This window comes from Brevibacterium casei CIP 102111 (assembly GCF_900169275.1).
Classification (GTDB): domain Bacteria; phylum Actinomycetota; class Actinomycetes; order Actinomycetales; family Brevibacteriaceae; genus Brevibacterium; species Brevibacterium casei.
This window is the reverse complement of sequence record NZ_FXZC01000006.1, coordinates 170,015-226,072: the sequence shown is the minus strand read 5'-3', so window position 1 is coordinate 226,072 and position 56,058 is coordinate 170,015. Positions and strand designations below refer to the sequence as shown.

Genomic DNA, 56,058 nt, shown 5'->3' with positions numbered 1-56,058 from the left:
CATGATCGTCGGCGGCGGCCTCGCCGCGCTCATCGCCGCTCAGCGCGGGTTCTCCCCTATCGTCGTCATCGTCCTCGTCATCAGCGGCGGCGTCGCCGGACACATCGTCAACGACTGGCGCCTGAGCCAGGCGATCGCGCGCCACGAATCGCGCATCCTCGCCGAGTTTCCCACGGTCGCCGAACTCCTCACCCTCTCCATCACCGCCGGAGAGGGAATCGTCGAAGCACTCGAACGGGTGTGCCGGACGTGTTCGGGCGACCTCGTCGACGAACTGCGCACCGCGCTCGCCGCGACCCGGACCGGCACCCCGCTCGTCGAGGCGCTCGACCAGATGGCCACACGCATCGCGATCCCCGAGATCGTCCAGTTCGTCGACGGCCTCGCCGTCTCGATGACCCGGGGCACACCGCTCGCCGAGGTGCTCCGTGCACAGGCCGCCGACGTCCGGGAGCAGTCCCGGCGCCGCCTCCTCGAACTCTCCGGACGCAAGGAGATCGGCATGCTCATCCCCGTCGTCGTCTTCGTCCTGCCCGTCACCGTGATCTTCGCGGTCTTCCCCTCCCTCGCCGTGCTCGACCTCAGTCCCTGAACCCCCCCCCCCCCCCCCCCCCCCCCCCCCCCCCCCACACCACGCCCTCACAACCCCAGCATCCACCTCCCCTCGACCCACCTGCACCCCCTCTCCCTCCCCCCCCCCCCCCCCCGCAGAGAGAACCCACCCCATGAAGGAGACCCGATGTTCCATCACCTCATGACCCGCCTGACCCTGCTCACGCTCGGCTGGGCAGATGACGACCAGGCATCTCCGGGAGGCCGTGCCCTCCCCCGACGCACCGCTGGTCACCGCCGGCGGACCGTCACCGGCCCCGGTTCGGGCTTTTCCCCTGCGCGAACCGACCGTGACCGCCCTGATCGCGGAGACGTCCCCGGCTGGGTGCTCATCACCCTGATGACCGCCGGGCTCGTCGTCGCCCTGTGGGCACTCGCCGGTGAGGCCTTCACGACGATGTTCGAGGACGCGATGAACAAGGTCAGAGGTGCCGGGTGAGCCCACCGTCGCGCCGAGACCGCTGCGAGGGCGGCGACACCGGGTCAGCGATCGCGGAGTTCGCTCTCGTCGCCTCCCTTCTCTCCCTCGTCCTCGCCGGTGCGCTGCAGATCGGCTTGGTCATCCACGTCCGCAACACCGTCATCGATTCGGCCATCGCCGGAGCCAGGCAGGCCGGGCTCGCCGACCAGACCGCGAGCGACGGGAGACGACTGACCGCCGAGCTCATCACCACGTCCCTCGGCAGCCGATACGCCGAGAAGATCACTGTGGCCTCGGAGAGCCGGGACGGAGTCGAGATCGTCGAGGTCAGTGTCCGCACACCGCTGCCGGTCGTCGGACTCTGGGGGCCCGCCGAGGTGTGGGAGCTGAGCGGACGGTCCCTCGTCGAGGACGTCGACCGTGACTGAGGTCGTCGACAGGGCCGCCGATCGGGCGGACTCGGGAACCGCCGTCGTTGAGTTCATCTTCGCCGCGGTCGTCCTGCTCATTCCCGTCGTCTACCTCATGCTCGCGCTCTCCCAGCTGCAGGCCGCCAGCTACGCCACCACCTCGGCGGCGGTATCGGCCTCCCGGATCGCAGCGAGGGATGCGAACCCCTCGGAACAGCGCGCCGAGGATGTCGCCGCCATGCACTTCGCCGACTTCGGGCTCCGCGACGTCCCCATCTCGATCGCCTACTCATGCTCGGGACCCTGTGGACAAGCAGGCTCGCTCGTCACCGCCACCGTCGAGACGAAGGTCCCGCTGCCGGGGATTCCCCTGCTCTTCGGATCCGCGAACTCCCCGCACATCACCATGCGGGCCTCGCACACCGACGTCGTCGCAACCTCGGGAGAGGGGTGAGCCGTGGAGTCTGCGCGCACCGCAGACGCGGTATCGGTCGACCGGCACGGGTCGGACCGCGGGTCGATCACGCCGCTGGCCATCGGATTCGTCGTCATCGCTCTCCTGCTGGCGTTCCTCATCGCTGCCCTCACCGATCTCCATATGGCCCGGCGGGAACTCCAGGCGGTGGCGGACTCCGCGGCACTGGCCGCCTCCGATTCCTTCGAGCCCGCCCCGGGTGACGACCCCGGACTCGTGTTCTCTCCGGACGCCGCCGAACGCGCAGCCGTCCGCTACGTCGCCTCCGTCGACACCCCCGACGACCTGCGCAACATCGGCGTCGACGCCGACGTCGACGGCGAACACTCGGTGGTCATCCGCCTCCGCGCCGACTACATCCCAGCGGTTCTCTCCCCCTTCGTTCCCCGCTTCATCGACCTCAGCGCCACCGCCTACGCGCGAGGGTCGCTGCGGATCTCCTGACTCGGCGATCGCAATCCCCGCGCTCCTCTGCCACCCGACGGCGACTGGTGCTCGATTCCCTGTGGATCGCGATCCCACTCGTGAGCCCGAACTCTGTGGACGCTCAGCGGGAATCCACAGGGGTGCGCAACGGGGTTGGCACCACGGTGCTGGTCGGCAACGCTGTGACGATGAGGACGACCGGAGTGCTCCAGACCATCGATCGCAGCGCCCACGTTCGCACCGACATCCTCGATGCCGACGGCGATCTGCCGCTGCTCGACGTCCTCTCGACCGTCCTCGGCAGACCTGTTTCCGTCGACGAGGTGGCCGCCGCCGATCGTCCTGGCGACCTCCCGTCGGCGGACCCTGACATGGCCGAGGGCGAGCGCCACAGCATCCGCACACCGACGTGGGCCGAGTGGCGGGCGGACCACCCGGTCACCGTGATCGGCGCCCACCGGTTCCATCGCGGGAGCGGACCGACGAGCGTCGCGGTCGTCGCCGGTCCGGATTCGGGGTTCGATCTGCACATCGATCCCAGGACGACCCTGCTCAGCCGCGTCCCGACCGACGGAGCGCTCCTCCTCGCCGATCCCTGTCTCTCCCGCTCGCCCACCCTCCTCGATCTCGGCGCCTCAGGGACCCACACCGTGATCGGATCCTCGATCGTCGTTCCCGGATCCGTCCTCGACCGGGTCGGGCGCGGTGCACCGCCCCCTCCGCCGTCAGGAATCGGTGGACGCGACACCGTCCACGTCGCCCCGGCCGCGGTCGAGGAGCCGCGCCCGGCCCGGCCCCCGCAGTGGTGGGCATTCCTCATCCCGATCGGAATCGGCATCGCCCTCGCCCTGCTCACGGGCATGTGGTGGTTCCTCCTCTTCAGCCTGTCTGCGCCCCTGTCCGGCTACCTTGCCCACATCGTCGAGAAGCGTCGATTCACGCGCGAGAGCGCCCAACACCTCGTCGACACCGCTCTCGCGCTCGACGCGGCCGTCACCCGTGCCGAGGGCCTCGTCGGCGCACGCCGTCGTGACGCCATGGAGATCCCCGGACTGTGCCTCGGGTTCGGGCCGAGCATCAGTCGCATCAGCATCGCACCGGAGTTGGCCGACCGCATCGATCACTTCGACGAGCACGCCGTCATCGCAGACACTCCGATCTCGGTCGACCCGCGAGTGACCTCGATCGTCGTCACCGGTGAGCACGACCTCCTGCTGTCGATGCTCCTGGCCTGGCTTGCCGATCGGCGGTGGGAATGGAGACTTTCGGCGAACCTCGAACGCCGCCCCGAACTCGTCGGGTTCGCTGCCGCCTCCGGGACCGCAACGGCCACCGACCCTCGCACGTCAGCGGGAATCGCCCTCGACATCGACAGCACCGGAACATGCGCCATCCTCCGTCTGGAGGCACCCGCACCGACCGCCACGGTCGCCTTCGTACTCAGCAGGCTCGGCCGGGCCCGGACGACGACGTCGACTGCCCCCGACGGCCCGGTCCCGGGGAGGCAGTTCACCGCCAGCCTCATGCCGCCGGGCCGATTTCACAGCCTCGTGTCCGGCAGCTCACCGCCGGCGACGGCAGTCGACCTCCACCACGGTCTCGCCGACCACTACGACGACTCTCCGTCGTCGATCATCGGTCGGTGGGACGCACGATCCCACCGTCCCGTGATCGTCGGAAGAGGCTCCGCGGGAGCGGTGAGCATCGACCTCTTCCGGGACGGACCCCATGCCCTCGTCGCCGGCACGACAGGCAGCGGGAAGTCGCTGCTCCTCCAGACCTGGCTCCTGGGCCTGGCGCTCGAGCACTCTCCCGACCAGGTCGCGTTCATCCTCATCGACTTCAAGGGAGGAGCCACCTTCGCGCCGCTTGAAGCGCTGCCTCACACCGACAGCGTCCTCGACGACTTCGACTCCGCCGCCGCCTTAAGGGCGCTCGTCTCCGTTCGGGCGGAGATCACGCGCCGCGAGCGACTGCTCGCCGCCCATGGCCGCGCCTCGATCGACGACCTCGCCGACCCTCCACCCCGCCTCGTCGTCGTCATCGACGAATTCCATGCCCTCATGTCGACCCACCCCCGTGCCGCCGACCTCCTCGAACATCTCACCGCCCTCGGGCGGTCGCTGGGTGTCCACCTCATCCTCGCCACCCAGCGGCCGCTCGGCATCGTCACCGGTCAGATGAAGGCGAACATCAACATCCGGATCTGCCTGCGGGTCCGCGACGACGCTGACTCCCTCGACGTCATCGGAGTTCCCGACGCCGCCCACCTGCCGCCTGCGTGCCCTGGGACAGCGCTGCTCGATGCCGGATCCTCTCTCACCCGCTTCCGCGTGGCTGTCCCCTTCGCCGAGGCGGTCGCCGACCCCGGCCCGCACCGCCCGCGACTGCGACCGTGGAGTCCCGGGTGCGACGCCGGGTCGACCACCGGCGATGTCCGGGGGATATCGGTCGATCGCCTCGTCGACGCCCACCGTCGTGCCTCACCGACGACGGCGGTGAGTCAGGGTCGAGTGGTGCGCCCGCCTCTGCCCGACACCGATGGAGTCGCCGCCCGAGCGGCAAGCCTCGACGGGTCGGCAGCGGGCCGGGACCAGTTGGCACCGCGACCGCCGTTCACGGGAATCGTCGACATTCCCGCCGAACAGAGTCAGTACGTATGGACCTTTGATCCACACGTCGACGGCTCGGTCGCCGTCATCGGCGATCCCGGCTCCGACGTCGCCGCAGCTCTCGCACAGATGGCGGCCAGTGCCTCGGTTACCCATCGCATCGTCGCCCTCGGTCGCATCGCCGAGATCATCGACTGGGCGTCGATCCGATGCGGTACGGCCTCAGGATGGCGGCTCCATGTCGTCATCGATCATCTTTCCCGGACGACCGAGAGTGCGGGCAGGCCGGAGCCGACGCTCGTCGTCTGCGACCACTGGAGCGAACTCGTCGACTCCCTCGACCACCGAACGGCGGGAGCCCTCGAGCGTCTCCTCGCCCACGCGCCGGGCTTCGGGCTCACCTTCCTCCTCGCCGGATGCCGTTCGGCGCTGCTGAGCACGTCGACCTTCCCGACGAGAGTGACCTTCCCACCGAGCAACGGCGGCGACGGACTGAGCGTCGGGCTCTCCCGGCAGCGCTTCGTCGGGACATGGCCGCGCCTGCGTGCGGTCCTCACCGGCCCCCGCGTTGCAGCGACCGGCAGTGAGGGCGCCGACCTGCAACTCAGACTCTTCGCCCCGCACGCCCCCGACATCGGCGACATCCCTGGCACTCAGACCCCGGTCAATCGGACTCCGGCCAGTCGGACCCCGGCCACCCAGGCTCATGCCGTGGCCGGCGGGTCATGCGCGAACACCTTATCCCGGCTCAAAGCTCAACCCCGGTGGCACGGTCTCGACGATGACCGCTGCCTCGACGACGCGACTGCCGAGGCGATCCGCCGATGGGGAAAGGGAACGGTTCCACTTGGTGTCGACCCTTTCGGCGCCGTCGTCGACTGGGACCCCGCCCGAGACGGCTCCGTGCTCACCGTGCGCGGCTCCCCGAAGAGCGGGCGGACCGAACTGGCACAGAGGATGCTGGCAGCCGGTCGGGACATCCATATCACCGACGATGCGCACCTGCTCGGTGACGCGGCCGCTCTCGACCTCCGTGACGGCGGGCTTCATGTCGTGACGATGCCGGTGCGCTTCATTCCCGGGTACGGTTCGCCCCTGAGCAGAGCGCACACCCTCGGCCCGATGCTGGTGATCGGCAACCACACCCGACAGGACCTCAGTGATCTGGGAATCCTCGGTCTGCCTCCGCTCGACGGCACCCCGGGAACCGGATGGCTCGTCACCGAGGAGCGCACCCGCGCGGTCAGACTGTTCCGAGCTGCGGCGATGTCGGACCCGTCTCAGTGCGTATCGGCAGGAGGTCCCGTGAGCGTCTCATAACGGTAGAGTTCACTCGCCTGGCCGGCGGCGAGGAGCCGATCGGTGAGTGCGGAGACCACCGGCATCCCGCTCGTCACCTCGATGACGACATCGGCGTCGACCGAGAGCCTCGCGAGCAGCAGCTCGGCGTCGGCGACCGCCGCCTCGAACTGCTCGGGTGATGCGTCGGCGACGTCCTCGCGGGTCTCGAACATCGAGCCGAGGATGAGTTCCGTCGCCGGCTCCTCCTCGGCGTTCCCGGGCAGGTTCGCCGAGGCATCCTGGGCACCGCCGACCGGTGCAGGCTCGGCTTCGCGGGCATAGGAGACGGCGAAGGCACTCAGCCCGCTCGCCGCATCGCTGCCGGAACCGGCCGCCGCGGAATCGCTCGTGAGCAGGGCCGCACCGTGGGCACCGGCGGCCTCGGAGAGGAACGCCGTGGCCACCTGGCCGATCGTCAGCGGCGCGACCGCATCATCACGGTTGACCGCCGCGTACCACTGAGCGAACGCCTTCGTCAGCTTGACCGAGCCCGTCGAGACGATCTCGAGGTCCTCAGCGCGGCCGCCGCCGCTCGGCGGCAGAGCACCAGCGGGAACCTTGATCACCCGCGTCGTCGTCAGCGGCACGAAGCCGAGCGCCTCGGCGAACTCCTCACCGCCGCTGCCCGCCTCGACCCGGGCACGGAGATCGAGGCCTTCGAGAGCGGTGCCCGCGGTCTCGGCGGTGACCGCCTCGAAGAGCTCGCGTCCGAGGCCGTGCCCGCGCTCCTCGGCGGCGACCTCGACGTTCACCCACGCTCGGTGCGGGTGGAGCGGGGATTCCATGATCGCTGCGGCACCGACGGGGACACCGGGGACCACCTCGGCGAGGACGGAGCGCAGCAGCGGCGAGTCGGAGGCCGGCCGGAACAGGGAGCGGGCCATGTGAGCGGCTGGAGTCGGGGCATCGGCGAACACCTCGTTCAGTCGCAGATCGTCACCGTCGGCAAGTGGTCTGATCGGCATGGGAAGCGCTCCTAGCGGCATGTCAGATGTTGATAATCTTGGCGTCATGACTGACTTAAGCGATCCTACCGCCGCCGCACAGGCAGCGGCCACGACCATCAACTCCGCCGCCGGGATCGACTCCCACGACATCGCCCTCGTCCTCGGATCCGGATGGGGTGGAGCAGCCGAGCTGCTCGGCGAAACGGTCAGTGAGATCCCCGCCGCCGAAGTCCCCGGCTTCCACGCCCCGGCCGTCGCCGGACACGGCGCGACCCTGCGGACGGTCCGGATCGAATCGAGCGGGAAGTACGCCCTTGTCCTCGGCTCGCGCACCCACTACTACGAAGGCAAGGGCGTGCGCGCCGTCGCCCACGGGGTGCGCACAGCCGCAGCCGCCGGTTGTCAGAGCCTAGTCCTCACCAACGGCTGCGGCGGACTCAACCGGAACTGGAAACCCGGCACCCCGGTCCTCATCTCCGACCACATCAACCTCACCGGCACCTCCCCCATCGAGGGCGCGAACTTCGTCGACCTCACCGACCTCTACTCCCCGCGCATGCGCGGCATCGCCAAGGAGATCGACCCCACCCTCGATGAGGGTGTCTACGCCCAGTTCTCCGGCCCCCACTACGAGACACCCGCCGAGGTGCGCATGGCCGGGATCCTCGGCGCCGACCTCGTCGGCATGTCGACGACGCTCGAGGCCATCGCCGCCCGGCAGGCAGAACTCGAGCTCATGGGCATCTCGCTCGTGACGAACCTCGCCGCCGGCATCCAGGAGACCCCGCTCTCCCACGCCGAGGTCATCGAGGCCGGTGCCGCTGCCGCTCCGCGGATCTCCCGGCTGCTCGCCGACATCGTCGGAAAGCTCTGAGACATGAGTGCCTCGACCGAACGCGTCGCCGACCGCTTCACGCAGGGATTCGACGCCGAGACCGTCCGCGCCTGGATCGCCGATGACCCCGATGAGGAGACCGCGACGTCATTGACGAGCATCCTCGCCGAGGCGGAGGCCGGGGATGCGGCGGCGCTCGCCGACCTCGAGGACCGGTTCTCAGGTCCCCTCGTCTTCGGCACCGCGGGACTGCGCGGGGAGATCGCCGCGGGGCCGAACCGGATGAACCGTTCGGTCGTCATCCGCGCCGCCGCCGGCCTCTCGGCGTTCCTCGCCGAGACCGTGGGACCGGGCTTCCGCGTCGTCATCGGCTGCGACGCCCGCTACAAGTCGGCCGACTTCGCCCGGGACACCGCCGCCGTCGTCACCGCCGCCGGTGGTGTGGCCATCCAGCTGCCCGAGCAGCTGCCGACCCCGCTCACCGCGTTCGCGCTCACCCACTTACGGGCCGACGCCGCGGTCATGGTCACCGCCAGCCACAATCCGCCCGCCGACAACGGCTACAAGGTCTATCTCGGTGAGCGTCCGCTGCTCGCGATCGAGCCCGACGCCGCGACCGCCCGGGCAGGTGCCGGAGCCCAGATCGTCCCACCCGCAGATGCGCTCATCGCGGAGAGGATCGCCGAGGTGCCCTCCGTCGCCTCGGTCCCGCGCGCCGAATCCGGGTGGGAGCTCCTCGACTCCTCGATCGTCGACTCCTACCTCGAGTCCATCGAAGCCCTCGGGGTCCGCTCGAGCGCCGACCTGCGGATCGTCCTCACCTCCCTCCACGGTGTCGGTGCCGGAGTCGCCGAGGCGGCCCTCGCCCTCACCGGGTTCTCCGACGTCCACCCGGTGTCGAGTCAGCAGGCCCCAGACCCCGACTTCCCGACCGTGACCTTCCCCAACCCGGAGGAGGCCGGTGCGCTCGACGAGTCGTACGCTCTGGCCCAGGAGATCGGCGCCGACCTCATCATCGCCAACGACCCCGATGCGGACCGGTTCTCCGCGGCGATCCCCGACGCGACGGCACCGACTGGGTTCCGGCAGCTGACCGGCGACGAGGTGGGACTCCTCCTCGGCGAGGACATCGCCGCCCGCCTGGCGGCCGAAGCACCGACCTCCATCCCGCCCGCGCCGGAGTCGCAGACGACCCCCGTCTTCGCGAACTCGATCGTCTCCTCCCGCGGACTCGCCGCCGCCGTGCGCGCTCACGGGTTCTCCGCCGTGCAGACGCTCACCGGCTTCAAGTGGATCTCCCGCGTGCCCGGGCTCGTCTTCGGCTACGAGGAGGCGCTCGGCTACTGCGTCGATCCGAGCGTCGTCCGCGACAAGGACGGCATCTCCGCAGCCGTGACGTTCGCCGCTCTCGCCTCCCGTCTCAAGCAGGAGGGCTCGTCGATCGAGGCCGAACTCGACCGGATCCGCTCCCGCGACGGGTACTACGCGACGGCTCCGCTGAGCTTCCGCCTCGACGACGTCTCGCTCATCGCCGCGGCGATGGCGAAGCTGCGGGAGAACCCGCCGGCGATGTTGGCCGGCTCCCCCGTCGTCGCGGTCCACGACCTCTCGAGCGGTTTCGACGGCCTGCCGCCGACCGACGGCATCCTCCTGCTCTCGGAGTCGGATTCCCGGGTCATCGTCCGGCCCTCGGGCACAGAGCCCAAACTCAAGTGCTACCTCGAGGTCGTCGGGACTCCGGAGCTCGCCGAGGCGGCCCGGGCAGAAGACGACCGTGCCCTCTCCGCCGCCGGTCTCTCGGCCGGGACCTCCTCGGCGAGTGCGGCCCTGGGTCCGGCGCTGCGCGAACGGCTGTCGACGATCTCCGCGGAGCTCAAGGCCTACTTCGGCCTCTGAGCCGAAGCACGGTGGACACGGCGCATGGACCGTGTCCGTGCGGGTTCACCGTGCCGGCGGCCCTCAGTCGCTGAGCCCCTCGAGGATCGCAGCCGCACCGGAGAGGCCGAGACGCGAGGCACCAGCGGCGATCATCTCCTCGGCGGCTTCGACGGTGCGGATGCCGCCGGAGGCCTTGACGCCGAGGCGGTCGCCGACGGTCTCGCGCATGAGGGCGACGGCGTGGGCGCTCGCTCCCCCTGCCGGGTGGAAGCCGGTCGAGGTCTTGACGAAGTCGGCTCCGGCCGCCTCGGCGCGAGCGCAGACCTCGACGATCTGCTCATCGGTCAGGGCTGCCGACTCGATGATCACCTTGACGAGCGCATCGACGCTGGCCTCGACGACTCCGCGGATGTCGGCCTCGACGGCGTCATAGTCCCCGGCGATCGCCTGCCCGATGTTAATGACCATGTCGACCTCGTCGGCTCCGTCGGCGACGGCGCGCTCGGTCTCAGCGGCCTTGATCTCCGGCTTGACCTGGCCTGAGGGGAATCCGACGACGGTGGCGACGACGAGGTCACCGGTCTCCCTCAGCGGCAGCATCGACGGGGAGACGCACACGGCGAGCACGCCCAGTTCCTTCGCCTCGGCGACGAGGGCGTCGACGTCGGCCGGAGTCGCCTCGGGCTTGAGCAGGGTGTGGTCGATGATTGTCGCGACGTCGGTGCGGCTGGTCATGGTGTCCTCCAGAAGTGGGTGCGTCATACGTGTCTGCGGTGAGTGGTCGGTGAGGCCCGGGCTGGTCTCGGGATGTCCAGCCGGGCCGCGTCGAGGCTATCTGATCGTCTCGAGGACGATCGAGTCGGGAACGGAGGCGGCGTCTCCCCCGATCTCGTAGGCGCCGACGAGTGACTCGAGCGCCCGTTCGAAGCGCTCCGGAGTGTCGGTGTGCAGGGTGAGCAGCGGGTCGCCGGCGGCGACGGTGTCCCCGGGCTTCGCGTGGAGTTCGATGCCGGCGACGGCCTGCACCGGGTCCTCCTTCCGGGCCCGACCGGCGCCGAGGCGCCACGAGGCGACCCCGACGGAGAGCGCGTCGAGTTTGGTGAGCACCCCGGACTCGGGGGCGAAGACGACCTCGGTGTCCTTGGCCACCGGCAGCGGGGCCTCAGGGTCACCGTGCTGAGCGCGGATCATCGCCGTCCACTTGTCCATCGCCCGGCCGTCGCCTAGCGCAGCGCGGACGTCGACATCGGTCTTGCCCGCCAGGCGCAGCATCTCCTCGGCCAGCGCCACGGTGAGGTCGACGACGTCGGAGGGTCCCCCGCCGGCGAGGACCTCGACGGATTCGCGCACCTCGAGGGCGTTGCCGACGGTCAGGCCGAGCGGCGTCGACATGTCGGTGAGCAGCGCGGAGGTCTCCACTCCCGCGGCCTTCCCGAGGTCGACCATCGTCCGGGCGAGCCTGCGCGCCTTCTCGAGGTCCTTCATGAACGCCCCGGAGCCGACCTTGACGTCGAGGACGAGGCCCGCGGTGCCCTCGGCGATCTTCTTCGACATGATCGACGAGGCGATGAGCGGGATGCAGTCGACGGTCGCGGTCGTGTCCCGCAGGGCGTAGAGCTTCTTGTCCGCCGGAGCGAGCCCGGAGCCCGCGGCGCAGATGACGGCGCCGATGTCCTCGAGCTGGGTGAGGATCTCCTCGTTGCTCAGTCCGGCCTGCCAGCCGGGGATCGCTTCGAGCTTGTCAAGGGTGCCGCCCGTGTGCCCAAGACCGCGGCCGGAGAGCTGCGGGACGGCGACGTCGAAGACGGCGACGAGCGGGGCGAGCGGCAGGGTGATCTTGTCCCCGACCCCACCCGTCGAATGCTTGTCCGAGGTCGTGCGCGACAGCGAGGAGAAGTCCATCCGCTCGCCCGAGGCGATCATCGCCTGGGTCCAGTGCGCGATCTCCTCGGGTCCCATGTCGTTGAGGAAGATCGCCATGGCCAGCGCCGCCATCTGCTCGTCGGCGACGACGCCGCGCGTGTACGCGTCGATGACCCAGTCGATCTGGTCCTTCGGCAACGGCTTCCCATCGCGTTTGGTCGCGATGACGTCGACGGCGTCGAATGCCTCTACGGTCACGTGGTCCTCCGGTCGTCGGTGGGAAAGGTGGTGTCGGTGGGAATGCGGGTGGCGGTGAGAAGGTGGTGCGTCAGTGCTTCGGGTGATTGTGCTCGCCGAGGCTGTCGGCCGTGCCGTCGTCCCCGGCAGCGTCGTCGCCTCCGTCCCCGGCAGGGCTGTCCCCGGCAGCGCCGCCTGCGTCGCTCGCGTGTCGGCCGATGTGCTCGCCGAGGTTGTCCGGGCCGAAGGCGTCGGGAAGGACGACGGCCATCGTCTCCCGACCTGCCGGCATGTTGAGGACGAGGTCGGGCCCGCCGTGCTCGAAAAGCAGCTGTCGGCAGCGCCCGCAGGGGACGAGCGTCCTGCCCTGACCGTCGACGCAGTCGAAGGCCACGAGGCGTCCGCCCCCGGTCATGAGGAGGTCGGAGACGAGCGAGCACTCCGCGCACAGGGTCACCCCGTACGAGGCGTTCTCGATGTTGCAGCCGCTGACGATCCGTCCGTCATCGACGAGCGCGGCCGCCCCCACCGGGTAGGCCGAATACGGTGCATAGGCCTTCTCCATCGCCGCCACCGCCGAGGCGCGCAGGAGGTCCCACGTGTCCTCGGTGAGGTCAGCGGCCTCGACGCGCCGCTCGGGTTCGCTCCACATCGGACCGTCTCCGGTCGTCGGCTCAGACATCATGGCTGTCCTCCGCTCTCCTCGTCGCGTTCAGGCTCTCACATCTCCGTCATCACGACTTCACGTACGGCACGCCTTCGGCCGCCGGCGGGCGGACCCGACCGACGAATCCGGCGACGGCGAGGATCGTGACGATGTAGGGCAGCATGAGCAGCAGTTCGTTGGGCACGGGCGTGCCGATCGACTGCAGTGTGTTGCCGAGGCTCTTCGAGAACCCGAAGAGCAGGGCTGCGAAGAGCGCGCCCTTGGGGTTCCATTTCCCGAGGATCATCGCGGCCAGGGCGATGTAGCCCTGCCCTGCCGACATCTCCTTGCCGAAGGCCAGGCCCGAGCCGATCGTGAAGAAGGCACCGCCGAGACCGGCGATGGCTCCGGCCATGATCGTGTTGCGCACGCGCGTGTAGTTGACCTTGATGCCCACGGTGTCCGCGGCCTTCGGGTGTTCGCCGACGGCACGCATCCGCAGACCCCACTTCGACCGGAAGACGAAGATCTGAAGGGCGATGACGACGACGTACATGATGTAGACGAGGATGTTCTGGTCGAAGAGCACCCGTCCGAGGATCGGGATGTCCGAGAGCAGCGGGATCGGCAGGTTCGGCAGCTTCTGCCGCGCGTTCCACAGCTCCGGGTTCTCCGTGAGCACCGTCGAGTAGAGGAAGCTCGTGAGGCCGACGACGAGGACGTTGAGGACGACGCCGATGATGATCTGATTGACCCAGTACTTCACAGCGAAGAACGTGAGCACGACGGCGACGAGCGCACCGGCGATGGGGGCGGCGATGAGTCCCGCATACGGATTCTTCACGACCGAGGCGACGACCGCGGCGAGGAACGCCCCGGCGAGAAGCTGGCCCTCGATGGCGATGTTGATGATGCCCGAGCGCTCACCGATGAGACCGCACATCGCACCGAAGATGAGCGGCACGGACAGCGCCAGCGCTCCGGCGAGCAGCGTGGTCATCGGGATGACGCCGCCGCTGCCGCCGCCGGCCCACGCGAGGAACGCGAGGACGAAGACGACGCCGAAGGTCATCGGGAACCACGAGTCGAGGTGACGGCGCCCCACCGCGAACCACACGGCGACAGCAGCCATGACGACGAGGACGAGCGAGAGGACGAGACCTGCGACCTTCGAGGGGATGACGAGGTCGGGGATCGCGAAGAAGTCACCGCTCGAGGCGATCCGGAACGTCGTCTCACCGGCCCGGCCGATGATGCCGAAGAAGATGAGCGCGATGAGCGCGAGGACGGAGTAGACGATCGGGTACTTCCACGCGATCGGCGCGAGCACCTTCGTCGGGGCCCCGGTCGGGGTGTCGAGAGTCTGTGCGCTCATCTCAGGACTCCTTCCGCTTGAGCACCGGCGCAGGCAGGTGGAAGATCGACCTCACGAGCGGCGGGGCCGCGATGAGCAGGACGATGACGGACTGGACGACGAGGACGATGTCGATCGGCGTGCCCGTCTGCGACTGCATGAGGTATCCGCCGGCCTTGAACGCACCGAAGAGGAGTCCGGCGAAGAACGTGCCCAAGGGCTTCGACCGGCCGAGCAGGGCCACGGTGATCGCATCGAAGCCGATCGACCCGGCGATGCCGCCGGTGAGCTTGTCCTCGGTCCCGAGCACCTGTGCGGCACCGCCGAGGCCGGCGAGGCCACCGGCGATGACCATAACGAGGACCGTCACCTTCGCCACGGAGATGCCCGCTGTGCGCGCGGCGTGGGGGTTCGCACCCACGGCCTTGAACTCGAATCCGATGGTCGAGCGCTCGAGCAGCCACCACACGAAGATCGTCGCGAGGATCGCGAGGATGAACCCGAAGTGGAGGCGGAAGGGCGGGGGCAGAAGGAGGAACATCTGCGCGGATTCGTCGATCGCGCGCGACTGCGGGTTCGCCGACTGCGTGTGCGTGAACCACGACTGCTTGAGCAGGTAGCCGAGCAGGTAACCGGCGATCGAGTTGAGCATGATCGTCACGATCACCTCGTTCGCCCCGGTCTTCGCCTTGAGGACGCCGGCGATGCCCGCCCAGATCGCACCGCCGATGATGCCACCGAGAGCGGCGACGAGCATGTGGACGACGGGCGGCAGCGGGAGTGCGTAGCCGAGGAAGCCGGCGACCGTGGCACCGAGGATGACCTGGCCCTGGCCGCCGATGTTGAACAGTCCCGAGCGGAACGCGAGCGCGATGCCGAGGCCGGTGAGGATGAGCGGGGTGGCGCTGACGAGGGATTCTGTGAGCGGGCGGATCGCGCGCTCAGGGGTGCGGGCGTTCCAGTCGAAGACGGCCCCGCGGAAGAGCGCGGAGTAGGCGTCGCCGACGGTGGAGAAGACCGTGGAGAAGAAGGCGCCGGGGGCGGAGAGGATGTTCTTCGCGGCGGCGACGACCTCGGCGTTGGCGACGGCGATGAGGACGCCGCCGACGAGGAGGGCGAGGATGATCGCGAGCAGGGAGACGAGCCACGATCCCGAGAGGATCTCCTGGAGGAGCGTCTGCTGCCTGCCCGGCTTCGCCTCGGCGGTCGGCGGCGGGGCCGGGGAGGGCGCGGCCGGGGAAATGTCAGTCGTCATTCGGTCTCCTCCGCCGAGGTGGTGGCTGAGTCTGGGGTCGTCGTCGAGGCGGCAGGGTCGGCAGTGCCCGTGCCCGCTGACGACATGGCCTCCTCGGCGGGGACACCGGCCATCATCAGGCCCAGCACCTCCCGGGAGGTCTCGGGTCCGACGATGCCGACGATGCGCCCGGAGTACATCACGGCGATCCGGTCGGCGAGTCCGTAGACCTCGTCGAGTTCGGTCGAGACGATGATGCACGGGGTGCCGGTGTCGCGTTCGGCGATGACGCGCTTGTGGACGAACTCGATCGATCCGACGTCGAGGCCGCGGGTGGGCTGGCTGGCGATGAAGAGGCGCAGCTCGCGTCCGAGTTCGCGGGAGAGGACGACCTTCTGCTGGTTGCCGCCCGAGAGCGTGGCGATGGGGTCGGCGACGCTGCCGAGGCGGATGTCGAACTCGTCGACCTTCTTCTTCGCCTCGGCGGTGATGACGGAGGGCCGGAGGTTGAGGCCCTTCGCGTACGGGGGACGGTCGTAGACGTCGAGGATCATGTTCTCGCGGATCGCGAACTCGGCGATGATGCCGTCGGTCGAGCGGTCTTCGGGGACGAAGCCGATGCCGGTGCCCAGCCGGTCCTTGACGCTGGCGCCGACGAGGTCCTTCCCGTCGAGGGTGATCGTGCCCAGGCGCGGTTCGGTGAGCCCGATGATCGTCTCGGCGAGCTCGGTCTGCCCGTTGCCCTGGACCCCGGCGATCGCGAGGATCTCGCCGCGGCGGACGTCGAAGCTGACGTCGTCGACGACGACGTTCTCGGCCTTGTCGACGACGGTGAGCCCGCGCACCTGGAACGTCGCGTCCCCGGGTGCGGCAGGGGTCTTCTGCGTCGTCAGGGACACCTCGCGGCCGACCATCTGGCTGGCGAGCTCCGCCTCGGTGGACTCCGGCGACGCCTCGCCGACGATCTTCCCGCGCCGGATGACCGTGATCGAATCGGCGATCGCGCGGACCTCGCGCAGCTTGTGGGTGATGAAGACGATCGAGGTGCCCTGCTCCTTGAGCTGGCGCATGATCGAGATGAGCTCGTCGGTCTCCTGCGGGGTGAGCACGGCGGTGGGCTCGTCGAGGATGAGGATCTCCGCGTCCCGGGAGAGAGCCTTGATGATCTCGACTCGCTGCTGCGCACCGACGGGGAGGTCCTCGATGAGGGCGTCGGGGTCGATGTCGAACCCGAACCGGGAGGAGATCTCCCTGACCTTCGCCCGCGCCTCGGCGAGGTCGATGATGCCGAGGCTCTTCGTCGGTTCGTAGCCGAGCGCCACGGATTCGGCGACGGTGAACACGGGCACGAGCATGAAGTGCTGGTGGACCATGCCGATGCCCGCGGCCACGGCGTCACCGGGTCCGGCGAAGGTCACCGGCTTGTCGTCGATGAGGATCTCTCCCCCATCGGGGTCGTAGAGACCGTAGAGGACGTTCATCATCGTCGACTTGCCGGCACCGTTCTCACCGAGAATGGCGTGGATCTCGCCCGGTTCGACCGTGAGGTCGATGTGGTCGTTGGCGACGAACGATCCGAACACCTTCGTCATCCCGCGAAGCTCGAGTTTCACTGCTCGACGCTCTCCTCACACACTTGAAAACTGCAGGGCCGAAAGACTTCGACCCTGCAGTTTACCCCGCTGATCACTTAGGCGAGTTCTCCGACTCGACCTTGATGGTGCCGTCGATGATCTGCTGCTTGAGCTCGTCGACCTTCGTCTTCACGTCCTCGGGGACCTCCTTGTCGAAGTCGTGGTACGGAGCGAGTCCCACGCCTTCGTTCTCGAGGGTACCGACGTAGGGCTCGGAGGTGAACTTGTCCTCGGTGCCCTCCTTGACGGTGTCCTCGACGGCGTTGGCGATCTCCTTGACCACCGAGGTGAGGATGATGTCGCCGTACTCCGTCGACTCGTAGCCGTCGGTGTCGACCCAGATGAGCTTGACGTCGCCGGCTTCCTTCGCGGCTGCCGCGGCCCCGAGGCCGACGGGGCCCGCGACGGGCATGACGATGTCGGCGCCCTGGGAGATGAGCTGCTTCGTCAGCTCCTGGCCCTGGCCCTGGTTCTCGAAGTCGCCGGAGAACGAGCCCTCCTGCTTGGCCTTGTCCCAGCCGAGGAGTTCGACGTTCTTGCCGTTGTCGTCGTTGAACTTCTTCACCCCGTCGGCGAAGCCGTCCATGAAGACGGTGACCGAGGGGATCTGGATACCGCCGAAGGTGCCGACCTTGCCGGACTTCGACGTGGCCGCCGCGACATAGCCGGCGAGGTAGGCCGCCTCGGCGGTGTTGAAGACGAGCGGCTTGGCGTTCTCGAGGGTGACGGGGTTGCCGTCGGCGTCGGAGAACGTCGAGTCGATGAGCGCGAAGTTGAGGTCGGGGTTGGCCTCGGCGGCGGACTGGATCGCATCCTCGAGGAGGAAGCCGACGCCGAAGGTGAGGTTGCAGCCCTGCTGGACCATGTTGTCGACGTTCGGGGTGAAGTCCGCGTCGCCCTGCGACTCCGCGAGCTTCTCCTGGATGCCGAGGGTCTCCACGGCCTTCGTCAGACCCGCACGTCCCGACTGGTTGAACGACTGGTCATCCCAGCCGCCGGAGTCGGAGACCATGCAGGCGAGGTAGTCCTCGGCGTTCGTGCCGCTGTCGCCGGAACCGCAGGCGGAGAGGGCAAGGGCGGATACGGCGACCATGGAGACCGCAGATGCGAGCTTTTTCAAGGTTTACTCTTTTCTCGAAGAACCGACACCGGCGACGGTGGAGGACCACCGGCCGACTCGTCACGAAGATGTGAAACCACTGGGTGATCGGTCACACTTCGGTGAGTTTTCGGCCAGTCTAATGCACGTGAGCCTTGTCTCACGCGCGTCTACCATCCGGATGTCCGACACCGATATGAAAACGCAATGTGGCGTCATGGGGTTTTCCGCCGTGCTCTACCCTTGACTCTGTTATGGCACATCTTCTCGGGGCCGAAGCCCTGCACCTCGAATACCCGACCCGCATCGTCTTCGACTCCGTGACCCTCGGCGTCGACACCGGGGACATGATCGGCATCGTCGGCCGCAACGGCGACGGAAAGTCGAGCCTGCTCGGGATGCTCGCCGGCACCATCACCCCTGACGCGGGACGCGTGACCTACCGCGGGGGCCTGCGCCTGGGGATGCTCACGCAGCGTGACGACCTCGAGGACACGGCGACCGTGGGCCACTCCGTCGTCGGGGACCGGCCCGACTACGAGTGGGCAGGCGATGCGAGGGTCCGCGACATCATCGCGGGCCTCATCTCCGACCTCGACTGGCAGGCGCCGATCGGCAGCCTCTCCGGCGGGCAGCGCCGCCGCGTCGCGCTCGCCGCGCTCCTCGTCGAGGACTGGGACCTCATCATCCTCGACGAGCCGACGAACCACCTCGACGTCGACGGCATCGCGTGGCTGGCCCGGCATCTGCAGAACCGCTGGCCGAAGAACTCCGGTGCCCTCCTGCTGGTCACCCACGACCGCTGGTTCCTCGACGAGGTGTGCACGAAGACGTGGGAGGTCCACGACCGCATCGTCGAGCCCTTCGAGGGCGGGTACGCCGCCTACGTCCTCCAGCGCGTCGAACGCGACCGGATCGCCGCCGCCACCGAGGCGAAGCGTCAGAACCTCATGCGCAAGGAGCTCGCGTGGCTGCGCCGCGGTGCCCCGGCCCGGACGTCGAAGCCGAAGTTCCGCATCGAGGCGGCCAACCAGCTCATCGCCGACGTCCCCGAGGTGCGCAACCCCGTCGAGCTGAAGAAGATGGCCACCGCCCGCCTCGGCAAGGACGTCGTCGACCTCCTCGACGTGTCCGTGAGCTTCGGGGACAGGAAGATCCTCGACGACGTCACATGGCGCATCGGTCCCGGCGAGCGCACCGGCATCCTCGGACCCAACGGCGCCGGGAAGTCGACGCTGCTCGGCCTCATCGCCGGAACCCTCGAGCCGAGTACCGGTCGGGTCAAGCGCGGCAAGACCGTCGAGGTCGGCGTCCTCGATCAGCAGTTCACGGACCTCGCCGAGATCGGGGGTCGTCGGGTGCGCGACGTCCTCGCCGAGGCGAAGACGACGTTCACGATCGAAGGCAAGGACTTCACCCCGGCTCAGCTGCTCGAGCGCCTCGGGTTCGCGCGCGAGCACCTCTCGGCACGGGTCAACGACCTCTCCGGTGGGCAGAAGCGGCGGCTGCAGCTCCTCCTTCTGCTCATGTCCGAACCCAATGTCATCATCCTCGACGAGCCGAGCACTCCGACAGGGCATTGGGATCGGACTCCTTCATCTTACCGTTGTGGGGCGCGGATTTCCCGGCTGAGCGGGCGATTCGGACAGTGCGGAGGTTGTCCTGGCCGTGGTCGTCGGGCCGGCGATCGGGTGGGGGTGGCCTGATGGCGGCGCATCTGCTGGGAGCCGAGGGGCTCAGTTTGGAGTACCCGACGCGGGTGGTGTTCGAGTCGTTGACGCTCGGGCTGGAGGAAGGCGATCGGATCGGGATCGTCGGTCGCAACGGTGACGGCAAGTCGAGCCTGCTGGGGATGTTGTCGGGACAGATCGAGCCGAATGCGGGCCGGGTGACGCGGCGCAGTGGTGTGCGGTTCGGGGTGTTGGATCAGCGCGACGACCTCGACGCCGAAGAGACCGTCGGCCGCTCGATCGTGGGCGATGGGCCGGAGCACGAGTGGGCGCGCGATGCGCGCGTCCGCGATGTGATCGGCGGCCTGGCCTCCGATATCTCGTGGGAGTCGAAGATCGGCGAGCTGAGTGGTGGGCAGCGGCGCCGGGTGGCACTGGCCGCGCTGCTGGTGGGCGATTGGGATCTGATTGCTCTGGATGAGCCGACGAACCATTTGGACGTCGAGGGCGTCGCCTGGCTGGCCGAGCACCTGAAGCGTCGGTGGGCGAAGAACGCCGGTGGTCTGCTGGTGATCACCCACGACCGGTGGTTCCTGGACGAGGTGTGTACCGAGACCTGGGAGGTCCACGACGGGATCGTGGAGCCGTTCGAGGGCGGGTATGCCTCCTATGTGCTCCAGCGGGTCGAGCGCGACCGGATGGCTGCGGCCACTGAGGCGAAGCGGCAGAACCTCATGCGCAAGGAGTTGGCGTGGCTGCGCCGCGGCGCCCCGGCTCGCACGTCGAAGCCGAAGTTCCGCATCGATGCGGCGAACCAGCTCATCGAGGGCGTTCCCCCGGTGCGCAACCCGATCGAGTTGCAACGTCTGGCCGTCGCCCGGCTGGGCAAGGATGTGGTGGACATCGAGGACGCCTCGGTGAGCTTCGGCGACGACGAGGTGCTGCGGGACATCACCTGGCGGCTCGCGCCCGGTGAGCGCACCGGCATCCTCGGCGCGAACGGGGCGGGCAAGTCGACCCTGCTGGGACTGATCTGCGGCACCCTCCAGCCGACGACCGGACGGGTCAAGGTCGGCAAGACCGTGCGGATCGGCGTGCTGGACCAGCAGTTCTCCCAGCTCGCCGAGATCAGCGGGGATCGAGTACGTGAGGTGCTGGCACGGACCAAGACCACGTTCACGATTGACGGTAAAGACCACACGCCAGCGCAGCTGCTCGAACGCCTCGGCTTCGCCCGCGAACAGCTCTCCGCCCGCGTGGACGATCTCTCTGGAGGCCAGAAGCGGCGGTTGCAACTGCTGCTGTTGCTGCTGAGCGAACCTAATCTCATCGCTCTAGATGAGCCTACGAACGACGTTGATTCTCAGATGCTCACCGCAATGGAGGACTTGCTGGACTCCTGGCCGGGAACGTTGATCGTCGTGTCCCACGACCGGTATCTGCTGGAGAGGGTCACCGATCAGCAGTACGCGATCCTGGACGGTCGTCTGCGGCATGTGCCGGGCGGGGTCGATGAGTACCTGCGGCTGCGCCAGGAACAGGCGAGCACGCCGACTGACAGGCCCGATCTCACGACCGCGACAGACGAGCATGAGGCGGCGTCGGCGCTGTCCGGTGCGGAGCGCCGAGCGGCCCAGAAGGAGATCAGCGCGATCGAGCGTCGGCTAGAGAGAGTCTCAGGCAGCATCGAGACAGTGCACCGGCGCCTAGCCGAGCACGATCAGAGCGACTACGACGGCCTGCAACGGCGTACCGACGAACTGCGTGAGTTGGAGGCCGAGGTAGCGCAGTTGGAGGAACGGTGGCTAGAGCTGTACGAGTCCGTCGACTGACCGGCAGGCTCGACGTGTGGACAGTCTCAGTGCGCTCCGAGCGCAGCGTCGGCGAGGTTCTGGCTCTCATCGGTCGACGCGGTGGATGCCCACGACGCGCGACGCTCGCTTAGCTCTCGAAGACGGGCGCGCACCAAGAGGACAAGGCTGATCGGGCCGATCCAGATCATCTTCAAAGCGTTCCAGATAGCGAGGATCACCAACAGGTTGAGCCATCCGGGTCCACCGTCCCGGATGACCACGGTGAGGACGCCGGCGACGTAGAGGTATGGGATCGCCAGAAGCATGACGGGCACGCCCCACTTGAGGCCGCGACGGGTGCGGACGACATCAAGCAAGGTGTTGGTGGGCATGTACCGGCGCAGGAAGTACCGGGTGTGAACACTGGCGGCCCAGATGAGTCGGAACATGATGGCAGTCCTCTCCACAGTTCTGGCGACAAAGAACCTTGAAGGACTACCCGAGGTGGTTCCAGGCGGTCGTGCCATCGCACTGGGGCGACGGCGACACATTGATGAAAGTCGCCTCTACTTGCCTCCACTTTACTCTCGGCAGCGGCGATGCGGAAACCCGTCGCTGCGCGCGTACCTCCTCGGTGACGTCTCACCGAGAGGAACCGGATCATGACCTCGTTCGGCGATCTTGCGAAGGATGACCGCACGGCGCGGATACTGGTGTCGATGCTGGCTGAGCCCGACGATGCGGTGACGGGGCGGTTGCTGTCTCGCCTGGGTGGGGCGGAGACGCTGGGGGTCCTGGAGGGCGAGGGGAAGGTGCCGGACTTGGACCGGGTGGATGCGCAGGTCTGGCGCGACCGGTTGAGCGCGGTGTCACGGCCCGATGAGCTGGCAGAGCGCCTCCGTCGCATTGAACGGGATGGGATCGGCGTTCTGGTCCCCGGTGACAGGCACTGGCCGTCGGCGGTGGGCGGCCTGGGTGATCGGGCACCGTTTGTGTTGTGGACGCGTGGGGCGGACTCGTTCTTGTCCCGTCCGCTGTCGGACCTGGTGACGATCACTGGGTCCAGGGCCGCGACGTCCTACGGGGAGCATGTCGCCACCGACTTCGCCACCTAGTTCGCTCGGGACGAGCGCGTAGTCGTGGCTGGTGGCGCGTACGGGATCGAGGGTGCCGCGCACCGCGCGGCTCTGGCTGCCGGTGGGGACACGATCGCGGTCTTGGCTGGTGGTGTGGATCGGCCGTATCCGGCCGGGCATCGAGAGCTGCTGGACCGGATCGCCAGCGTGGGGCTGTTGGTCAGCGAGACTGCGCCGGGCACTGCACCGACGCGGCACAGGTTCTTGGCTCGCGGCAGGCTACTGGCTGCGCTGTCGAGCACGACGGTCGTGGTCGAGGCCGGCGCGCGTACAGGTGCTCTGCGTACGGCGCAGTGGGCGCATGAGCTGGGCCGTCATGTTGGTGCGGTCCCTGGCCCGGTGACCAGCGCCGCCAGTGTCGGACCCCATGAGTTGATCGGTGATGGGCAGGCACGCATCGTCACCGATGCTGGCCAGATCACCAACATGCTCCACGTGGGACAGGACCGCCGCGACAGTCCGCAGCGATCGCCGCTGGGCGCAGCGTTCATCCGCGACCAGGCGACCCGGGTCGCCCGACGCAATGGTCCTTCCCTCTGAACGTGCCTTCGGCGAAGCACCCAGGGTGCTTCGAGACGGTACGCATGTGATGCGTTCTCGCCAGCTCGGGGATCCGGCGCACTTGGAAGGCTTCAAAGGCTCGGTCCGCGGCGTACCGGAGCGGTCGGAGGACGCTGCTGGTCGGGTTCCTGCACGGGGGCGAGCTGGCGGAGTGTGGCCTCTGCTCTGGCTCTGTCGATCTTCTGTGCCGTGCTCTCCGGTGCCGCGCCCAGGGGCGTGTTGTCGGTGATGCCGTAGCGGTCCCGGTAGGCGGCAATGGTGCGAGCATGCCGACGCCAGGTCCGTTGCTTCGCCTGATGGCGAGGTGGTGTCCCGAGTGGTTTCGTCCACGTGGCTTTGTCGTCGAGGGCGGTATCGAGGACGGCATCGGCCCGCTGTTCGATCAACTCGCGTCGTTCATCGAGCGCTTGGCGCATGTCTTCGGTCATAGATCCTCCAGCGTGTGGGATGAGCCCGGCGATTAGTCGCGGTGGCTTGCGGAGGCGACCAGAGCCTGCTGGCCGTGCGGTGGCACGGGCGACGCGGTGGTGAAGGACGGAGTCGATGTCATCAGCGTCCTCGAATCCTCGCGCGGCGACCAGGCGCGGGAGCAAGCGGTCGAGGTCGTGATGGTTGGCTTCTGCTCGGCGGAGTTCGGCGGACAGTGCCCCGAATGCGTCAGACTCGATCACCGTGTTGGCCTGTTCCTCGCTGAGACCCGAGTCGCGGATGAGTGTGGCCCAGCGGTCTTGCTGGGCTGCGGCGGCGATGGTCTCGTACTCAGCAGCAAGCTGAGCGATCGAGCCCCAGTGCTCCTGCTCGGCAGTGATGGTCTCGTGTACGGACAGCTCGGTACCGACGTGTTGCAGGACGCCATATAGGACGGACCGGCCGGTGGCGTCGGGGTTGTCGCCCGGATGCGGGCTAGCGTGGTCGTCGGCCCGGTCGAGGATCACGTAGGCCCGGTTGGCGTGCTTGCCGCGGGTCATCGCGACGTACAAGTTCTCCCGCGTGGTGGTCGGTTCCACAAGGACGTGTGAGGCGTCGACGGTGACGCCTTGCGCCCTGTGGGCCGTGACTGCGTAACCCAGATCGACATGATTGGCCACATACGAGGCCGGGAGGACTATGGAGCCGCCGAACCGGCGGCCGGTCTTGCGGATGGCGACCGAGCCGTCGTCGCGGACGTCCTTGATGGTCCAGGTGTCGCCGTTGCGGACCCAGCCCTTGCCGTTGCGTAGGCGGCGGTCGTTGCGGCGGGTGATGATCGTGTCCCCGACCCCCGCCGTGGTCCCGTCTGTGAGTTCAACCTCCTGACCTGGCGTCAGGGTGCCGTCGAGAACTAGATCAGCACGGGCGCGCTGGTTCAGAGTGGTCACGTCATCGCGGGTCTCAGCGATCAACAACGACACCAACCCCTGACTCCGGTCCACCCGCCAAGCGGCGTAGGCGGCATTAGTCATCGCCTCGGCATCGCCCTCTCGGATGCGGTCATGGTCGAGGTAGGTGTCAATCACCTCGGTACGCCCATGCCGGAGCGCGAGAGACGCGCTCTTCTCCCAGGCGTTGGTGAATCGATGGACGTCGACCAGCTCGGGCGCATCGTCCCGGTCGCCCACGAGCAGTCCGAAGGCGCCGCCGGCGTCTACGGACTGGAGCTGAGCGAAGTCACCCACCAGCAGCACCTTCGCCCCCGCTTGTTCGGCGAGGTGGGTGATGCGGTCCAGGGACAGGGTGCCGGCGAGGGAGGCTTCGTCGATGATGACGAGCTGACCGGCCTCGAACGTCGTGCCTTGGACGAGGTGGTTCTGCCACCACTTCGCCGTGTTCTCGGTCTGGATACCCAGATCGTCGGCGAGGACCTGCGCGGCCACCGCGGACGGGGCAAGCCCGACCACGGAGCCCTTGCCATGCTCGGTAGCCCACGCACGCCGCAAGGCCGACATCGCCGTCGTCTTACCGGCACCGGCAGGCCCGACCAGCACATCGAGCATCCGACCGGACACGGCGATCTTCATCAGCCCGTCGGCCTGATCCTCGCCGAGCATCCGTCCCTCGGCATCAGGCCGCGCGGTGATCCCCTCCACCGTCGCCACCGGAACTGTCGGTCCCGTCCTGGCGCGGGAGCGGTCCAACAACCGGTCCTCAGCGGCCAGCAACAACTCGGAGGAGAACACGGTCGAGTGCTTGGGCTGGAACACGCTCGTGCCGTCCACTCGCCGGAACACTGCCGGTGAGGTGGCGAGGTCGGGCGGCGTCAACCGCAGCGAGGCTTGCTCGGCCGCGTCGGCGACCATCCCCACGACGGCCTCCCGGTCACGCACGGTGGCGAAGCGCCAGGCCATCGTCTGCCGGGAAGCCTCAGTGTGCAGGTTCCACCTGCGCCAGGTCGAGCGTTTCTCACCCACCACGCCGACCACGGTCTGGCCGAGTTCGGCGATCGCCTCCAACGGCACGTCGTCAGCTCGTAGGACCTGTGCTGCGTCATTGTTCGTCACCTCGCTCGCCCACCCGGTCGCGTCCTGGTCCAGGACGCCGGAGGCGCGGGTGCGCCATTCTGTGGTGAGGTCGGCCAGGGAGCGCACCTGCTTGTCCGGTCGGGTCGCCAGGGTGGCTTGGGCGCGCAGCTTCACGATCGTCGCCTTCGACGGCCTGCGCCCGTGCTTGGCGGTGTGCTCTGCGATGAGCCGGTCGGTCTCGGCCTCGATGTCGTGGGAGCGGGTGGAGAACGCCGCGATCAGCTCCTCCGGTACCCCGGTGACCTCCCACGCTGGGTTGCGATCGCGTCCTCGCTGCCGGGTCTCCCAGGCGAAGCCGAAGGTGCGGGTAAGCCGGTCGGCCAGGACCGCGTTGTAGTGCTCGGACAGGGCGACCACGGCGGCGTGCATCGGACGACCATCCAAGGACCGCCACTTCCCGTCGAACGCGGTCTGCACCTTGTTGGAGACCACGACATGGGTGTGGAGCTGCGGATCACCGGCGCGGGAGTCGTAGTGATCAAACTCGGTCGCGACCAGCCCTGTGATGTCGACCTGCGCGACCGCGCCGTCCCCGGCGGTAGTGCCGGTTCGGGTGGCGGCGACCTCACGCTCCATGAAGTCCACCACCTCCGCGACCGCGTCATGATGTGCCCGAGCGATCAACGCCTGCGTTCCCGCGTCGGCGACACCCCATAGCACTGAGACCGACTTCGGCACGCTGAAGGTGTAGTCGAACCCCGCCACAGCACGCCGGTTTCCCCGCGCGGTCTCCTCGGCCTCGATCTGCGCGACCGCCTCCGCCCGCCCCGCCGGCCCCAGCTCGCTCGGCAGTGCCTCGGTTCGCTTGGTGATGCGGTCGCCGAGCCGCGCGTACTGCGGGAACGCCTTACCCAACGGCTCACCGGTCACCGGATCACGGCCCATGCCGACCAGCAACTGAAGCTGCGCCTCCGAGACCCGATCACCCACAGCAAGCCGGCCACCCCCAAGCCCAACAACACCAGAACCTAGCCACCGCCCAGGCGGCGTACCTTCGTCCGCGTAGTAACGCGTCAGCGGCGTCGAGAGGGACCGGTCGCCGTCTGCGGCAGCGACCGTGCGCAGGAGGTACTTGTAGCCATCCCCAGCACTCATCACCCGCATCGACACCGTCACGCTGAGGAGGTGCACGCCCATCCCGCCCGGTGAACCTAGATTGATGCGCCCCATCGAGGCGGGAGAGCCGAACTCACTCGCGCGCACGATCAGCAACTGTCAGCAGATCTCTCGCGGTTCCCCTTGACGTCGATGTCGGGAAATGCGACATTAGATGTCATGACATCGCACGCTGGCGCAGCATCGACGGAACAGGGGTCACCCTTCTTCCCGCCGCAAGCGCCTGCGACGACACCTCCCATCGCGCCGCGCAGCCTCAAGGACCGCGTAGCCAGCGTCGCGGGGTTGGAAGCGGCCCATCTAGCCGGGGCCGACAAGAGCGAGATCCAGCAAGTTCTTGAGTCCCTGCTCGGCGCTTTGAAAGACCTTCCGGATGCCCAACTCCAGTTGGGTGAGCGCCACGGGGACGGCGGGTTGCGGATCACGAGCCACCTGGCCGTGTGGTTGATCGGAAAGATCACTGATGCGTACGGAGGCAAGCTGGTGCGACTGTCCAAGGTTCCGAGCCGAGAGAGCCTACGCAGCACCTCCGGCCTAGCGGAGCTGCTGAACGTCGCAATCTCCAAGAAGCAAGGGACCGGTAAGCCATGAGTGGATACGTCGAGCCAGTCGGGAACCTCAGCGAAGCGTGGCTTCGAACACTCGAAGAGGTCTACGCAGCGGGCGGCTACGCCATCAACATGATGAGCACGATAACGGACCCACTGTCTGATGAGGACCCGACTATTCGGAAGGCCATCGACGATCTGCTGGTCGACGGCCGCCGTGCGGGTACCCGTGTGCAGACGGTGGAAACCGTCGCGGGCACATTGTTTCCCAACGACCTCTATTCAGACCCTGGCTACGCCTACCGCTCAAACCTTGATGGTCCAGCCAAGATCGCGCTCGACGTCGCAGCGGACGACCTTTACGAGGCCTACACCGACATGCTGCCGGTGCTACGCACCGACACCGCAAATGCCCGAGGCACGTACTTCGGCCGCATGGTGAGCTGGCCCGGCAAAACCGGCGGTGGCCGGAACCAACTCGCCGACCGAGTAACGACTCTGCGTCGAGCGCTCGACGCTAACCATCGGAAACGGAACCTGGAGGACATCGTGGTCGGCGGAGAGGCCGAGGGTCTCCTGGACGGAGAACCCGCCGGGGTGCAGGTGTACGCCGCCAACGACCGCCGTTCTCGCGGATTCCCGTGCCTCGTCCACATTGACCTAACTGTGTTCGAAGGTCGGCTGAGTATGGCTGCGGTGTATCGACACCAATTCTTGGTTACCAAAGCGTACGGCAACCTGCTCGGCCTGAGCCGCCTGCTGGGATTCTTGGCGCAGCAGTCGGGCTTCGCTGTCGGCGAGCTGGTCGTCCACGCCACGATGGCTGATTGCGAGCAAGGCACCTACACCAAAGCGGGCGTGGCTGAACTAATCTCCGCCGCGGGTGGAAAGGCACAGCGATGAATGCCTCTCTGCTGCGAGTCGGAGTCGACATGGTCAATATCCGTGAACTCGCGAACATGCTGGAAACATCCGAGACCACGTTCCTCGACTCCTGCTGGACTGAGGCCGAGCAGACCTACTGCGCGGGATCGGTGCCACGCCTCGCTGCCCGATGGGCCGCCAAAGAAGCAGCGATGAAGGCACTGGGACACGGGCTCGGAGAAGTCGACCCACTAGACATCGAGGTTCAAGCCGTGGAGGGCGAAGCCCCCACCCTGCACCTTCGGGCGAGCGCGGCAGCATACGCCGCAGAAGCCGAGATCAACAGCCTTGCGCTGTCGCTGACCCACGAGACCGACTTTGCTCTGGCGTTCGTCGTGGCGCTCGGGGCCGGTGCGATCTCTGAGAGCCCCGCCCAGACCGCCGTTCGTTTAGCGGTCACTGATGGCTTTCCGACGCGGGAACCGGGAAGCACAACAACTCCTCTCGTAACCCCATAGATCAGGAAGGGTTGGCCAATAAGCTGATGGAGAAAAACAAGGACAGTAGGACCGAGCAAGCCGAGGTCGCCCAGAGGCTACGATCAGCTCGCGAAACCCTTGGCCTGACCCAGGAAGACGTTGCTTCGGCTTTGGGAATCCCGCGGACGAGCGTGATCGCGATGGAAGCCGGAAAACGGAATGTCACGGCCTTAGAACTCCGGCGGATGGCGCGGCTCTACCGGCGTGAGGTTTCATGGCTACTTGGCGAGGGTCCAGAGTCGCTCGACGAAACTAGCGCCGAGGATTCGGCACTTTTCCGCGCGACCGCGCAACTGTCAATCGACGACAAGGAGCAGGTACTCCGCTTCGCGCAGTTCCTTGCTGCTGGAGATGCGCCACCCGTAGCTCGGAGTCGACCGCTCCCGGTTCGTCGTGGGGAGGCAAATCAGTCTCAGTTGCGGCGGTCCTCCGCTGGAGACTCGACAGCCAGCGAGCCTGACGACGAACCAGGTGGATGACCATGGCCAGCATCGCGCAACGCCGGAACGCTCTGCAAGCGGCCGATGACCTCCTCAACGACCTGGAGATCGACCAGGCGGAGGCTGTCGACGTCTTCGACATCGTCGATCGACTAGGACTATGGCTGGTCTTCAATCGCCTCGACAACCTCCTGGGTGCGTCCGTGCCCAAGGGGAACGGCGGCATCATGCTCACGACTCAGCGCGGTCCAGCGGTCCAGCGGTACACCGCAGCGCACGAGATTGGGCACTGGGTCCTCGACATTAACGAGCCGGCATTCGACAGCGAGGAGGACATCTTCTATCCCACTGGCGACCGCGAGCAGCTCGCCCAACTGTTCGCGGGACAGCTTCTGATGCCGCCCCCTCTCGTTTTTGCAGCCTGCGCACGCCATGGAGTCACCGACGACGTTAGCGCCACCGCTCCGGCGGTCTACCTCGTCGCCCGAGACATGGGAGCAAGTTACGAAGCAGCCTCTCGCCAGCTCTCGAACTTGGACATCATCAGCACCGCAACACGCGACGATCTGCTTAGACGCAAGCCTGTTCAGGCCAAGACGGAGCTGTGCCATGGGCACCGACCTCGCGGTGCCGTTGACGTGTGGCCAGTCGGTCTCACCGCGGGAGGAACGCAGGTGCGCGTCACTGAGGGGGATGAGCTCGTCATCACCCTGCCTGAGAATAGGACCACTGCCTATCGCTGGATGACCGAGCACGAGATCTCCGCCCGCTCGTTGCATGTCTCTAGTCCCGAGCCCGGACCTTTCACCGACGTCGTTCGAGCATCCGGGGAGGGTCCAGAGGGTGTGACGAGACGGCCGGTACACCGGTCGACCGCATCGATTGACCGTGCCTTGGCGCGGATTCCCGGGAACAGCGATAGACGTCGAATCTTGCCCAGGTTCGAGAGTCAGGGTGACGACACCTCGCAACACTCGGATCAGGACGCAACCGGGCTCCCGGACGAGTCGCGATCGGCACTAGAGCCGGTTTCGGCGCGGCTGGTCTGCGTCGAGGACCATTTCACCGCGGGCTGGGCACGCATCGCACCATCCGAGATCAGGAGCGTACGCCGAGCGATCGCCGGTCGGCAGAACGTAGCACTCCCGGAATCTGTACAAACCGAACTCGACTCCGAACACATAGGGCAACCAGCCGGGCTGGAGCCATCGATGATCCCGGCCGCAGCAACGGGCGAACGGCTCCTCGCGCTGCAAGCAAGCGGTGTTGGCTCACTTGAGCTGGATCTCACCTATACCTCCGCCGTCGACCCGCACGCCCAGGCAGCGGCCACGTTCAACCTCAGCGTCGAAGTCACCGAGCCGCCACAAGTCCGACGCCGCCGTCTGCTCCTTGAACAGGCATTGATCGAAGAAGATGATCACAGCGACCTGGGCGGAGGCGAGTGGACGTGACCTCTGAGCAGCAGGAAAGCGTCCTGCCGGAGGCGAACGCAAGGCCAGCCATAGATCTTCGCCCACTCGTTACCAGCTCCCTGATGGATCAAGGCGCCCGGCCCGTGTGTCTCCCATTTGCGTTGAGCCACGCACACGAAGCGATTGCTACTCGGCCAGACCCCTCCGCGCTGGCGCCGGAGGCCATCTGGTGGCACGCCTCGCAACGGAGCCACGTGTCAGCTGGAGGCATGCTGCTCCAGCACGCAGGCGAGGCGCTACACGAAAGTGGGCAACCGTTGCTGGCCTCCTGGCCCTGGAACCCAACCCTTGGCGTGGGCACTGAAAGCCCTCCCGTCGCCGTTGGCGCTCCGCCATGGCACACAGCCACACTCGCACCGCTGACACTCGCTCACGACGGCACCGAGAACGATCTCGAAGACAGCCTGGCCGACGGACGCCCGGTGGTGCTGGTCGTGGAGGTCACCAACGAGTTCGAACGACCGAACGCAGAGGGCGTGATCGACGTCCCAGACATCCGTAGCCCCGCCGGCGACTACCACGCAGTCCTGGTGGTCGGCGCAAAGACTGACGCGGATCTCGGTCGACTTCTGCTCATCAGGAACAGCTGGACTACGTACTGGGGCGCAGGCGGTTACGGATGGCTTCCAATGGACTACCTGATCGCTCACGCCGTCCAGGCAGCCACGGTCAGGATCAAACACTGAGAGGAACCGCAATGAACATCGGCGAGTATCAACGCCTCACGGCCGAAACCGACGTGCTCGATCCTGAAGACCTCGGGCTCCCACTTCTCGGCCTAGCTGGTGAAGTGGGCAGTCTCGCAGCCGAGTACAAAAAGCGCGAACGAGACAGTGCGGGTTACCGGGCCTTCAGCGAAGAAGTTCGCGAAGACCTAGGCGATCTGATCTGGTACGCGGCCGCCCTCGCCCGGCGCTGCGATCTCGATCTCGACGAGGTCTTGTCCGACAACCTCCGCAAGACCCAAGAGCGGTTCCTTCGCCCCGACAAGCCGCCACCGCACCCGCTCTTCGACGAAGGACGCGACGCAGCTGAGCAGATTCCACGGAAGCTAGACATCACCTTCGTTGAGGCAATCGACCACGATCGTGGCAAGAGCCCAGTTCCTGTCGTGCGGATCTACCGTGGCACTTCAGCAGTTGGAGACCCGCTCGATGACAACAGCGATGATGCCGACGACTACCGCTTCCACGATGCTCTCCACCTTGGTCACCTGGCTGTCCTGGGCTGGTCCCCAACGATGCGCGGGCTTCTCAAAGCCAAGCGCACCAGCGACCCGGATACTGACCGCATCCAGGACGGAGGTCGCTCCGTGGTCGTCGAGGAAGGACTGACCGCCTACGTCTTCTCAGTGGCGGTCTCCCACAGCCTCTTCGCCAGCACCGAACGAGTCCCGATCGACGTGATCAAGGCCTGTCAGAAAATGACCGCTCACCTGGAGGTGTCGCGGCGGTCTGCAATCGACTGGGAGTATGCAATCCTTGCCGGGTACCGCGTCTTCCGGCAACTACAGGAGCATCGTGGCGGTACCGTCCACGTCGACCTCATCGACCGATCCTTGACGTTCACAGCTCCCCAGGACGCCGCCCACGCCAGTTCTGCCAACCTTCCCAACGGCTGAAGGGAACGATCATGCCCTCTACCCGGAGCAAGCCCATTAGGCTGACCCGCGGCTCAGTCATCGTCCTCGAAGGGCTCGATAAGACCGGAAAGACGACCCAGCGTGAACTCCTCAAGGCCAAGGTATCGCCAGAAGAGACCCTCGTTACCCACATGCCCTCGGGATTGACCGACTTCACCCGCGACCTCTACCAGATTCTTGAAACCCAAAAGCCCAAGTCTGGGCTAGGCAGACAACTCGCTCACCTCACAAGCCACAGCGAGAACATGACAGCGCTACTCGCTGCCACCCGTTCGGGGGCCTTGGTCTTGGACAGATGGTGGTGGTCCACGATGGCCTACGGCTGGTACGGAGGTGACATCCCCGCCAGCGGCCTGTCGAAGACATCCTTCCGCGAACTAATCGACTGTGTGTGGAAGCCGATCACCGCTTCTGCCATCTTCCTTTTTCTCACGCCCCGCGATGAAGACCTTAACAACGTCGCCGGCGTAGCGGAAGGCTACCGGGAACTAGCTGCTGAGCACACTGGGACCGTAATCACAGTGCCGCCTCTCTCCAAGGAGGAGACACACGAGTTCATTATCTCAGCTCTTGCGGATGCCGACCTGATCCAAGAATCCGAACAGGACGCTGGTGCGATGTAGCGTTCAGACCAAAGCCATCTCAGCTGCGCACTCCTGGATCGCATCAGAGTTGGCTGTCGGGTTGACCTGCCACTTCGGAGGGAAGAATGGTGCCGAGAGTGGACCTTCCGGGGCGAACTGCTGCTTGATCCGAGTCCGGTTTCCGACACCTTGACGAGTCGGATGCGCCACACGCGCGTACTTATCTGTCTCGCAGAAGAGATTCTGACAGTCGATCAACTTCAGTGGACGCCCGAACAGATCCTGAAAGTCCAGATCCAGGGCTGCCAACTGCTCCTGCTGAGTCTCAACCATCCAACGGATGATGTCTTCCGATTGCAGAGGGCCAGTATCCGGGAAACACTTCGCGATGCCGCTACGCGCACCCGGACCCGCGACCACGAAATCATTCTCGTCGAAATCGATGAGCGTGGAGTAGTTCAGGTCGATCGTCAACTGATAGGAAAGGAATGGCCCCAGAGACGGGTATGAACTGATCAGCTCGTACACCGCCTTCAACGAACTCGCACGTGCCAGCTTGGCGCTTAGACCGTCCCGCATCATGTGCTCCACCAAGAGCAGATGGTTCCGGTGCTTCCTCACGGCGCCAAACGGTGGTGGCGGAACTATGTACGCCGCCGAGTAGACACGTTGGCCCCGCGCAAGCATGTGGTCCAAGCTCGCTGCATAGTCTTCGCTGCTGAAGGAATCCCAGGTCACCCTGCCTTTGACTGCTTCCAGCGCCGCCCATGTGGAGGGCTTGTTGAAGAACCGATATACGAGGGTTCTTAGAAGAACGTCCTCTGGCTTCTGCGGCCCGTTGTAGATCACGCGGATCAGATCCTGCGACACGCGGTCAGCGGCACGGTAGGCATTGGTGAACCGGTAGCGGGATATGACCTCATCGTTCGTCCATGGGGCGGGGAGTCCAGTCAGCCGTGCGTGATAGACGCGTTGGCGCTCAGTAGCGAAGGTCCAGTAACTCCGAAGGACTTCCGACGACGTAACAGTGTGGGACCCAATTCGAACTGCGCTCATACTGGCCTCTCATCATCCATCGTCGTAGCCACACTCTCATGGTGCTCTTCAAGTTCCTGTCGTCGCCGCGCGCCCGCGAAGAGGCCTCGACGAGTGATCGATCGTCCTGCTGGAAGCGGGCAGCCTGAACCACGCAGCGAGGACCTGCGCAATAGACCCCGCGCGTTCCGACGCTCGGGCGCAACCTGATGGCGCACGCGCGTCACGACGCAACCTGCATGACGTTGCGCTGCATGACTGACATCACGCCGAGCGCGACATCACGATGGTCCGGGGCGATGCCGTCGGCGACCTGCTCTAGGCGCGTCGCATAGAGCGGGGCAAGATCGTTGATCAGATCCTCTCCTTTGGCGGTAGCGCGCAACCCAAGGGAGCGTCGATCAGCGGGATCGCTGATCCGCTTGATCAGTGCGAGTCTCTCCAAGCCATCCATAAGTCCGGTAACAGTCGCACGGGTCACTACAAGCCGGTCTGCCAACTGCGCGGGCGTGACCCCTGGCGCATCACTCACCGCCATCAGCGCTGCCAACCGGCCCTCCGACAGCTCGTGTCGAGACAGCAGCTCTGCGCACGCCGCGTCGACCACCCTTGCGGTTGTTAGCAGCGCCATCACCAAACGCATCGGTTCCGCACTGCCGATCCGCGTCAGCATCAACTCGCGCTTAGCGCCCACTGGCTCACTCATTAGGCAACATACTATCAGGCGGCTAATCCTCGAAGTGCAAGAGGTGTGGCAGCTCTGAAAGAGGGGCCCGATCAGAGGCAGGGGTGGCCTCGGTCAGACGGTCGGGAGCGGTCGAGCCCTCGTCGTGTTGTAGACGGCGTGTCGGCGACGGTGCGCGAGTTCGTGCACCTGGCAGGTGATCAGCCCGGTGAAAAAGCTCCGCGAGGGGTTCAGGTCCGGGGTCACCGAACTGCCGGAGCTCTCATGCACGACCACATCCCCTCAATGGGGCGTCCTCTGCGGGTCGGGTCGCTGTTCTCTGGATACGGCGGTCTCGACCTCGCCGTCGAGCACGTCTTCAACGCCGAGACCGTTTGGTTCTCCGAGATCAACGAACCCATCGCCCGAGTCTTCTCCCACCACTGGCCCGAGGCGCCGAACCTCGGTGACATCACCACCATCGACTGGAACACGGTGCCGCCGGTGGACATCCTCTGTGGCGGGTTCCCGTGTCAGGACGTCTCGACCGTGGGCAAGCAGGCCGGCCTCGCGCCCGGCACCCGATCTGGACTCTGGTCGCACATGGCAGCGGCAATCGAGGCACTGCAACCGAAGTTCGTGGTGATCGAAAACGTCCGCGGGCTGCTGTCGGCACCCGCTGTGCGCCCCAGCCCGGAAGGAGCAACCGATGCCCAACAAAACCCCGACACCGCAACCCCCAGAGACGATGCAACCGCAACCGTTCGCGACCTGGAACCCGACCCGTGGGGTCTGGGAGACGAGTCAGGCCGATCTCTCCGGGCGTTTGGCGCCGTGGCGGGCGACTTGGCCGACCTGCGGCGCGATGCGCGATGGATCGGCTTACCGGCTTCCGAAGTTGGCGCACCTCACCAGCGGTTCCGCGTCTTCGTCCTCGCGCAAGGCCCTGTTCAGGACGCCGTTGGCCTCAGACTCCTCCCGCGGCGGGGAGAGCCTGGAACAGGTGCGAGCCCGTCAGGGCACGATCGCGCTGTCCCATCAGATCATCGATCTCGCCTTGCACGGACCGCATGGCTCACCGACGCAGGACGACGAGTCAGAGACGCTGTGGCCCCTGATCGAGGACATCTTCATCGCTGGGGACGCTACGCCGCAGCCATCGCTCGATGGCAACACATCACCGCACGACCTGCCCCGGCCCCCGCGCTCCTGAACCATGCGAAGGGACCCCGACCTGCCCCGGAGTTTGTGGAGTGGCTCATGGGACTTGAAGCCGAATGGGTCACCGAACCCGCGTATGGCCTGACCGACAATCAGCAGCTCACGATCCTCGGTAACGGCGTCCTTCCACTTCAGGCCGCGTGTGCGCTCCAAGCATTGTTGAATATGTGAGGTGGTTGAGTAGGACTGTGCGTGTCCGGGTGGGCGCTTTCCGCAGGCGGTAGCGCTATCCGGAGCACCGGGTGGTCGACTGCAGCATGGACGGACTATCGTCGGAACAGCCGGGAAAGCAGGGTACCTGTTGCGGGTTTCGCCTCCTCTTGTTCGTGGCCAGAGCACCATTGGCCGCTAGGCACGGTGCGTTTGACATCCGCGATGTGCTGGCCGCAGCCAGCCCAGGTGGTCTTGCCGCAGGTCCTGCATTTGACGGGTCGGCACATGATTTACCTTCTTTCTCGGTTGACTCGTCTAGGCGTGACGCTCGGGCGGCGCCGGTTCATCTCAGCCGCGATCCCACCGCCCGCGACGATCCTCGTCATCGCCCAGGACCTGACGCGTCATTGCTCTCGGAGACGATCGAAGCCCGGACCTTGTCCATGTCCAGGTTGCGGATGCGGGCGATGACCTCATCGAGCTGGGCGGCTCGGAGTGCGCCTGGTTGGGAGAAGACCAGGATGCCGTCTCGGAATCCCATCAGGGTCGGGATGGAGGTGATCTGGGCGGCGGCGGCCAGGGAGGTTTGGGCTTCGGTGTCGACCTTGGCGAACAGGATGTCGGTGTGCTCGGCCGAGGCGGCTTCGAAGATGGGGGCGAAACTGCGGCACGGGCCGCACCAGGCCGCCCAGAAGTCGATCAGGACGATGGGGTGATCGTCGATGGCGGTCGAGAATGCGTCTTCGGTGAGGTCGATGGTGCTCATAGGTACGGGCTCCGGTCTGTGTTCTGTGTTCGGCGTTGGAAGGTCAGCTCAGGGTGGGTTTCCCGAGCCGGAAGGGGCAGTTGATCGTGGTGAACCGGCAGACCAGGAACGCGGTCGTGACCAGCACGGCCAGGGCGGCGACCACCGTGGTCCCGACCGGTGGCAGTTCGATCCCGAGCACCAGGGCGCCGGCGAGCAGCACGAAGACACCGAAGCCCTTCTGCAGAGTCCCGGCCGGGATGCGCCCGGACAGCTTCGCACCGACAAGGGCTCCGACGACCGCGATCGCTGTGACCGCGGCGACGACGGGCCAGTCCAGGGTGACTGTGGTGAGGTAGCCGGCGAGTCCGGCGAAGGACTTCATCGCGATCACGAGCAGGGAGGTCCCGACGGCTACCGGCATGCTGAGCCCGCCCAGCAGCACCAGGGCCGGGACGATCAGGAAGCCACCGCCGGCCCCGACGACACCGGTGATCAGTCCCACCACGACGCCATCGACCACGGTCCGCACCAGCGGCAGACGGTGACCCCCGTCAGGTGCGGCGTTTTCGGTGGCCGACGGGGTGTCGCCGCGTGCGGGTCGTTTGAGGATCATCGCGGTAGCGGTGGCGATCATCATGAGTGCGAACGCGATCATCAGCACCGTGCCCGGTAGCTGGCCACCGAGGAGTCCTCCGGCGAAGGCGCCGATCATGCCCGCGGCGCCGAAGATCAGCCCGGTGCGCCAGCGGACCCGGCGTCCGCGGGCGTGGACGACGAGGCTGGCGATGGAGGTGACGCCGACGACCAGCAGTGAGGCGGCTATGGCCTCTTTCGGTGGCATGCCGGCGACGTAGGTGAGCAGCGGGACGGTGAGGATCGACCCCCCGCCTCCGAGCGTTCCCAGGGCAAGCCCTACCAGCGCGGCGAGCACGAGCGTGAGGATCAGTGCCCCGCTCATCCTTGTCCACCCCACCCGGTGACCTGTCGGCGGGTCGATGCGTGAGCGCGGACCCGGTTCACAGCTGCTGGGGCGCGACCGGGATGGAGCTGATCGCGTTCTGGGCGGTGGGGCTGGCCTTGACCTTGTTCCACGGCATCCTGGACAGGACTTGCCCCATCAGGCATGAGTCGGTGAGTGCGGCGACGACGAGTCCGGCGCTGATCGCGTACGCGACGAACCGTGCACCGGGCCACACGAACTCGGCCAGCAGCAGACCGGCCAGCACGATCAGCCCCGCGGTGAACCGCACTTGCCGTTCGATACTCCATCGGGCCGTGCCGTGCACGACCTGCCCTCCCGCGGCTTCGAACGCGGGGACACCGCCGGTGAGCACGGTCGCGGTCTGCACGCCGATCCCGGCCAGTCGCTGCTGGGCCTGGGTGGCGCGGTTACCTGTCTGACACACCAGCACCGCGCGGTGCCCGAGTCGGTCGGCCAGGTCTGCAGCGTGCTCGGTCAGCAACGGTAACGGCACGTTGTAGGAGCCGTGGATGTGCATGGTCTCGAACTCGGCAGGCGAGCGGACATCGATGATGGTCAGGTCTTCGTGCAGCTCGGACCACTGGGCGAGTTCCTCAGCAGAGATCGTCTTCAGGGCAGCGGAGTGATCGTCCATGAGCAGGGGTTTCCTTTCGGATCGGAGACGGTGCCAGACGCCCGAGAAGCGGCGGCTCGGCACACCGGCGGCGCCGGTCGGGATGGCTGGTGCGCGAGCGCGTTCCCATAAGGAGACGGCGCGCGGAGATCGGGTGGGGTGTCGGTCAGGAACGGGCGGGCTCGGCCTGGATCTGCCGCCAGGCGTTCCAGGCGTTGTAGCTGCCGTCCAGCTCCACGACGTCGTGACCGGCTCGCCGCAGCGCGCTGGCGGCGACCGTGTTGCGCATCCCGGACTGGCAGTAGGTCACGATCGTCCCCGAACCGGGAAGCTCGTCCTGATGCCACAGCACGCGGGCGGCGCTGAGCTGGGTCGCGCCGGGGATGTGACCATCGGCGTACTCACCGCGCTGGCGCACGTCCAGCAGCAGCGCGGCATCGAAACCCTCCAGATCGGCGGGGTCCAGGAGCGGCGGCACGAAATGGGGCAGCCCCTCGATCGTGGTGACGTAGCCGGCGATCTGGTCGATCCCCACCCGCAGCAGCCGGTCCGCGAACCACTGCGCCGCGTCCTGGTCGTCGGCCAGGACCACCATCGGGCGGGAGTCGGTCTCTGGGTCGTAGGCCCAGGCGGCGTAGGTGGCGGACTTGGGGCCGTCGGGGATGTTCAGCGAGCCCGCGACCGTGCCCTCGTGGGCGCGGGCGGGTGGGCGGGTGTCGACGAAGGTGATCTCGTCACGCTCCAGCCGTGCGGCCACGTCCTCGATCGCCAGCTCCGCAATGGGAGTGCGCTCTCCGAGGACGGTGGGACCCTCGCGGTTCTGCTTCTTCATCCGGGCGAAGTAGGCGTGCGCGTCGGGCTGACCGTCCAGCAGCTCGTCGATGAACCCCTGCTCGTCATCGGCCGCGAGGTGCCGGCTCCACCAGGCGTTGGTCCGCTCGTACCCGACCGTGGTCGACGGCAGCGCGCCGAGCGCCTTGCCGCAGGCGCTGCCCGCACCGTGACCGGGATAGACCTGCACGTGATCAGGCAGCGTCAAGAACACCTCCCGCAGACTGGCGAACAACTGCCGGGCGCCCTCAAACCGGGTATCCACGCCACCGGCGGCCTCATCCAGCAGATCGGGGCGGCCCAGGTCGCCGGCGAACACGAAGTCGCCGGAGATCAGGTAGCCCGGCTCGTCGGCGAAGGCGCCGTCGGTGACCAGGAACACCAGGTGCTCCGGGGTGTGACCGGGTGTGTGACGTGCCTGGATCGTGATGTTGCCGATCGAGATCGTGTCGGTGTCATGGAGGCGTTGGGCCTCGAAGCCGTACTGCCAGTCAGTTCCGCCCTCCCCGGAGACGTAGACCTCCGCGCCCGTGGCGGCGGCCAGCTCTCGGGTGCCGGAGAGGTAGTCGGCGTGGATGTGAGTCTCGGTCACTGCGACGATCCGCATGCCGTGCTTGGCCGCGAGCGCCTGGTACTCCGCGATATCGCGACGGGCATCGATCACCACAGCCTCACTCCTGGCTTGGCAGCCGATGAAGTAGCCGGCCTGCGCCAGGTCCTCGTCATAGATGCGTTCAAGCAGCACAGTCATTTCCTTCCTCTACACGTGATAAGAAATACCCCTGGGGGTATTTCTACGCTCTCATACCCCTGGGGGTATCTGCAAGTTCGGCTAGCCGACAGGCCGGCGGAGCAAGAGTGCGGATCGACCCGCGCCTGCACCGGCGCTGCGGAGGGTGGAGGCCGCCAGCAGTGCCAGGGCAAGGAGAGTTCCAGTGACGATGGAGCCTTGGATGGACGGGGCGAGCGCCACTGCGGCGGTGGTGCCATCGCGCAGCTCGACGTCGGCGATCATGAGTCCTGGTTCGTCGACAGGCAGCGAGTCGATGGTGGTGCCATCTGGGGCGAACACCTGGCTCGTGCCGGTGGTGGAGAGGTTGATGACGCTGCGTCCGGTCTCGATTGCGCGCATTCGGGCGAAGGCGAGTTGTTGCAGGTTCTCGTCGGTGCCGCGGAAGTCGGCGTTGTTGGTCTGGAACATGTAGACCTGGGCGCCGTCGTGGGCGCCCTCCCAGATCACCTCGTCGAAGGCGACGTCGAAGCAGATCGCCAGGCCTACGGAGGCATCTGCGATCGGGATGACGGGGCTGTCGGTCCCTGCGGTGTATTCGCGTTGCAGCAGTTCGACGAGGCTGGGCGCGATCGTAGCGTAGAAGGACCGGTGGGGCACGTACTCTCCGAAGGGGACCGGGTTGCGTTTGGAGTGCGAGGCAGTAGGGCCGTCCTGGGTCCAGAGGAAGGAGGTGTTGTAGACGCCGTCGTGCTGGGCTGATGCGGCGTTCATGAGGATCGGGGCGTCATAGCGACTGGCCGCCTCGCTCAGTGTCTGCGCGGTCTGCGGGTCGGCGTTGGGGTCGCTGTCGACGCCGCCTTCTGGCCACAGCACCAGATCGACCTGGTTGCTCTCCAAGGGGGCGGAGGCGGTGAGCTGGGAGGCGGTCACGGCGCCGGGTGCGTGCTGGTCGGCGTAGGCCGCTGGACCGTCGCCTTGGACTGCGCCGACGCGGATCGACCCGGCGGGTGTGGTGGTGAACTGCGGCGTGATCGCCAGCAAGATCATGAAGGCCGCACCGGGCACAAACGCCGCCCACCGAGACGGACTGCGCCAGGCGTAGCGTGCGGCTTCGACGGTGGTGGCACACAGGGCCACCATGAGGAACCCGAGTCCCGTGACACCCACCCACGAGGCGACCGGCGCGATCGGGCTTTCGGACTGGCTCATGCCGAGCCGACCCCAGGGAAAGCCGCCATAGGGCCAGGACCCAAGAACGAGTTCTCGTGACATCCACACCCCAGCGACCAGCGCGGGAAGTAGCATCAGCCTGGTCACCAGGGAGTCGCGCCATCGGGGCAGCCAGCGGTAGGCAAGCGTGATGAGCGGCGACAAGGCCGCCATCATCACCGTCTGCGCGCTGGCGAGCGCGATCCACGGCACCCACGACCACGGGTGGTCGCCGAGGAATGCGCCCGCCCATGACACATGGGGGAAGAAGAACGCGGCACCGAATGCCGCGCCTACTGCGAACGAGCCGAGCAGGCCACGGCCAACGTGGACCATCAGACCGAGCGCGACGGCCACGAATGCGAACGGCCACCACCCCAGTGAAGGGAAGGATGCGTCCAGGGCGAGGCCGCCAGCCAGTGCTATTGGAATCGCCGCCCACAACGGGAGCAGCGCCCTCCCAGTGTCGGCCCGCCGAGCTGGTGCCGAGCAAACCGCCCGCCGGTGGCCAGCCGCTAGCTGGTCCGGTCGCACGGCAAGGCTAGAGGCAGCAGGCTGGTCACTCACGAGCTGTCCCGACGATTTCGGCCCTGTGTTGCGCGGGCGGTTCGGCGGTCGCGAGCGCGTCGATCACGATGCCAGGCCGAGGTTTTTGATGTCACGGCGCCGATTGATCATCGGTGTCGGGTGGTTCTGGGATGGTCGCGATCAGATGGTCTCGTCCGTGCAGCAGCAGGCCCGCACCATCGATGGTGAGGTGCGAGGGGACCAGGATCGGCCCTTCGCCCGCCGGGTCATACGCCTCGGCCACGGCTCCTGTGACGACGTTGTGGACTCTGACTGTGCCTTGCTCGCGCAGGTACACGAACACGCCACCTACTGCCTCGATCCTCGTGCCGGGTGTCGCGGCGAGTTGCCACAACAGCTCATGCGCCGGGTCGTAGGCGTGCAGGCCTTCTTGATCGAGGACGACGAGGGTGCCGGTGGTGGGGTCAAGGCCCGCATCCTGAGTCGTGTCACTGATGACGATACCTTCGTCGATGTCTAGCAACGCACCTGTGTCGTTGGATGTGGTCAGCAGGACCATGCCGTCCTCCGGCGCGAGCGCCAGTGGCGCGCTACTTGCGAATGAGTCCCAGCCATGCTCACTCAGCGGTATACGCCACAGCTCCTCGTCCTTGTTCGCGTCGCGCGCGAAGAGGGCTTCAGAGTCGGCGAGCAGGACGATGCCGTGATACTCGCCGATGACACGCTCTTGGGGATCGTCGGACTCCGTGGCGGCGACCCCCCCGGTCGAGGGGCTGAGGGCGACGCGGGGACCGCCCTCTCCCATGTATTCCGGTGGTGGTGCGGCGAAGACCAGACCGGGACCGTGGTGAGGGCCGGGAACCTCCACTGGGCCCCAGACGTGCTCCCCGCTGTTCAGGTCATAGGCGGTGGCGGTGGTCCCCGCCAGGGCGTCACTGGTGGTCTCGGTGTCGGTCAGCACTGCCAGTGCTCGACCTTGGTCATCGGTGGTCACGGCGAACCCGGTGCAGCTGGCGGGGCGTTGCGCCGCCCACAGGACCTCGCCGTGCACACTGACCGCAGTGAACTCCAGCAACCCCTCACGTTCTCCTGCGGCGAGGTACACACCATCGGCGTACTTGGGCTCGGTGGCCCAGTCGGGGTCCAGCACCTCCAGCCCCTCCAGCGAGGTCGGCAACCGCATCTGGGAGACATCGACTTGCGGTAGCGGGTCCTCGAACGCGTAGGGGTCACGTTCTGGTTCGGGCTCCCCGAAGCCGCAGGCGCTGAGCATCATGACAGTCGTGGTGAGCAGGGCCACGATGGACGCGGGTCGAGATCGTCGGCTCATCGCTGCTGTTCACCCGGTGTAGGGGTGGCCTGCTCGGCTGCTGCCGCCGCACGATCAGCGGCTCTGCGTCGTTGCCGCCCAGCCCATAGCAGCAGGATGAGCGCCGTCAGGGCGAGCACGGCCAGGATGTCCAGCAGGGGGTTGGCCAGCACAGCGGTGCGTTCTTGGAGCCAGGCCTGGGCATCGAGTGGGAGCAGCTCGGGGGCGCCAACAAGTCCATTGGTACTCCAGAAAACCACTCCCACGCTCATGATCAACAGGCCAGTGATCACGGAGGTGGTATGAAGTTGACGGCCGAGAACGGTGAAAGCACGACCGCGCAGCAGGCGCCGTCCACGGGTCCCGAGTTGCCGCCACAGTGCCGCGATCAGCAGCAGTGGCATCACCATCCCAGCTCCATAGAGAGCCAGCAACAGTGCGGCGCCGAGGGTGTCGCCGCGCGCTGCGGCCAACGTCAGCACGGCACCGAGGATCGGGCCGGCGCAGAATCCCGCGATGCCGCTGGCTGAGCCCAACAGCACGGTCTTGACGAGCCCGGTCTTGGATGCGGCGCGCGCGTGCAGGTCTGGGCCGGGCAGTAGACGGGCGGGGTCGAAGCCGAAGCCGAGCGCCTGAGCGGCGCCGAGCATGATCAGGACGATCGAGGCGATGAGCACGATCGCTTGTCGATGTGTCACGAAGAGCGACCCGAGCGCGCCCGCTCCGACACCCAGTGGTACCAGCACCACGAGCAGTCCGAGATAGAACACGCCACCATGCAGGAGTAGCCGGGGTCCAGTGCCGACGGTCGAGGCGAAGAATGCCGGCATCAATAGCGCAGCGCAGGGGGTGAGCAACGCCAAGGTGCCACCGAGGAAGGCGGCGAGGAGTCCGATATCCATGCCGGCTTACTCTGCTGCGCTCAGTGCGTCGTCGAAGGCGTCCACAAATACTTGGGAGGGCTGGGCACCGACGATCGGCTGGCCGCCGAGGATGAATGCTGGGGTGGAGTAGGCACCGATATCGAGGCCGAGTTGTTGGTTGTCGGCGATCTGCTGCGCGGTCTGCTCCGAGGCGAGGTCGGCGGTGAACTGATCGGTGTCCAGGCCCAGTTCGTCGGCGAGGGCGATCAGCGCATCCTCGCTCAGATCGCCCTCGGAGCGGGTGTCGCCGCCGGCGAACAGTTCGTCGTGGTACTCCCAGAACGCGCCCTGCTCAGCGGCCGCGTAAGAGGCGCGCGCAGCGCGTTCTGAGGCGGGTCCGAAGACATTGACGTCACGCCACTCGATCCGCAGGTCGCCGGCCTCGACGTGCTCCGTCATCAGCGGCATCGTCTCCTCGCTCCACTTTGCGCAGAACGGGCACTGGTAGTCGGAGAAGACCACCACCACCACCGGAGCGTCGACCGGCCCGATAGCGAGCAGGTCGCTTTCATCACGCCGCTCGGCCTCGGAGAAGTCTGGCTGAGCCGGCCCATCCACCTCCGTCGGCGCCCCTTCACCCGAGGGGTCCAGCTCACCGGTGGCGCCGGTGTCGCCGTCCCGGTTCATCGCGAGGATCAGTGCGACCAGGATCGCTGCCACGGCGACGACAGCCACCGGTAGCAGCCACGCTGGCCTCGACGAACGGGGGGATTCAGCAGGCATTTGGCACTCCTCGGGTCGCGGACAGGCCGCACTCGTTGCGAACGTTCTTGCTCTACTATCTCAGATAGTCGACTATGAATCATAGTAGACCCGTGGCAGAATGGCCTTCATGGCCTCTCCTGCACGAACCTCACAGTCCAAGACGGTCCAGAGCCTCGCGTTGGCCGCACAGGCACTACGCACCTGGACGGCAAGGCAGGTGATGGCGGCGGTGCTCGCCGCGGTGGTGGTCGGAGTCGTGATTGGGATCGCCACGGTGCTGATTCCCAACCCGGTGTTCGGGCGCGACATCCCACCGGTGTGGTGGAACTACCCGGTGTGGCTGCTCACCTCTGCTCTGTCCGGCATGTTGGTGGCCACCTACGTCCGAGCTGGCGGCCCGGAGGCCGCGGACCGTTCTGATGGCGTGGAGGGGTCCGGGCCGGAGGATGAGGTGCTTGCGCGACGGACGAGCCGGATGGGCATGGCCGGGGGAATTCTGGCGTGGTTCGCGGTCGGATGCCCGGTCTGCAACAAGCTCGCACTGCTGGCGTTGGGCTACTCGGGGGCGATCACCTGGTTCACCCCGGTCCAGCCCTTCCTCGCCCTGGGAGCCATGATCCTGACCGCGGTGGCGTTGGTGTGGCGACTGCGGGGCCAGGTCGCGTGCCCGGTCAAGCCTGACACGATGGTAGGTCAGAGGTGACGAACTCCCAGGGGCAACCACCAGACCTGCTGCGGCTGGGCGCTTTGGAGGCTCAGGTCATGGATGTGCTCTGGGATCACGGGCCCGTCACGATCCGCGAGGTCATCGACCATCTAGCATCTGACCCGGCCTACACCACGATCGCGACCGTGCTGACCAACCTCGACCGCAAGCATCTGGTCACCATCACTCGCGAGAACCGGTCAACGTCGTATTCGGCCCGGATGAGTCGGCATGAGCACGCCGCGACACTGATGGAGCAGGTGCTGGCCTCCAGCCGCGACCGGGCCGCGTCCATCCTGCAGTTCGTGGACTCGATGCCCGAGAGTGACCTCGCTCTGCTGCGCGACTACCTGACACAACGCGGAGAGCAGGGTGGACCATGAGTCCGGCCCTGCTGACCCTTGGTCTTGGACTGGGCCTGATCGCCTTCGCAGTATTCGGTCCGTGGCTGCTGCGTCACGCTGCGCCCGCCCTCATGCGGGTACCACGCCTGGCGATCGCAGTCATCGGCGGCGGCATCCTGGTGTGGCTGGGGACCCTGCTGTCGATCGGACCAGTGCTGGCCTGGTTCGGGTCCGGCCCGGCACTGTTGCCAGAAAGGGCCGCGGCGGTATGTCAGCGATGCCTGGCTGCTGCCAATCCCTTCGATGTGGGCGAGGTTGAGACGGCCATCCCCGCGATACTGCTGCTTGCCATCCCAGCTCTCCTGATCCTTGCCCTCCTGGTCGGCGTTTCCGCGCAACTCATGCGAAGGGCGCGACGGGCGCGCAACGCGGCACGGCTCGTCCTACGTGACGCACATCGACGTCAACTCCACGGATTCGCCGTGTCGGTCGTCGATGCCCGGGAAACATTCGCGCTCACATTCCCTCATCGTCACGGCGGCATCATCGTCTCGACCGGTGCCCTGGACGCTCTGGATCACGATGAACTCCTGGCGGTGCTGGCCCACGAGCACGCACACCTGCGTCAACGGCATCACCTCATCTCCGCGATCATTTCGAGCCTCGCGGCGTTCCTGCGATGGGTGCCGGTCGTGAGAGCCGCAGCAGATGCGCTCCCGCACTACCTGGAAATCGCCGCAGACAACGAGGCCCGCCGCCACGCCGGCACTCCCGCGCTGGTCAGCGCCCTGATCAAGCTTGGAGAACGTGCCGCCCCCGCAGTAGCAGAACACGCGTGCGCCCAAGCACTGCACGCTGCCGGCCCAGAACGAATCCGCCAGCTCGTACGACCCACAGGTGGCCTCGCCGGAGCAGCGCCCACGGTCATGATCACCGCCTACCTGGTAGTGCTGGGAGTCGCGAGCGCCGCTGTGCACCTGCCCTACGCGTCCGCGGCCCTCACTGGCTGCTGAGGTCTGCACCGAGCTGAAAGGACGGAGACAGTGGCCATGGCCCACCAAACCAGCAAAGAGGTCATCCTGCACGCATCTGACGAAGCTGGTGATGTCCAGCGCGCAATCGAGGCCGCCAACACCCTCCGAGCAACCGATCCCGAGCTTGAGGCGCGGATCATCGTCACCGGTCCGGCGCTCTCTGGCCTGACAGGACACGACGGCCTGGAGATCCCCGAGGGGGTGCAGGTCGAGGCGTGCAGGATCGGAATGGGACGCAGGGGCATCGCCGAACAGGAACTGCGGCCCTCGGTGCAGACCACACCCTCGGCGGTCGTCACGATCGTCCAGGCGCAGTCCGCAGGGGCAGCCTACGTACGTATCTGAGTCGCGCTTCTTGTCAGACTCAGCGCTGCCTCTGCAACAGGAGCACCCCGTCGAGGAGTTCCGCCTCCTCACCTGCCGGCCCGGTGGCGATGCGAGACCGAGTCTCCGCCACGGTCACCCGCCACTCGCCCTCCGGCAGACTCATCTCGGCAAAGTCCTGGTCTGGTCCGATGAAGCGATGGCCAGGATGCTGGTCGACATCGAACCACGGCGGCGGAGCCGCGTGCGAGACAACCAGCAGGTGACCGCCCGTGCGTACATAGGCAGCGATTCGTCGAAGAATCAACGAGCGGGGTAGTTCGACCGGTGAGTGCAGGAAACTAGCTGTTGCGGGGTCGGACGTTGATGACACTCCGGTAGGGGTGGGGTAGCGGGAGGGCAGGCCCTTCGCGGCGAGGATGTGTAGCACCAAGCGACTCATCCGTGTCGAGCCAGCGAAAGGACCTGCCCTCGTGTCTCACCGTAATGCCCCGTTGTCTCCTGAAGGTCGCAGGCGTCTGGTGCAGCGCTGCCAGGACCGCCCGATCGCGCATGTGGCCGCTCAGATGGGGATCTCCCGAGCGTGCGCCTCCAAGTGGGTCAACCGCTACCGCCGCTTCGGTGAGCTCGGTCTGCTCGATCGGTCCTCCACGCCCCACGCGAGCCCGAGGGCGACACCGGCGCAGGTGATCGCCACGATCGAGGCCTGGCGGCGAGAGCGCAAGTGGTCAGCATCGCGAATCACCCACGAGCTGGCCGCCCAGGGCGTGGTGATCAACCGCCGCACAGTGAGCAGGCACCTGACCCGCCTCGGACTGGGCCGGCGCCGGTTCATCGACCCCAGCGGTGAGTCCAACCGGGCACCGGGCAAGATCACCGCCCGCTGGCCCGGACACATGGCCCACCTGGATGTGAAGAAGGTCGGCCGGATCCCCGATGGTGGCGGGTGGCGCGTCCATGGCCGCGACAGCGACCAGCACCGAGCCGTCAGCCGCGCGAAGGATGCCGGGGCGAAGACCGGTTATGTCTACCTGCACTCGATCATCGACGGGTTCTCCCGGCTCGCCTACACCGAGCCGTTGGCCGATGAGAAGGGCAACACCGCCGCCGCGTTCCTAGCCCGGGCGAAGGTCTGGTTCGCCGCCCACGGCATCACCCACATCCACCGCGTGATCACCGACAACGGTGCCTGCTACCGCTCAAACGACTTCGCCCGCATCATCGGCAACCGCACCCGGCACAAGTTCACCCGGCCCTACACGCCCCGTCACAACGGCAAGGCCGAGCGCTACCAACGGATCATGGCCGAGGAAGTCCTCTACGCCCACGAATACGCCAGCGAGGACGAACGATCAGCAGCGCTCCAGACCTGGAACATCCACTACAACTACCATCGACCCCACAGCGCCGCGGGCGGCCAACCACCCGCGACCCGACTCAAGACCAGCGTCACCAACCTCCGGCCCTCCTACAACTAGCGACCACCAAGTCGTAGGAGCCCCCATCTGGTTCCCAGTCCGCCAAGTTCACCCGTAGGAACCGCGTGACCTCGTCGAGGCTCCTGCTTTGAGCCTCAGCCCGGGCGCGCTCTACCGCTGTGGCGGATACATCCACGCCGGTGACATTCCACCCGTGAGCAGCGAGCCAGATCGCATCGGCACCTTCACCACATCCCAGGTCCAGCGCACGTCCTGCAGACAGCCCAGTCGTCTCGGCCACCAGAGCAGAGTTCGGCTCGCCGGACCATATGCGATCACCCTGACGGTACCGCTCCTCCCAGAACTGCTGGGCAGAACACATGGGCTGTTCTCGGTGCATAGAGTGCCTCATCTTTCGACCTCCCTGGTCTTTGCTCGACACACTGTCTGATCGCATATCCAGGCCTATGACGCTCAGGCCAAAGTGAGAAAGAGCTTCTCCAGCTCTTCGGTCGTGATGTTCTCGTCGCGATTTGATCCGTCGGGATCGGCGATGCAGTCCTTCATCGCAGTCGAGATGATGGCGAACCCGGCACGATCCAGCGCTGAGGAAACGGCGGCGAGCTGGGTCACAACTTCTCGGCATGACCCGCCTGTCTCAGCGGCAGCGATCACGGCGTCGAGTTGACCGCGAGCGCGACGCAGCCGGTTGAGGATGCGACGTTGGGCTTCGATATCGCTGGTGGCCATGAGGGCTCCTGTTCTCTGCCGATGACCTCTGCTAGGCGAGCCTGAGTCATCGGTAGGGGTTCGACGTTCGTCACCTACTATACCCCTAGGGGTATCGAAACTTCCTCGCGCTGCTCGTGCCGGAAGTTGGGCACGGCCACTCAACCCGCCGAAGCCCTCCCGCGACAGCCGGGCCCGCCACATCGACAGAACGACTATGCAGCATAGTCGACTATCGGCGATAGTAGATGTATGCCAGTTCCACGTGCGTCCTCGCCCGGCCCTGTCGGCCGCGCTCGTCGAGTTGCGACCTACGGACCAACGAGTGACGAGGGCGCCCAACATGTCGCTGACCTACCAAGATGACCAAGAGCAAGCCTCGCGAGCACTCCCGTGCGATTACCGGCCGATCGTCGCGCGGAAGAGCACCCTCCTTCGCACTACCCCGCCGGTAGCCTACGACTGCGTGAAGTTCATCTTCGTCCGGCATGGGTCGACCATCCTGCTCAGCGAGTTCGGAGAACGGCCGGCGACGGTGGGCGATGTCATCACCTTGGGTGCGAACACGTTGTGCGGTAACGAGCCCGAGGGGTCGGTGACCGTCACGACGCTGTCCCTGGATCGGGACTACGTGATCGACCAGATTTTCTGGCAGCACGTGGCGTTCCTGACGGATCGGTTTGAGGCGCAGGACTACGCCGCTGAGCTATACACCGAGCCTGCGCAGATATTGCCGCTTGGGGAAGCTCGGCTCGCACGGGTCTCGCCCTGGATAGACGAGTTGACGTCCCTGAGTGCGGATGGCCATTCGCCAGAGGATTTCTACCGCGTGCAGGCGCTGCTGTTCGCTGTGCTGGACATCGTGGCTCCGCTAATCCGTACCACGCCGACTCGTCGCACCCAGACCCAAAGGCGCGCGGCGCGGCCCGGCCTGCCGCGTCATCGCTGCTTCGAACCCGTGCGAGCTGAGGCGCGAGAAGCCGCTCAACTGCTCCGCGAAGCACCCTCTCTACGCTGGACTTTGAAAGGTCTCGCGCAAGCAGTACATCTCTCGCCGTCACAACTGAGCAGGGTTTTCGTGGAGGCGTATGGCAAGACGCCTCGTGCGTACCTGACGATGCTGCGCGCCGAACACCTTGCGCGGCTGCTCCGGGAAACTGAGCTGAGCATCGAGCAGGCGAGCCGAGAGGTCGGGTGGGCGAGCCGAAACCACGCAGCACGCCTGTTTCGTGAGTGTGTAGGGGTGACGCCAAGTCGATACCGACTGCGCCAGCAGGCGATCGCGTAGCTAGGCGCCCGATCTACTCATCGCCGGGCTCGATCTGAGCATCATGGCCGACTCCGACTTCCCTCGCGCAGACGAGGCCGGTAAGCCGAAACAGACACGTCGGGTTCACTGCGGTTCCTGACTGTTGTCGCCATCGTCTCACCCCTGACGGTGGGACTCCCGACGTACCTGATGGTCGTCGAGCACGGAACTGCTCGACGGACACCGGTTCCGGGAGGACGTCGATGGCAACAACACGCGAGGAAGCACGAGCGGCCCGCGAGGCGAAGCTCGAAGACTTGCACGCAGCACTAAGTTCTGCGGTCGAACACCTCGTCTCCGGGGAGGACTGGGTTCGGGCGCTCGCGTTCGCGGCACGGTTTCGGGCCAGATCGTTCTCCAACACCCTGCTGATCTGGGAACAGCACCAAGCGGCTCACGAAGCCGGCCTCGCGCCCGAGCCATTCCCGTCGTATGTGGCCGGCTATCGGCAGTGGCAGGGCCTGGGTAGGCAGGTACAGAAGGGTCAGCCGGGGTATCAGATTCTTGCCCCGGTCACCGGACGCTTCGCCACCGCCACACCCCAGGATGCGGAGTCGTGGCGGCGCCTGGGCAAGGGCGAGAAACCGCGGGTCGGTGAAGTCGTGCGCACGCGGATGGTCGGCGTCCGCCCCGCCTACGTGTGGGACGCGAGCCAGACCGCGGGCGATCCGATCCCCGAACCGCCCGCGCCGAAGCTGCTGGAAGGCGAGGCGGCGGCCGGTCTCTGGGACGGTCTAGCCACCCAGGTCGAGGCGGCGGGCTTCTCGGTGGTGCGGGTGCCGCACGAGGGGATGATCCACGGCGCCAACGGGCTCACCGACTACACGGCGAACACGGTCGCGGTGCGGGAGAATATGGACCCCGCCGCGCAGGTCAAGACCCTGGCCCACGAACTCGGCCACGTCCTGCTGCATGGTCCCGATGCGGAGGAGGCCCGTCAGCATCGCGGGATCGGGGAAGTCGAAGCCGAATCGGTGGCGCTGATGGTCGGTGCCGCTAACGGGATGGACACCTCCGGTTACACGATCCCGTACGTCTCGACCTGGGCGGCACGGGTGGATGGCAAGGAGCCGGTGGAGGTGGTCAAGGCCACCGGGGAGCGGGTCCGCAAGACGGCCCTGGCCATCCTGGGTCAGCTCGACACCGCCCAGGTCGCCGACGGCAACCCACCAGGTCTGGACCGTGAGGAACCCCAGCACAGCAAGCCGCAGCGCAGTGAGCCGGCGCACGAACGCACCACGTCCAGGCGGCCCGCGGCATCTGTACCTGAGCCGGCGGCGCGACCCACAACAGCATCCGTGGCGCCGGTAGAGCTGGGGCTGTAATGGTCGCCCCGGATGTCCTGACCGGTGTCCTGGCCCAGGTCTCGGATGCGCGGCCTCTGTCGGTGGCGGCGCGACAGTTCGCCGATGCGGGGGTGCCGGTGTTCCCGTGCGTGCCGGGCGGCAAGCGCCCGTTGACTGAGCACGGTTTCCATGACGCCACTACCGACCTCGACCAGATCGCGGCGTGGTGGCGTCAGCATCCGGAGGCGAACATCGCCGTTCCTACCGGCGCGGCGTCTGGGGTCGTGGTGGTGGATATCGATGTCCACGGCCCGGTCAACGGATTCGACGCGTTCCGACGCGCGCAGGAGGCAAGCCTGGTGGACGGCTGGCAGCTCCTGGTGTCAACACCCTCGGGTGGGATGCACGCCTACTACCCAGCCACACCGGGAACTGAGCAGCGCTCCTGGCAGGCAGCCCGAGCCGGGGTCGACTTCCGTGGCGAGGGCGGCTACATCATCACCCCACCCTCCACCATCAACAGTGGAGAGCGAGGCTGCGTCTCCTATCGAGTACGCCGGATGCACACCGGCCGGGCCGCGGGGTTGGTTTCGGTGCGGTTACGGGACTTCCTCGACCCTCACCCCTCACCGGCACCGAGACCCGCCGGGCAGCAGATGGACATCAGTGCCGAACGACTGGCCGCCTGGGTCGCTGGACGACCTGAGGGTGAGCGGAATAGTGGCTTGTTCTGGGCGGCGTGCCGCCTGGCCGAGAACAACACCCCGCCCGCCTACGCCTACGCCGCCCTCGGCCCGGCGGCCGAGCACGCAGGGCTCACTATGCGGGAGGTGTCGGCGACGATCCGTTCGGCCTACCGCATCACCCAACCAGCACCGCGGTCCTCCGCCGGACATCCATCTGAGGAGCCGCGTCGTGTGCCAGAGCATGCAGCGGGGCGGGTGCTGTCATGACGGTGACAAGCACTCGGGTGGTGCGGCGTCGCGGTGGGCGCCTCGCTGTGATCACCGCGGTGGCCGGGACTGTGTTGATCGCGCTCGGTGCGTTCTGGCTGAGCTTTACGGCGCTGGCTGATCTGGCCCGTCGTTCGGGTATCGAGGAGGGTCAGGCGTGGGCGTGGCCGCTGATCGTGGACGGCATCATCGTCGTGGCCACCGTCTCCGTCGTGGCCCTCGCGGGCCAGAAGTCAGCTTGGTATCCGTGGGCGCTGCTGGCGGCAGGCGCGATTGTGTCAGTCACCGCCAACGCCCTGCACGCGGTGGTAGCAGCAGATGCCGACGTACCCGGCGTGTTGGCCGCCAGTGTGGCGGCGGTGCCCCCGCTGGTGCTGCTGGCGATCACCCACCTGACCGTCATCCTCACCCGACCACTCTCAGAAGCCGACGAGCCTCAATCGCTCGCCGGGAACAAGGGCAAGCCACGCGGCCAGCACGAGGATGAGCCCGAGCCCCCGACCGTGGCCCGTGAGCTGGCAACTTTGGAGCCGGTTGAGCCGGATCGGCGTGAGATCGCTGCCGAGCTGCGCGGGCAGGGCTGGTCGAACAAGCGCATCGCGCGCCATCTCCGCGTGCATCCCTCCACGGTGGGCCGCTGGTTCACGGCCGCACACCTTGCCAACAACACAACCGTCGAGGAGGCGAAGAACCCATGACCACAAACACGAACACCAACATGGACCAGGCTCGGCACCAGCGCGAGCAGCGGCGGCTGGGTGCCGAGCCGAAGAACGAGCGCACCACCCCGGACCCTATGGAGAAGACGCAGACACCGGATGCGGTGCGTGCTGCGAGGGTCGCCCCCGGTGACAAGAGCAGGACGACGACTCAGCACATGGCTCGCAGAGCACCGGGCGTGGACTGGGTGCGTCCCACCGACCTCATGGTCCGCCAGTCGGCGACCCTCGCGGGTCGGGGCATCGAGTTCGAGGTTGAACTCGCCCGCCGCACCCGGAGGCTTTCCGGGCAGGCCACGCGGGCGACCAGCCGAGGTATTGGCATAGCCGGGCGAGCGGTGAGTGAGCGGGCGCGCCGGCTCCCGGATGTCTCGGAGTTCGGCCGTGGGAGTCGACCGGGCTCGTGGGTGAGCCGTTCAGGGATCGGTCTGGGGTGACCTGGGATGCGTAGCCCCAGCACGAAGTCGCCGCAGACGGCTGCTGGGGCACGCACGCGCACCTGTCTGCCAGGAGGTGCCTCAACCATGACCACTACAACTCACACCACCCCACACGCTCCTGACGGCGAGAGCGGAAAGGACTTCACCACCAGCAAGGGACTTCGCGCCCTGCTGGTCCTGCTCCACGACGCCGGACCGGGAGCGTGGACCCGCAACCCGGCTGCTGCGGAGCTGATGGCCTACGCAGCCGAGAAGTACGAACCACTCGCGCGCAAGCACGGGTTGGACCCGTGGGAGGCCGCATCGGCCGCGTTCGATGTGATGCGCACTCGCGCCGCCCGTGAGGCGCATGACCCGTGGGCGGTGATCACTCATGCTGTACGGATCACCTGCATCTTCGAAGAGCGCGCCCAAGGCCTGCTCTGCTCGGTCCACCAGGCCCGCCGCCCACATGTCTCGGCGTTCCACGACCCGGAGCGGTTCTCCGACCGCGAGAACCCCCTGACCGATTACCACCCGGCCTTCCACATCACCGACCCCCACAGCCACGACGACAACACGGACGCAGAGACGGACGCTGCCGTTGCGGGCTCCGACGGTGGTGGGCGCGGGTCGGACCAGGCGTGCATGTCTGCCGGGTCGGCGGCCGAGGACGCCATCGCGCTGTTCACGCTGCTGGGCTGGGACCCCGCCACTGCGAGGGCCGGGGTGGAGCATGTCTGCGTGGCGCTGACCAAGACCGGCACCCGCCAGACCGCCTACGAGAGCCTGCGCCGCGACAAGCACGCCCGCGCCCTGCTCGACATCCCACGCCGCTCCTGGACCACGCTGCTACGTGCACTGCTGGGCAACCCGCACCCGGCCTACGCCACCACGAGCGCCGGCCGGGGTGTGCTGCTGCGGCTGCTGATCGGCGAAACCCTGCCGGTGCTGCTGCGCGATGACGACCTCATTCTGACCATCTCGCTGGCCGCACCCGGCAACCGCAACACTCGCGGGGGTGAGGAGTCGTGAGCGCGCCGGCGGGCTACATCGAGCTGGAACGCACCGTTGAGTCCATCCACGTCGGGCGCCGGCACCGCACCGAGCTGGGTGATATCGACGAACTGGCCGCCTCGATCGACCGCGAAGGGCTGTTGCAGCCGATCACGATCACCCCTGAAGGAGTGCTGGTGTGCGGGGCCAGGAGGTTGGCCGCGATCAAGAAGCTCAGCTGGCGCAAGGTCAACGTCTGGGTCCGCTCCGGCGTCTCTGACCGCCTCGGACATCTCCTGGCTGAGCAGGACGACAACGCGCTGCACAAGCCGCTGACCCAGACCGAGGCCGCCGGCTTGTACCGAGAGCTGAAGGCGCTGATGGCCGAGGACGCCGCCCGCCGTGAGCAGGCGACCCGGTTCAGTTCCGATAACCAGCCTGGTGCTGACGGGCGTGCAAAATTTGCACCCCCGTCGCTTGGACCGACTGGCAGGACACGCGAGCAGGCGGCAGCGATGATCCCTGGCGGTGCCTCGCATACGACCTTGGAGAAGATCGGCTACCTCCAGAAGATCGCCGAGGACCCCGCCCAACCCGCCGAACTACGCGCGCAGGTGAGCACGGAGCTGGAGCGAATCGACGGCGGTGCGGCCGTGCATCCGATCTTTGAGGCGATCCGCGACGCGGCCGAGACCGCCAGGGACGACCGGGAGGCTGACCTGCACCGGCTCGCTACTGACGCTCTGGCCCGCGCCAAGCAGATGAAGACTGCCAAGCGCACGCCGCGCCCGAGGCAGGTGACCGATGACGACGGTGAGCCTGCCCGGTATCCGGTGCGGGCGTTCGTGCTCACCTGGGGAGAACTCGTTGACTGGTGGACCCATTACGACGTCGAACACCTCGCCGCGGAACTGACCGATGAGCAGATCGCCTCGTTCCTGACCACAGCCGAGGGCACCAGTAAGTTCGCCGAGGAACTGCGCGCCGCCTGCGAAGAACTCACCGACGACGGCGAGCCCGACCTGGCACGTCCGCACCTGCGCGCCCTCTAGCCACCTCTATTATCCCGCGCTTGCTCAGGTGGCGATGGTGCACCTGGTGGGTATGAAGACTCCCGATCTTTCTGAGCCCCGCACTCGCCGCCGCCTGATCGCTGCCGGTGCTGGCGCGTTGATCCTGCTGATCCTGATCGGCATCGGCATCTATGGTCTGATCACCGGACCACCCGACCAGAGCCAGGACGACGACGGGCCGTCCGATCCGGTGGTGACCGCGCC

Annotated in this window: 55 protein-coding genes and 2 pseudogenes (2 of these 57 only partly in view); 33 read left to right on the top strand and 24 right to left on the bottom strand. The window is 66.9% G+C overall.

What is annotated here, in order from left to right; all coding sequences use genetic code 11:
- From BC102111_RS14565 to BC102111_RS14540, 6 genes are all read left to right on the top strand, one after another.
- Window positions 1-592, top strand: partial view of a type II secretion system F family protein gene (locus BC102111_RS14565; protein WP_009376023.1) — the 3' portion only. 347 nt of this gene lie to the left of the window's left edge; the window shows 592 of its 939 coding nt (coding positions 348-939); its start codon lies beyond the left edge, outside the window; its stop codon occupies window positions 590-592.
- Window positions 593-769: 177 nt separating this feature from the next.
- Window positions 770-1,051 (top strand): hypothetical protein, encoded by a 282-nt coding sequence (locus BC102111_RS14560; RefSeq protein ID WP_373270485.1) that lies wholly within the window; start codon window positions 770-772, stop codon window positions 1,049-1,051.
- On the top strand, window positions 1,048-1,461 hold the full coding sequence (locus tag BC102111_RS14555; RefSeq protein WP_009376027.1) for a TadE/TadG family type IV pilus assembly protein: 414 nt from the start codon (window positions 1,048-1,050) through the stop codon (window positions 1,459-1,461). The genes BC102111_RS14560 and BC102111_RS14555 overlap by 4 nt, the downstream gene beginning before the upstream one ends.
- Complete coding sequence (locus BC102111_RS14550) at window positions 1,454-1,897, top strand: hypothetical protein (RefSeq protein ID WP_009376029.1); 444 nt, start codon at window positions 1,454-1,456, stop codon at window positions 1,895-1,897. The genes BC102111_RS14555 and BC102111_RS14550 overlap by 8 nt, the downstream gene beginning before the upstream one ends.
- A gap of 3 nt (window positions 1,898-1,900) precedes the next feature.
- Window positions 1,901-2,362 (top strand): pilus assembly protein TadG-related protein, encoded by a 462-nt coding sequence (locus tag BC102111_RS14545; protein WP_009376031.1) that lies wholly within the window; start codon window positions 1,901-1,903, stop codon window positions 2,360-2,362.
- Between the two features lie 170 nt (window positions 2,363-2,532).
- Complete coding sequence (locus tag BC102111_RS14540) at window positions 2,533-6,276, top strand: FtsK/SpoIIIE domain-containing protein (RefSeq protein WP_146001437.1); 3,744 nt, start codon at window positions 2,533-2,535, stop codon at window positions 6,274-6,276.
- On the opposite strand, the gene BC102111_RS14535 is transcribed toward BC102111_RS14540, so the two are convergent.
- Window positions 6,237-7,262, bottom strand: coding sequence for a GNAT family N-acetyltransferase (locus BC102111_RS14535; protein WP_101624717.1), 1,026 nt, complete (start codon window positions 7,260-7,262; stop codon window positions 6,237-6,239). The two genes, BC102111_RS14540 and BC102111_RS14535, sit on opposite strands and share 40 nt — an antisense overlap.
- 46 nt (window positions 7,263-7,308) lie before the next feature.
- On the opposite strand from BC102111_RS14535, the gene BC102111_RS14530 reads away from it, so the two are divergent.
- Together BC102111_RS14530 and BC102111_RS14525 are read left to right on the top strand one after the other, a co-directional pair.
- Window positions 7,309-8,118 carry a purine-nucleoside phosphorylase gene (locus BC102111_RS14530; RefSeq protein ID WP_101624716.1) on the top strand — a complete coding sequence of 270 codons (810 nt, stop codon included), beginning with the start codon at window positions 7,309-7,311 and terminating at the stop codon, window positions 8,116-8,118.
- Window positions 8,119-8,121: 3 nt separating this feature from the next.
- Entirely contained in the window at window positions 8,122-9,975 is a 1,854-nt protein-coding gene (locus BC102111_RS14525; RefSeq protein WP_101624715.1) for a phospho-sugar mutase, read from the top strand.
- 63 nt (window positions 9,976-10,038) lie between these two features.
- On the opposite strand, the gene deoC is transcribed toward BC102111_RS14525, so the two are convergent.
- From deoC to BC102111_RS14490, 7 genes are all read right to left on the bottom strand, one after another.
- Window positions 10,039-10,692, bottom strand: coding sequence for a deoxyribose-phosphate aldolase (gene deoC / locus BC102111_RS14520; RefSeq protein ID WP_101624714.1), 654 nt, complete (start codon window positions 10,690-10,692; stop codon window positions 10,039-10,041).
- Window positions 10,693-10,788: 96 nt separating this feature from the next.
- Complete coding sequence (locus BC102111_RS14515; protein WP_101624713.1) at window positions 10,789-12,078, bottom strand: thymidine phosphorylase; 1,290 nt, start codon at window positions 12,076-12,078, stop codon at window positions 10,789-10,791.
- Window positions 12,079-12,148: 70 nt separating this feature from the next.
- On the bottom strand, window positions 12,149-12,739 hold the full coding sequence (locus BC102111_RS14510; protein WP_308297888.1) for a cytidine deaminase: 591 nt from the start codon (window positions 12,737-12,739) through the stop codon (window positions 12,149-12,151).
- Window positions 12,740-12,791: 52 nt separating this feature from the next.
- Window positions 12,792-14,078: an ABC transporter permease gene (locus BC102111_RS14505; protein ID WP_101624711.1), complete on the bottom strand. Its 1,287-nt coding sequence runs from the start codon at window positions 14,076-14,078 to the stop codon at window positions 12,792-12,794.
- A gap of 1 nt (window position 14,079) precedes the next feature.
- A complete protein-coding gene (locus BC102111_RS14500; RefSeq protein ID WP_101624710.1) occupies window positions 14,080-15,312 on the bottom strand; it encodes an ABC transporter permease in 1,233 nt (410 codons plus the stop codon).
- The gene (locus BC102111_RS14495) at window positions 15,309-16,904 is read right to left on the bottom strand and encodes an ABC transporter ATP-binding protein (protein WP_101624709.1); all 1,596 of its coding nucleotides are present in this window, start codon (window positions 16,902-16,904) and stop codon (window positions 15,309-15,311) included. The genes BC102111_RS14500 and BC102111_RS14495 overlap by 4 nt, the downstream gene beginning before the upstream one ends.
- 73 nt (window positions 16,905-16,977) lie before the next feature.
- A complete protein-coding gene (locus tag BC102111_RS14490) occupies window positions 16,978-18,045 on the bottom strand; it encodes a BMP family lipoprotein (protein WP_223289936.1) in 1,068 nt (355 codons plus the stop codon).
- 233 nt (window positions 18,046-18,278) lie between these two features.
- Here BC102111_RS14490 and BC102111_RS14480 point away from each other — a divergent pair.
- Both BC102111_RS14480 and BC102111_RS14475 read left to right on the top strand, forming a co-directional pair.
- Window positions 18,279-19,589 (top strand): annotated as a pseudogene (locus BC102111_RS14480) (ABC-F family ATP-binding cassette domain-containing protein); the annotation flags it as partial.
- Between the two features lie 140 nt (window positions 19,590-19,729).
- A complete protein-coding gene (locus BC102111_RS14475; protein ID WP_101624707.1) occupies window positions 19,730-21,526 on the top strand; it encodes an ABC-F family ATP-binding cassette domain-containing protein in 1,797 nt (598 codons plus the stop codon).
- A 26-nt stretch (window positions 21,527-21,552) separates the two neighbouring features.
- On the opposite strand, the gene BC102111_RS14470 is transcribed toward BC102111_RS14475, so the two are convergent.
- Window positions 21,553-21,936: a sulfate permease gene (locus BC102111_RS14470; protein ID WP_101624706.1), complete on the bottom strand. Its 384-nt coding sequence runs from the start codon at window positions 21,934-21,936 to the stop codon at window positions 21,553-21,555.
- 213 nt (window positions 21,937-22,149) lie between these two features.
- On the opposite strand from BC102111_RS14470, the pseudogene dprA reads away from it, so the two are divergent.
- Window positions 22,150-23,163 (top strand): annotated as a pseudogene (gene dprA / locus BC102111_RS14465) (DNA-processing protein DprA).
- 92 nt (window positions 23,164-23,255) lie between these two features.
- On the opposite strand, the gene mobF reads toward dprA, so the two are convergent.
- The gene (gene mobF / locus BC102111_RS14460) at window positions 23,256-26,786 is read right to left on the bottom strand and encodes a MobF family relaxase (protein ID WP_101624746.1); all 3,531 of its coding nucleotides are present in this window, start codon (window positions 26,784-26,786) and stop codon (window positions 23,256-23,258) included.
- Between the two features lie 171 nt (window positions 26,787-26,957).
- On the opposite strand from mobF, the gene BC102111_RS14455 reads away from it, so the two are divergent.
- From BC102111_RS14455 to BC102111_RS14420, 8 genes are all read left to right on the top strand, one after another.
- Entirely contained in the window at window positions 26,958-27,389 is a 432-nt protein-coding gene (locus BC102111_RS14455; RefSeq protein ID WP_146001436.1) for a hypothetical protein, read from the top strand.
- Window positions 27,386-28,249, top strand: a complete 864-nt coding sequence (locus BC102111_RS14450; protein ID WP_101624704.1) for a hypothetical protein — start codon at window positions 27,386-27,388, stop codon at window positions 28,247-28,249. The genes BC102111_RS14455 and BC102111_RS14450 overlap by 4 nt, the downstream gene beginning before the upstream one ends.
- Entirely contained in the window at window positions 28,246-28,728 is a 483-nt protein-coding gene (locus tag BC102111_RS14445) for a holo-ACP synthase (RefSeq protein ID WP_101624703.1), read from the top strand. Before BC102111_RS14450 ends, BC102111_RS14445 begins: the two co-directional genes overlap by 4 nt.
- Window positions 28,729-28,754: 26 nt before the next feature.
- The gene (locus BC102111_RS14440) at window positions 28,755-29,228 is read left to right on the top strand and encodes a helix-turn-helix domain-containing protein (RefSeq protein WP_101624702.1); all 474 of its coding nucleotides are present in this window, start codon (window positions 28,755-28,757) and stop codon (window positions 29,226-29,228) included.
- A gap of 2 nt (window positions 29,229-29,230) precedes the next feature.
- Window positions 29,231-30,643: an ImmA/IrrE family metallo-endopeptidase gene (locus BC102111_RS14435; RefSeq protein ID WP_180960656.1), complete on the top strand. Its 1,413-nt coding sequence runs from the start codon at window positions 29,231-29,233 to the stop codon at window positions 30,641-30,643.
- 230 nt (window positions 30,644-30,873) lie between these two features.
- On the top strand, window positions 30,874-31,350 hold the full coding sequence (locus BC102111_RS14430; RefSeq protein ID WP_180960655.1) for a C1 family peptidase: 477 nt from the start codon (window positions 30,874-30,876) through the stop codon (window positions 31,348-31,350).
- A gap of 11 nt (window positions 31,351-31,361) precedes the next feature.
- Entirely contained in the window at window positions 31,362-32,285 is a 924-nt protein-coding gene (locus BC102111_RS14425; RefSeq protein ID WP_180960654.1) for a nucleoside triphosphate pyrophosphohydrolase family protein, read from the top strand.
- Between the two features lie 11 nt (window positions 32,286-32,296).
- Window positions 32,297-32,929, top strand: a complete 633-nt coding sequence (locus BC102111_RS14420) for a dTMP kinase (protein WP_101624698.1) — start codon at window positions 32,297-32,299, stop codon at window positions 32,927-32,929.
- Window positions 32,930-32,932: 3 nt separating this feature from the next.
- Here the strand turns inward: BC102111_RS14420 and BC102111_RS14415 are convergent, their stop codons facing one another.
- Window positions 32,933-33,946: a nucleotide kinase domain-containing protein gene (locus BC102111_RS14415; protein ID WP_101624697.1), complete on the bottom strand. Its 1,014-nt coding sequence runs from the start codon at window positions 33,944-33,946 to the stop codon at window positions 32,933-32,935.
- Between the two features lie 202 nt (window positions 33,947-34,148).
- Window positions 34,149-34,631, bottom strand: a complete 483-nt coding sequence (locus BC102111_RS14410; protein WP_101624696.1) for a MarR family winged helix-turn-helix transcriptional regulator — start codon at window positions 34,629-34,631, stop codon at window positions 34,149-34,151.
- Window positions 34,632-34,874: 243 nt separating this feature from the next.
- Between BC102111_RS14410 and BC102111_RS14405 the strand changes: the two genes are divergently transcribed.
- A complete protein-coding gene (locus BC102111_RS14405; protein WP_197907863.1) occupies window positions 34,875-35,981 on the top strand; it encodes a DNA cytosine methyltransferase in 1,107 nt (368 codons plus the stop codon).
- A gap of 95 nt (window positions 35,982-36,076) precedes the next feature.
- Here BC102111_RS14405 and BC102111_RS18275 read toward each other — a convergent pair whose 3' ends face one another.
- The 9 genes from BC102111_RS18275 to BC102111_RS14365 all read right to left on the bottom strand — a co-directional run bounded on the left by BC102111_RS18275 (window position 36,077) and on the right by BC102111_RS14365 (window position 44,562).
- Window positions 36,077-36,250, bottom strand: a complete 174-nt coding sequence (locus tag BC102111_RS18275; protein ID WP_505542362.1) for a DUF8730 family Cys-rich protein — start codon at window positions 36,248-36,250, stop codon at window positions 36,077-36,079.
- Between the two features lie 95 nt (window positions 36,251-36,345).
- Window positions 36,346-36,729, bottom strand: coding sequence for a thioredoxin family protein (locus tag BC102111_RS14400; protein WP_101624694.1), 384 nt, complete (start codon window positions 36,727-36,729; stop codon window positions 36,346-36,348).
- A 43-nt stretch (window positions 36,730-36,772) separates the two neighbouring features.
- Entirely contained in the window at window positions 36,773-37,669 is an 897-nt protein-coding gene (locus tag BC102111_RS14395) for a sulfite exporter TauE/SafE family protein (protein WP_101624693.1), read from the bottom strand.
- A gap of 58 nt (window positions 37,670-37,727) precedes the next feature.
- Window positions 37,728-38,327: a rhodanese-like domain-containing protein gene (locus tag BC102111_RS14390; RefSeq protein ID WP_101624692.1), complete on the bottom strand. Its 600-nt coding sequence runs from the start codon at window positions 38,325-38,327 to the stop codon at window positions 37,728-37,730.
- A gap of 145 nt (window positions 38,328-38,472) precedes the next feature.
- Window positions 38,473-39,882, bottom strand: coding sequence for an MBL fold metallo-hydrolase (locus BC102111_RS14385; protein ID WP_101624745.1), 1,410 nt, complete (start codon window positions 39,880-39,882; stop codon window positions 38,473-38,475).
- Window positions 39,883-39,969: 87 nt separating this feature from the next.
- Window positions 39,970-41,613 carry an apolipoprotein N-acyltransferase gene (gene lnt / locus BC102111_RS14380; protein WP_373270484.1) on the bottom strand — a complete coding sequence of 548 codons (1,644 nt, stop codon included), beginning with the start codon at window positions 41,611-41,613 and terminating at the stop codon, window positions 39,970-39,972.
- Window positions 41,614-41,737: 124 nt separating this feature from the next.
- Complete coding sequence (locus BC102111_RS14375; protein ID WP_101624690.1) at window positions 41,738-42,907, bottom strand: hypothetical protein; 1,170 nt, start codon at window positions 42,905-42,907, stop codon at window positions 41,738-41,740.
- A gap of 26 nt (window positions 42,908-42,933) precedes the next feature.
- A complete protein-coding gene (locus BC102111_RS14370; RefSeq protein WP_101624689.1) occupies window positions 42,934-43,818 on the bottom strand; it encodes a cytochrome c biogenesis CcdA family protein in 885 nt (294 codons plus the stop codon).
- 6 nt (window positions 43,819-43,824) lie between these two features.
- On the bottom strand, window positions 43,825-44,562 hold the full coding sequence (locus BC102111_RS14365; protein WP_101624688.1) for a DsbA family protein: 738 nt from the start codon (window positions 44,560-44,562) through the stop codon (window positions 43,825-43,827).
- A 109-nt stretch (window positions 44,563-44,671) separates the two neighbouring features.
- On the opposite strand from BC102111_RS14365, the gene BC102111_RS14360 reads away from it, so the two are divergent.
- The 4 genes from BC102111_RS14360 to BC102111_RS14345 are packed head-to-tail and all read left to right on the top strand — an operon-like array spanning window position 44,672 to window position 46,973.
- On the top strand, window positions 44,672-45,247 hold the full coding sequence (locus BC102111_RS14360; RefSeq protein WP_101624744.1) for a hypothetical protein: 576 nt from the start codon (window positions 44,672-44,674) through the stop codon (window positions 45,245-45,247).
- Window positions 45,244-45,633 carry a BlaI/MecI/CopY family transcriptional regulator gene (locus BC102111_RS14355; RefSeq protein WP_232252484.1) on the top strand — a complete coding sequence of 130 codons (390 nt, stop codon included), beginning with the start codon at window positions 45,244-45,246 and terminating at the stop codon, window positions 45,631-45,633. The genes BC102111_RS14360 and BC102111_RS14355 overlap by 4 nt, the downstream gene beginning before the upstream one ends.
- Window positions 45,630-46,607 (top strand): M56 family metallopeptidase, encoded by a 978-nt coding sequence (locus tag BC102111_RS14350; RefSeq protein ID WP_101624687.1) that lies wholly within the window; start codon window positions 45,630-45,632, stop codon window positions 46,605-46,607. Before BC102111_RS14355 ends, BC102111_RS14350 begins: the two co-directional genes overlap by 4 nt.
- 30 nt (window positions 46,608-46,637) lie before the next feature.
- On the top strand, window positions 46,638-46,973 hold the full coding sequence (locus BC102111_RS14345; RefSeq protein WP_101624686.1) for a DsrE family protein: 336 nt from the start codon (window positions 46,638-46,640) through the stop codon (window positions 46,971-46,973).
- Between the two features lie 19 nt (window positions 46,974-46,992).
- Here BC102111_RS14345 and BC102111_RS18060 read toward each other — a convergent pair whose 3' ends face one another.
- Window positions 46,993-47,118 (bottom strand): hypothetical protein, encoded by a 126-nt coding sequence (locus BC102111_RS18060; RefSeq protein WP_257957745.1) that lies wholly within the window; start codon window positions 47,116-47,118, stop codon window positions 46,993-46,995.
- Between the two features lie 307 nt (window positions 47,119-47,425).
- On the opposite strand from BC102111_RS18060, the gene BC102111_RS14340 reads away from it, so the two are divergent.
- Window positions 47,426-48,430, top strand: a complete 1,005-nt coding sequence (locus tag BC102111_RS14340) for an IS481 family transposase (RefSeq protein ID WP_101624685.1) — start codon at window positions 47,426-47,428, stop codon at window positions 48,428-48,430.
- Here the strand turns inward: BC102111_RS14340 and BC102111_RS14335 are convergent.
- Complete coding sequence (locus BC102111_RS14335) at window positions 48,402-48,752, bottom strand: class I SAM-dependent methyltransferase (RefSeq protein ID WP_101624742.1); 351 nt, start codon at window positions 48,750-48,752, stop codon at window positions 48,402-48,404. The genes BC102111_RS14340 and BC102111_RS14335 overlap by 29 nt on opposite strands.
- A gap of 92 nt (window positions 48,753-48,844) precedes the next feature.
- A complete protein-coding gene (locus tag BC102111_RS14330) occupies window positions 48,845-49,120 on the bottom strand; it encodes a metal-sensitive transcriptional regulator (RefSeq protein ID WP_101624684.1) in 276 nt (91 codons plus the stop codon).
- Window positions 49,121-49,565: 445 nt separating this feature from the next.
- Between BC102111_RS14330 and BC102111_RS14325 the strand changes: the two genes are divergently transcribed.
- From BC102111_RS14325 to BC102111_RS14290, 8 genes are all read left to right on the top strand, one after another.
- Window positions 49,566-50,387 (top strand): helix-turn-helix transcriptional regulator, encoded by an 822-nt coding sequence (locus BC102111_RS14325; protein WP_232252485.1) that lies wholly within the window; start codon window positions 49,566-49,568, stop codon window positions 50,385-50,387.
- Between the two features lie 224 nt (window positions 50,388-50,611).
- Window positions 50,612-51,733 carry an ArdC-like ssDNA-binding domain-containing protein gene (locus BC102111_RS14320; RefSeq protein WP_101624682.1) on the top strand — a complete coding sequence of 374 codons (1,122 nt, stop codon included), beginning with the start codon at window positions 50,612-50,614 and terminating at the stop codon, window positions 51,731-51,733.
- Window positions 51,733-52,647 carry a bifunctional DNA primase/polymerase gene (locus BC102111_RS14315; protein ID WP_101624681.1) on the top strand — a complete coding sequence of 305 codons (915 nt, stop codon included), beginning with the start codon at window positions 51,733-51,735 and terminating at the stop codon, window positions 52,645-52,647. The genes BC102111_RS14320 and BC102111_RS14315 overlap by 1 nt, the downstream gene beginning before the upstream one ends.
- Window positions 52,644-53,345: a DUF2637 domain-containing protein gene (locus tag BC102111_RS14310; protein ID WP_180960653.1), complete on the top strand. Its 702-nt coding sequence runs from the start codon at window positions 52,644-52,646 to the stop codon at window positions 53,343-53,345. Before BC102111_RS14315 ends, BC102111_RS14310 begins: the two co-directional genes overlap by 4 nt.
- Window positions 53,342-53,803, top strand: coding sequence for a hypothetical protein (locus BC102111_RS14305; RefSeq protein ID WP_232252486.1), 462 nt, complete (start codon window positions 53,342-53,344; stop codon window positions 53,801-53,803). Before BC102111_RS14310 ends, BC102111_RS14305 begins: the two co-directional genes overlap by 4 nt.
- Window positions 53,804-53,890: 87 nt before the next feature.
- Window positions 53,891-54,820: a hypothetical protein gene (locus BC102111_RS14300; RefSeq protein ID WP_101624680.1), complete on the top strand. Its 930-nt coding sequence runs from the start codon at window positions 53,891-53,893 to the stop codon at window positions 54,818-54,820.
- Window positions 54,817-55,833 carry a ParB N-terminal domain-containing protein gene (locus tag BC102111_RS14295; RefSeq protein ID WP_101624679.1) on the top strand — a complete coding sequence of 339 codons (1,017 nt, stop codon included), beginning with the start codon at window positions 54,817-54,819 and terminating at the stop codon, window positions 55,831-55,833. The genes BC102111_RS14300 and BC102111_RS14295 overlap by 4 nt, the downstream gene beginning before the upstream one ends.
- Window positions 55,834-55,885: 52 nt before the next feature.
- On the top strand, window positions 55,886-56,058 hold the 5' portion of the coding sequence (locus BC102111_RS14290) for a hypothetical protein (protein WP_101624739.1). The gene runs 511 nt beyond the window's last position; the window shows 173 of its 684 coding nt (coding positions 1-173); the start codon lies at window positions 55,886-55,888; its stop codon lies off the right edge, out of view.

What these genes read in the sequence shown, in the direction of transcription:
- BC102111_RS14335 (WP_101624742.1), bottom strand. Translation starts at nt 48,752, where the DNA reads ATGTGTTCTGCCCAGCAGTTCTGGGAGGAGCGGTACCGTCAGGGTGAT.
- BC102111_RS14365 (WP_101624688.1), bottom strand. Translation starts at nt 44,562, where the DNA reads ATGCCTGCTGAATCCCCCCGTTCGTCGAGGCCAGCGTGGCTGCTACCG.
- BC102111_RS14435 (WP_180960656.1), top strand. Translation starts at nt 29,231, where the DNA reads ATGGCCAGCATCGCGCAACGCCGGAACGCTCTGCAAGCGGCCGATGAC.
- BC102111_RS14445 (WP_101624703.1), top strand. Translation starts at nt 28,246, where the DNA reads ATGAATGCCTCTCTGCTGCGAGTCGGAGTCGACATGGTCAATATCCGT.
- BC102111_RS14405 (WP_197907863.1), top strand. Translation starts at nt 34,875, where the DNA reads ATGCACGACCACATCCCCTCAATGGGGCGTCCTCTGCGGGTCGGGTCG.
- BC102111_RS14425 (WP_180960654.1), top strand. Translation starts at nt 31,362, where the DNA reads ATGAACATCGGCGAGTATCAACGCCTCACGGCCGAAACCGACGTGCTC.
- BC102111_RS18060 (WP_257957745.1), bottom strand. Translation starts at nt 47,118, where the DNA reads ATGAGTCTGCCGGAGGGCGAGTGGCGGGTGACCGTGGCGGAGACTCGG.
- BC102111_RS14410 (WP_101624696.1), bottom strand. Translation starts at nt 34,631, where the DNA reads ATGAGTGAGCCAGTGGGCGCTAAGCGCGAGTTGATGCTGACGCGGATC.
- BC102111_RS14540 (WP_146001437.1), top strand. Translation starts at nt 2,533, where the DNA reads ATGAGGACGACCGGAGTGCTCCAGACCATCGATCGCAGCGCCCACGTT.
- BC102111_RS14300 (WP_101624680.1), top strand. Translation starts at nt 53,891, where the DNA reads ATGACCACTACAACTCACACCACCCCACACGCTCCTGACGGCGAGAGC.
- BC102111_RS14535 (WP_101624717.1), bottom strand. Translation starts at nt 7,262, where the DNA reads ATGCCGATCAGACCACTTGCCGACGGTGACGATCTGCGACTGAACGAG.
- BC102111_RS14310 (WP_180960653.1), top strand. Translation starts at nt 52,644, where the DNA reads ATGACGGTGACAAGCACTCGGGTGGTGCGGCGTCGCGGTGGGCGCCTC.
- BC102111_RS14370 (WP_101624689.1), bottom strand. Translation starts at nt 43,818, where the DNA reads ATGGATATCGGACTCCTCGCCGCCTTCCTCGGTGGCACCTTGGCGTTG.
- BC102111_RS14395 (WP_101624693.1), bottom strand. Translation starts at nt 37,669, where the DNA reads ATGAGCGGGGCACTGATCCTCACGCTCGTGCTCGCCGCGCTGGTAGGG.
- BC102111_RS14440 (WP_101624702.1), top strand. Translation starts at nt 28,755, where the DNA reads ATGGAGAAAAACAAGGACAGTAGGACCGAGCAAGCCGAGGTCGCCCAG.
- BC102111_RS14510 (WP_308297888.1), bottom strand. Translation starts at nt 12,739, where the DNA reads ATGTCTGAGCCGACGACCGGAGACGGTCCGATGTGGAGCGAACCCGAG.
- BC102111_RS18275 (WP_505542362.1), bottom strand. Translation starts at nt 36,250, where the DNA reads ATGTGCCGACCCGTCAAATGCAGGACCTGCGGCAAGACCACCTGGGCT.
- BC102111_RS14320 (WP_101624682.1), top strand. Translation starts at nt 50,612, where the DNA reads ATGGCAACAACACGCGAGGAAGCACGAGCGGCCCGCGAGGCGAAGCTC.
- BC102111_RS14470 (WP_101624706.1), bottom strand. Translation starts at nt 21,936, where the DNA reads ATGTTCCGACTCATCTGGGCCGCCAGTGTTCACACCCGGTACTTCCTG.
- BC102111_RS14450 (WP_101624704.1), top strand. Translation starts at nt 27,386, where the DNA reads ATGAGTGGATACGTCGAGCCAGTCGGGAACCTCAGCGAAGCGTGGCTT.
- BC102111_RS14505 (WP_101624711.1), bottom strand. Translation starts at nt 14,078, where the DNA reads ATGAGCGCACAGACTCTCGACACCCCGACCGGGGCCCCGACGAAGGTG.
- BC102111_RS14420 (WP_101624698.1), top strand. Translation starts at nt 32,297, where the DNA reads ATGCCCTCTACCCGGAGCAAGCCCATTAGGCTGACCCGCGGCTCAGTC.
- BC102111_RS14360 (WP_101624744.1), top strand. Translation starts at nt 44,672, where the DNA reads ATGGCCTCTCCTGCACGAACCTCACAGTCCAAGACGGTCCAGAGCCTC.
- BC102111_RS14390 (WP_101624692.1), bottom strand. Translation starts at nt 38,327, where the DNA reads ATGGACGATCACTCCGCTGCCCTGAAGACGATCTCTGCTGAGGAACTC.
- BC102111_RS14400 (WP_101624694.1), bottom strand. Translation starts at nt 36,729, where the DNA reads ATGAGCACCATCGACCTCACCGAAGACGCATTCTCGACCGCCATCGAC.
- mobF (WP_101624746.1), bottom strand. Translation starts at nt 26,786, where the DNA reads ATGCGGGTGATGAGTGCTGGGGATGGCTACAAGTACCTCCTGCGCACG.
- deoC (WP_101624714.1), bottom strand. Translation starts at nt 10,692, where the DNA reads ATGACCAGCCGCACCGACGTCGCGACAATCATCGACCACACCCTGCTC.
- BC102111_RS14430 (WP_180960655.1), top strand. Translation starts at nt 30,874, where the DNA reads ATGCTGCTCCAGCACGCAGGCGAGGCGCTACACGAAAGTGGGCAACCG.
- BC102111_RS14530 (WP_101624716.1), top strand. Translation starts at nt 7,309, where the DNA reads ATGACTGACTTAAGCGATCCTACCGCCGCCGCACAGGCAGCGGCCACG.
- BC102111_RS14525 (WP_101624715.1), top strand. Translation starts at nt 8,122, where the DNA reads ATGAGTGCCTCGACCGAACGCGTCGCCGACCGCTTCACGCAGGGATTC.
- BC102111_RS14475 (WP_101624707.1), top strand. Translation starts at nt 19,730, where the DNA reads ATGGCGGCGCATCTGCTGGGAGCCGAGGGGCTCAGTTTGGAGTACCCG.
- BC102111_RS14305 (WP_232252486.1), top strand. Translation starts at nt 53,342, where the DNA reads ATGACCACAAACACGAACACCAACATGGACCAGGCTCGGCACCAGCGC.
- BC102111_RS14455 (WP_146001436.1), top strand. Translation starts at nt 26,958, where the DNA reads ATGACATCGCACGCTGGCGCAGCATCGACGGAACAGGGGTCACCCTTC.
- BC102111_RS14415 (WP_101624697.1), bottom strand. Translation starts at nt 33,946, where the DNA reads ATGAGCGCAGTTCGAATTGGGTCCCACACTGTTACGTCGTCGGAAGTC.
- BC102111_RS14500 (WP_101624710.1), bottom strand. Translation starts at nt 15,312, where the DNA reads ATGACGACTGACATTTCCCCGGCCGCGCCCTCCCCGGCCCCGCCGCCG.
- BC102111_RS14350 (WP_101624687.1), top strand. Translation starts at nt 45,630, where the DNA reads ATGAGTCCGGCCCTGCTGACCCTTGGTCTTGGACTGGGCCTGATCGCC.
- BC102111_RS14330 (WP_101624684.1), bottom strand. Translation starts at nt 49,120, where the DNA reads ATGGCCACCAGCGATATCGAAGCCCAACGTCGCATCCTCAACCGGCTG.
- BC102111_RS14315 (WP_101624681.1), top strand. Translation starts at nt 51,733, where the DNA reads ATGGTCGCCCCGGATGTCCTGACCGGTGTCCTGGCCCAGGTCTCGGAT.